At 45.8% G+C, this 56,824-nt stretch carries 57 protein-coding genes and 2 pseudogenes (1 of these 59 running past the window's edge); 27 read left to right on the top strand and 32 right to left on the bottom strand.

Annotated elements, in window-relative coordinates:
• A protein-coding gene (locus KHO06_RS26165) for a TRAP transporter large permease (protein WP_005429026.1) crosses the window boundary here: on the bottom strand, window positions 1–898 show its 5' portion. 404 nt of this gene lie to the left of the window's left edge; 898 of the gene's 1,302 nt are visible here — the first part of the coding sequence; its start codon is at window positions 896–898; its stop codon lies beyond the left edge, outside the window.
• A gap of 14 nt (window positions 899–912) precedes the next feature.
• Entirely contained in the window at window positions 913–1,425 is a 513-nt protein-coding gene (locus KHO06_RS26160; RefSeq protein WP_039840682.1) for a TRAP transporter small permease, read from the bottom strand.
• Between the two features lie 319 nt (window positions 1,426–1,744).
• On the opposite strand from KHO06_RS26160, the gene KHO06_RS26155 reads away from it, so the two are divergent.
• From KHO06_RS26155 to uxuA, 3 genes and pseudogenes are all read left to right on the top strand, one after another.
• Window positions 1,745–2,728 carry a TRAP transporter substrate-binding protein gene (locus KHO06_RS26155; protein WP_212582914.1) on the top strand — a complete coding sequence of 328 codons (984 nt, stop codon included), beginning with the start codon at window positions 1,745–1,747 and terminating at the stop codon, window positions 2,726–2,728.
• Between the two features lie 107 nt (window positions 2,729–2,835).
• A complete protein-coding gene (locus tag KHO06_RS26150) occupies window positions 2,836–3,627 on the top strand; it encodes an FCD domain-containing protein (protein ID WP_045416312.1) in 792 nt (263 codons plus the stop codon).
• A gap of 129 nt (window positions 3,628–3,756) precedes the next feature.
• Window positions 3,757–4,943, top strand: a pseudogene (uxuA, locus tag KHO06_RS26145) (mannonate dehydratase).
• Window positions 4,944–5,052: 109 nt separating this feature from the next.
• Here uxuA and KHO06_RS26140 read toward each other — a convergent pair.
• Together KHO06_RS26140 and KHO06_RS26135 are read right to left on the bottom strand one after the other, a co-directional pair.
• On the bottom strand, window positions 5,053–5,268 hold the full coding sequence (locus KHO06_RS26140; RefSeq protein ID WP_005429033.1) for a helix-turn-helix transcriptional regulator: 216 nt from the start codon (window positions 5,266–5,268) through the stop codon (window positions 5,053–5,055).
• Window positions 5,269–5,279: 11 nt separating this feature from the next.
• Entirely contained in the window at window positions 5,280–5,807 is a 528-nt protein-coding gene (locus tag KHO06_RS26135; RefSeq protein WP_005449975.1) for a DUF2975 domain-containing protein, read from the bottom strand.
• Window positions 5,808–5,970: 163 nt separating this feature from the next.
• Between KHO06_RS26135 and KHO06_RS26130 the strand changes: the two genes are divergently transcribed.
• Window positions 5,971–6,315 (top strand): hypothetical protein, encoded by a 345-nt coding sequence (locus KHO06_RS26130; protein WP_212582913.1) that lies wholly within the window; start codon window positions 5,971–5,973, stop codon window positions 6,313–6,315.
• A 115-nt stretch (window positions 6,316–6,430) separates the two neighbouring features.
• Here KHO06_RS26130 and KHO06_RS26125 read toward each other — a convergent pair whose 3' ends face one another.
• Window positions 6,431–7,315 (bottom strand): LysR family transcriptional regulator, encoded by an 885-nt coding sequence (locus KHO06_RS26125; protein WP_212582912.1) that lies wholly within the window; start codon window positions 7,313–7,315, stop codon window positions 6,431–6,433.
• Between the two features lie 149 nt (window positions 7,316–7,464).
• On the opposite strand from KHO06_RS26125, the gene KHO06_RS26120 reads away from it, so the two are divergent.
• From KHO06_RS26120 to KHO06_RS26110, 3 genes are all read left to right on the top strand, one after another.
• Window positions 7,465–8,001: a nuclear transport factor 2 family protein gene (locus tag KHO06_RS26120; RefSeq protein ID WP_045415205.1), complete on the top strand. Its 537-nt coding sequence runs from the start codon at window positions 7,465–7,467 to the stop codon at window positions 7,999–8,001.
• Between the two features lie 109 nt (window positions 8,002–8,110).
• Window positions 8,111–8,653 carry a peroxiredoxin-like family protein gene (locus KHO06_RS26115; protein WP_079401548.1) on the top strand — a complete coding sequence of 181 codons (543 nt, stop codon included), beginning with the start codon at window positions 8,111–8,113 and terminating at the stop codon, window positions 8,651–8,653.
• A 162-nt stretch (window positions 8,654–8,815) separates the two neighbouring features.
• Entirely contained in the window at window positions 8,816–10,054 is a 1,239-nt protein-coding gene (locus KHO06_RS26110; protein WP_212582911.1) for a DEAD/DEAH box helicase, read from the top strand.
• A gap of 73 nt (window positions 10,055–10,127) precedes the next feature.
• Here the strand turns inward: KHO06_RS26110 and KHO06_RS26105 are convergent, their stop codons facing one another.
• The 7 genes from KHO06_RS26105 to KHO06_RS26075 form a co-directional block, all read right to left on the bottom strand.
• Window positions 10,128–11,294: a MalY/PatB family protein gene (locus KHO06_RS26105; protein ID WP_212583448.1), complete on the bottom strand. Its 1,167-nt coding sequence runs from the start codon at window positions 11,292–11,294 to the stop codon at window positions 10,128–10,130.
• 12 nt (window positions 11,295–11,306) lie between these two features.
• On the bottom strand, window positions 11,307–12,782 hold the full coding sequence (nhaC, locus tag KHO06_RS26100; RefSeq protein WP_212582910.1) for a Na+/H+ antiporter NhaC: 1,476 nt from the start codon (window positions 12,780–12,782) through the stop codon (window positions 11,307–11,309).
• Between the two features lie 137 nt (window positions 12,783–12,919).
• Complete coding sequence (locus KHO06_RS26095; protein ID WP_047476724.1) at window positions 12,920–13,930, bottom strand: LacI family DNA-binding transcriptional regulator; 1,011 nt, start codon at window positions 13,928–13,930, stop codon at window positions 12,920–12,922.
• Window positions 13,931–14,136: 206 nt separating this feature from the next.
• Window positions 14,137–14,916: a hypothetical protein gene (locus KHO06_RS26090; protein WP_038888710.1), complete on the bottom strand. Its 780-nt coding sequence runs from the start codon at window positions 14,914–14,916 to the stop codon at window positions 14,137–14,139.
• A 136-nt stretch (window positions 14,917–15,052) separates the two neighbouring features.
• Complete coding sequence (locus KHO06_RS26085) at window positions 15,053–15,559, bottom strand: GNAT family N-acetyltransferase (RefSeq protein ID WP_212583447.1); 507 nt, start codon at window positions 15,557–15,559, stop codon at window positions 15,053–15,055.
• Window positions 15,560–15,759: 200 nt separating this feature from the next.
• Window positions 15,760–16,452: an MOSC domain-containing protein gene (locus KHO06_RS26080; protein WP_212582909.1), complete on the bottom strand. Its 693-nt coding sequence runs from the start codon at window positions 16,450–16,452 to the stop codon at window positions 15,760–15,762.
• A 55-nt stretch (window positions 16,453–16,507) separates the two neighbouring features.
• Entirely contained in the window at window positions 16,508–16,750 is a 243-nt protein-coding gene (locus tag KHO06_RS26075) for a hypothetical protein (protein WP_009706629.1), read from the bottom strand.
• Between the two features lie 84 nt (window positions 16,751–16,834).
• Between KHO06_RS26075 and KHO06_RS26070 the strand changes: the two genes are divergently transcribed.
• On the top strand, window positions 16,835–17,644 hold the full coding sequence (locus KHO06_RS26070; protein ID WP_045371396.1) for a helix-turn-helix transcriptional regulator: 810 nt from the start codon (window positions 16,835–16,837) through the stop codon (window positions 17,642–17,644).
• Between the two features lie 300 nt (window positions 17,645–17,944).
• Entirely contained in the window at window positions 17,945–20,101 is a 2,157-nt protein-coding gene (locus KHO06_RS26065; RefSeq protein ID WP_212582908.1) for a DUF5011 domain-containing protein, read from the top strand.
• A 71-nt stretch (window positions 20,102–20,172) separates the two neighbouring features.
• On the opposite strand, the gene KHO06_RS26060 is transcribed toward KHO06_RS26065, so the two are convergent.
• Window positions 20,173–20,655, bottom strand: coding sequence for an Lrp/AsnC family transcriptional regulator (locus tag KHO06_RS26060; RefSeq protein ID WP_005429053.1), 483 nt, complete (start codon window positions 20,653–20,655; stop codon window positions 20,173–20,175).
• A 120-nt stretch (window positions 20,656–20,775) separates the two neighbouring features.
• Between KHO06_RS26060 and KHO06_RS26055 the strand changes: the two genes are divergently transcribed.
• Both KHO06_RS26055 and KHO06_RS26050 read left to right on the top strand, forming a co-directional pair.
• A complete protein-coding gene (locus tag KHO06_RS26055; protein WP_005429054.1) occupies window positions 20,776–21,375 on the top strand; it encodes a LysE family translocator in 600 nt (199 codons plus the stop codon).
• 95 nt (window positions 21,376–21,470) lie between these two features.
• Window positions 21,471–22,481 (top strand): zinc-dependent alcohol dehydrogenase family protein, encoded by a 1,011-nt coding sequence (locus tag KHO06_RS26050; RefSeq protein WP_212582907.1) that lies wholly within the window; start codon window positions 21,471–21,473, stop codon window positions 22,479–22,481.
• A gap of 106 nt (window positions 22,482–22,587) precedes the next feature.
• Here KHO06_RS26050 and KHO06_RS26045 read toward each other — a convergent pair whose 3' ends face one another.
• From KHO06_RS26045 to KHO06_RS26035, 3 genes are all read right to left on the bottom strand, one after another.
• Window positions 22,588–23,673, bottom strand: a complete 1,086-nt coding sequence (locus tag KHO06_RS26045; RefSeq protein ID WP_047476704.1) for a methyl-accepting chemotaxis protein — start codon at window positions 23,671–23,673, stop codon at window positions 22,588–22,590.
• Window positions 23,674–23,939: 266 nt separating this feature from the next.
• A complete protein-coding gene (locus KHO06_RS26040; RefSeq protein ID WP_212582906.1) occupies window positions 23,940–24,635 on the bottom strand; it encodes a VC0807 family protein in 696 nt (231 codons plus the stop codon).
• Between the two features lie 225 nt (window positions 24,636–24,860).
• Window positions 24,861–25,622, bottom strand: coding sequence for a DeoR/GlpR family DNA-binding transcription regulator (locus KHO06_RS26035; protein ID WP_005533926.1), 762 nt, complete (start codon window positions 25,620–25,622; stop codon window positions 24,861–24,863).
• Between the two features lie 276 nt (window positions 25,623–25,898).
• On the opposite strand from KHO06_RS26035, the gene ltnD reads away from it, so the two are divergent.
• The 5 genes from ltnD to KHO06_RS26010 all read left to right on the top strand — a co-directional run bounded on the left by ltnD (window position 25,899) and on the right by KHO06_RS26010 (window position 31,095).
• Window positions 25,899–26,807, top strand: coding sequence for an L-threonate dehydrogenase (gene ltnD, locus KHO06_RS26030; RefSeq protein WP_212582905.1), 909 nt, complete (start codon window positions 25,899–25,901; stop codon window positions 26,805–26,807).
• Window positions 26,808–26,832: 25 nt separating this feature from the next.
• The gene (gene otnK / locus KHO06_RS26025; protein ID WP_212582904.1) at window positions 26,833–28,089 is read left to right on the top strand and encodes a 3-oxo-tetronate kinase; all 1,257 of its coding nucleotides are present in this window, start codon (window positions 26,833–26,835) and stop codon (window positions 28,087–28,089) included.
• Window positions 28,090–28,100: 11 nt separating this feature from the next.
• On the top strand, window positions 28,101–28,748 hold the full coding sequence (locus tag KHO06_RS26020) for an aldolase (RefSeq protein ID WP_175581950.1): 648 nt from the start codon (window positions 28,101–28,103) through the stop codon (window positions 28,746–28,748).
• Entirely contained in the window at window positions 28,748–29,524 is a 777-nt protein-coding gene (gene otnI, locus KHO06_RS26015; RefSeq protein ID WP_011999068.1) for a 2-oxo-tetronate isomerase, read from the top strand. The genes KHO06_RS26020 and otnI overlap by 1 nt, the downstream gene beginning before the upstream one ends.
• A 113-nt stretch (window positions 29,525–29,637) precedes the next feature.
• Window positions 29,638–31,095, top strand: a complete 1,458-nt coding sequence (locus KHO06_RS26010; RefSeq protein ID WP_212582903.1) for a TRAP transporter large permease subunit — start codon at window positions 29,638–29,640, stop codon at window positions 31,093–31,095.
• A gap of 107 nt (window positions 31,096–31,202) precedes the next feature.
• On the opposite strand, the gene KHO06_RS26005 is transcribed toward KHO06_RS26010, so the two are convergent.
• On the bottom strand, window positions 31,203–31,622 hold the full coding sequence (locus KHO06_RS26005) for a VOC family protein (RefSeq protein ID WP_005429074.1): 420 nt from the start codon (window positions 31,620–31,622) through the stop codon (window positions 31,203–31,205).
• A 1,532-nt stretch (window positions 31,623–33,154) separates the two neighbouring features.
• Here KHO06_RS26005 and KHO06_RS26000 point away from each other — a divergent pair.
• The gene (locus KHO06_RS26000; RefSeq protein ID WP_162093384.1) at window positions 33,155–34,558 is read left to right on the top strand and encodes a HEPN domain-containing protein; all 1,404 of its coding nucleotides are present in this window, start codon (window positions 33,155–33,157) and stop codon (window positions 34,556–34,558) included.
• A 177-nt stretch (window positions 34,559–34,735) separates the two neighbouring features.
• Here the strand turns inward: KHO06_RS26000 and ahpF are convergent, their stop codons facing one another.
• The 3 genes from ahpF to KHO06_RS25985 form a co-directional block, all read right to left on the bottom strand.
• The gene (gene ahpF, locus KHO06_RS25995; RefSeq protein ID WP_212582902.1) at window positions 34,736–36,304 is read right to left on the bottom strand and encodes an alkyl hydroperoxide reductase subunit F; all 1,569 of its coding nucleotides are present in this window, start codon (window positions 36,302–36,304) and stop codon (window positions 34,736–34,738) included.
• Window positions 36,305–36,475: 171 nt separating this feature from the next.
• Window positions 36,476–37,033, bottom strand: coding sequence for an alkyl hydroperoxide reductase subunit C (gene ahpC, locus KHO06_RS25990; protein WP_005374632.1), 558 nt, complete (start codon window positions 37,031–37,033; stop codon window positions 36,476–36,478).
• Between the two features lie 305 nt (window positions 37,034–37,338).
• Complete coding sequence (locus KHO06_RS25985; protein WP_005383518.1) at window positions 37,339–37,797, bottom strand: MarR family transcriptional regulator; 459 nt, start codon at window positions 37,795–37,797, stop codon at window positions 37,339–37,341.
• A 137-nt stretch (window positions 37,798–37,934) separates the two neighbouring features.
• On the opposite strand from KHO06_RS25985, the gene KHO06_RS25980 reads away from it, so the two are divergent.
• Window positions 37,935–38,357, top strand: coding sequence for an organic hydroperoxide resistance protein (locus KHO06_RS25980; protein WP_005449644.1), 423 nt, complete (start codon window positions 37,935–37,937; stop codon window positions 38,355–38,357).
• Between the two features lie 78 nt (window positions 38,358–38,435).
• Here KHO06_RS25980 and KHO06_RS25975 read toward each other — a convergent pair whose 3' ends face one another.
• Together KHO06_RS25975 and KHO06_RS25970 are read right to left on the bottom strand one after the other, a co-directional pair.
• A complete protein-coding gene (locus tag KHO06_RS25975) occupies window positions 38,436–39,533 on the bottom strand; it encodes a YdcF family protein (protein ID WP_212582901.1) in 1,098 nt (365 codons plus the stop codon).
• A gap of 341 nt (window positions 39,534–39,874) precedes the next feature.
• Window positions 39,875–40,141, bottom strand: a complete 267-nt coding sequence (locus KHO06_RS25970) for a DUF2999 family protein (protein WP_004746427.1) — start codon at window positions 40,139–40,141, stop codon at window positions 39,875–39,877.
• A gap of 301 nt (window positions 40,142–40,442) precedes the next feature.
• Between KHO06_RS25970 and KHO06_RS25965 the strand changes: the two genes are divergently transcribed.
• Window positions 40,443–41,798, top strand: coding sequence for a sphingomyelin phosphodiesterase (locus tag KHO06_RS25965; protein WP_038890434.1), 1,356 nt, complete (start codon window positions 40,443–40,445; stop codon window positions 41,796–41,798).
• A 62-nt stretch (window positions 41,799–41,860) separates the two neighbouring features.
• Here KHO06_RS25965 and KHO06_RS25960 read toward each other — a convergent pair.
• The 5 genes and pseudogenes from KHO06_RS25960 to KHO06_RS25940 all read right to left on the bottom strand — a co-directional run bounded on the left by KHO06_RS25960 (window position 41,861) and on the right by KHO06_RS25940 (window position 48,600).
• Window positions 41,861–43,199, bottom strand: a pseudogene (locus tag KHO06_RS25960) (MATE family efflux transporter).
• An 86-nt stretch (window positions 43,200–43,285) separates the two neighbouring features.
• Entirely contained in the window at window positions 43,286–44,137 is an 852-nt protein-coding gene (locus KHO06_RS25955; RefSeq protein WP_212582900.1) for an AraC family transcriptional regulator, read from the bottom strand.
• 77 nt (window positions 44,138–44,214) lie between these two features.
• Entirely contained in the window at window positions 44,215–45,354 is a 1,140-nt protein-coding gene (locus KHO06_RS25950) for a lipocalin-like domain-containing protein (RefSeq protein WP_212582899.1), read from the bottom strand.
• Window positions 45,354–47,864, bottom strand: a complete 2,511-nt coding sequence (locus KHO06_RS25945) for an ABC transporter permease (protein ID WP_212582898.1) — start codon at window positions 47,862–47,864, stop codon at window positions 45,354–45,356. Before KHO06_RS25945 ends, KHO06_RS25950 begins: the two co-directional genes overlap by 1 nt.
• Complete coding sequence (locus KHO06_RS25940) at window positions 47,851–48,600, bottom strand: ABC transporter ATP-binding protein (protein ID WP_212582897.1); 750 nt, start codon at window positions 48,598–48,600, stop codon at window positions 47,851–47,853. Before KHO06_RS25940 ends, KHO06_RS25945 begins: the two co-directional genes overlap by 14 nt.
• 421 nt (window positions 48,601–49,021) lie before the next feature.
• On the opposite strand from KHO06_RS25940, the gene KHO06_RS25935 reads away from it, so the two are divergent.
• The 7 genes from KHO06_RS25935 (at window position 49,022) to KHO06_RS25905 (ending at window position 52,301) form a co-directional block, all read left to right on the top strand.
• The gene (locus KHO06_RS25935) at window positions 49,022–50,203 is read left to right on the top strand and encodes an AraC family transcriptional regulator (protein WP_077262654.1); all 1,182 of its coding nucleotides are present in this window, start codon (window positions 49,022–49,024) and stop codon (window positions 50,201–50,203) included.
• Between the two features lie 199 nt (window positions 50,204–50,402).
• Window positions 50,403–50,648 (top strand): RebB family R body protein, encoded by a 246-nt coding sequence (locus tag KHO06_RS25930; RefSeq protein ID WP_077262655.1) that lies wholly within the window; start codon window positions 50,403–50,405, stop codon window positions 50,646–50,648.
• Window positions 50,649–50,700: 52 nt separating this feature from the next.
• Complete coding sequence (locus KHO06_RS25925; RefSeq protein WP_054961729.1) at window positions 50,701–50,967, top strand: RebB family R body protein; 267 nt, start codon at window positions 50,701–50,703, stop codon at window positions 50,965–50,967.
• Between the two features lie 43 nt (window positions 50,968–51,010).
• Window positions 51,011–51,289, top strand: a complete 279-nt coding sequence (locus KHO06_RS25920) for a RebB family R body protein (protein WP_054961730.1) — start codon at window positions 51,011–51,013, stop codon at window positions 51,287–51,289.
• Window positions 51,290–51,343: 54 nt separating this feature from the next.
• Window positions 51,344–51,616, top strand: coding sequence for a hypothetical protein (locus KHO06_RS25915; protein WP_054961731.1), 273 nt, complete (start codon window positions 51,344–51,346; stop codon window positions 51,614–51,616).
• Window positions 51,617–51,631: 15 nt separating this feature from the next.
• Window positions 51,632–52,039 carry a RebB family R body protein gene (locus tag KHO06_RS25910; RefSeq protein WP_212582896.1) on the top strand — a complete coding sequence of 136 codons (408 nt, stop codon included), beginning with the start codon at window positions 51,632–51,634 and terminating at the stop codon, window positions 52,037–52,039.
• 10 nt (window positions 52,040–52,049) lie between these two features.
• Window positions 52,050–52,301: a hypothetical protein gene (locus KHO06_RS25905; protein WP_077262657.1), complete on the top strand. Its 252-nt coding sequence runs from the start codon at window positions 52,050–52,052 to the stop codon at window positions 52,299–52,301.
• Window positions 52,302–52,424: 123 nt separating this feature from the next.
• Here KHO06_RS25905 and KHO06_RS25900 read toward each other — a convergent pair whose 3' ends face one another.
• The 5 genes from KHO06_RS25900 to KHO06_RS25880 all read right to left on the bottom strand — a co-directional run bounded on the left by KHO06_RS25900 (window position 52,425) and on the right by KHO06_RS25880 (window position 56,138).
• Window positions 52,425–52,781, bottom strand: a complete 357-nt coding sequence (locus KHO06_RS25900) for a hypothetical protein (RefSeq protein WP_077262658.1) — start codon at window positions 52,779–52,781, stop codon at window positions 52,425–52,427.
• Window positions 52,782–52,840: 59 nt separating this feature from the next.
• Window positions 52,841–53,452 (bottom strand): DUF2589 domain-containing protein, encoded by a 612-nt coding sequence (locus KHO06_RS25895; RefSeq protein WP_077262659.1) that lies wholly within the window; start codon window positions 53,450–53,452, stop codon window positions 52,841–52,843.
• A gap of 11 nt (window positions 53,453–53,463) precedes the next feature.
• Window positions 53,464–53,946 carry a DUF2589 domain-containing protein gene (locus KHO06_RS25890; RefSeq protein ID WP_077262660.1) on the bottom strand — a complete coding sequence of 161 codons (483 nt, stop codon included), beginning with the start codon at window positions 53,944–53,946 and terminating at the stop codon, window positions 53,464–53,466.
• Window positions 53,947–54,178: 232 nt separating this feature from the next.
• The gene (locus tag KHO06_RS25885) at window positions 54,179–55,108 is read right to left on the bottom strand and encodes a hypothetical protein (RefSeq protein ID WP_212582895.1); all 930 of its coding nucleotides are present in this window, start codon (window positions 55,106–55,108) and stop codon (window positions 54,179–54,181) included.
• Window positions 55,109–55,121: 13 nt separating this feature from the next.
• The gene (locus KHO06_RS25880) at window positions 55,122–56,138 is read right to left on the bottom strand and encodes a hypothetical protein (RefSeq protein ID WP_212582894.1); all 1,017 of its coding nucleotides are present in this window, start codon (window positions 56,136–56,138) and stop codon (window positions 55,122–55,124) included.
• Window positions 56,139–56,359: 221 nt separating this feature from the next.
• Here KHO06_RS25880 and KHO06_RS25875 point away from each other — a divergent pair, with 221 nt between their 5' ends.
• Window positions 56,360–56,701, top strand: a complete 342-nt coding sequence (locus KHO06_RS25875) for a DUF4157 domain-containing protein (RefSeq protein WP_212582893.1) — start codon at window positions 56,360–56,362, stop codon at window positions 56,699–56,701.
• Window positions 56,702–56,824: the final 123 nt, after the last annotated feature.

Here is a 56,824-nt window from a genome sequence, read left to right as displayed (position 1 = left end):
TCGCCATCGCCCAAGACATGCCCATTGATGCGCCAACCAGTAGCAATACGATAGAGGTTGTCACCGCAGATTCTAGGATGATCTTTGGAATGTCACGCCATTTCACTTCGCGGTAAATAAGCACTGCCAGCACAAAGGTATACATAACGGCGATAGCAGACGCTTCTGTTGCTGTGAAGATACCGCCAATGATGCCGCCCATGATGATCACAATCAGTGCCAGAGATGGTGCCGCTTTCAAGAAGGTATTCCAAACCATTGCCAGAGAAGGGCGCTCAGCCACAGGGTAGCCACGACGTTTTGCAATGATACCTGCTACCACCATGATGCTTAGACCCATCAAGATGCCAGGAATGTAACCCGCTAGGAACAATGCCGCGATAGACGTACCACCAGACACCAATGAGAACACGATCAGTGTGTTACTTGGTGGAATCAGCAAACCAGATGGGCAAGAAGTGATGTTCACTGCTGCAGAGAAGTTTTCATCGTAGCCATCTTTCTTTTGCAGAGGAGACATGGTGCCGCCAACCGCTGCTGCAGACGCTACCGCAGAGCCAGAAATCGAACCAAACATCATGTTTGCCATTACGTTCACGTGTGCGAGTGAACCAGGAAGGCGGCCACCGAGCACTTTTGCAAAGTTGATAAGACGCAGTGCGATACCACCTTGGTTCATGATGTTACCCGCCAAGATAAAGAACGGGATTGCTAGTAGAGCAAAGTTATCAAGGCCTGCCGCCATACGCTGCGCCACAACGGCGATCGCAGGTTCTAGCGGTAAGCTCATTAAAATAGTGGCTAGCGATGACAAACCGATAGCGAAAGAAACCGGTACGCCAATCGTCAATAAGACCGCGAAGCTACCGAACAGGGTGAGAATTAATTGCCATTCCATTGTGGAACCCTCTATTAATCAAGCTGGGTGTCGGTGAGTAGGGCTTCACCAGACGTCAATTGTTTTACACGGTCGAAAGCAAATACCGCAGAGTAGAAGATCATCAGTGCGCCACTGATTGGTAGGCAGAAGTAGATGTAGCCCATTTCCAAGCCGAGCGCTGGTGTTAACTGGCCAGTTGCCAGTGTTTTCAGTGCGAGTTGTGTACCGCCATGAACCAACACCACGTAAGAGAACAGTGCAATGGCAACTTGGATGACGATTTCATTGATGAGTTTGCGCTTGCCTTGCAGTTTCATTGTTAATAAATCGATAGCAAGGTGACGTTTAAGACCTGTGGTGTAAGCGGCACCGATAAGGGCTACCCACATAAAGAGATACCGAGCAAGCTCATCGGTTACGGTACTTGGTCTACCAATGACGTAACGAGATAGCACTTGCCAGACCACGCAAAAAACGAGGAAGGTCGAGAGAGAGACGGTAAAGGCGGCCAACCCTCTGTTTATGTATTTGACCAATTTGTTCATTTTAGTTTCCTTTCAGTAAATACGCGTATCTCATAACAATTGGTTTACCAATGTAAGAATGTGTTTCTGTGTAGGGCAGTAACATACGCTAATCTTTCTGAGTGGATTATAAGTTAGCCACTTTGGTTGTCCGTGAGCGGGTTCACAAATGGATTGGTTGACCAATTTAACGATTGCTATTGTGATTTTGGTCAATCAATTTGTATTTTTGTTTTGACGGTGGGTTTTTTGATCGCCAATAATGGCCTCGAAACAGAAATACCGTGAAAAATTAAAACTACCCTACATATTGGACAACCAATCCAAGGAGAATAGAACAATGATGACGCGTAAGACTCTTTTAAGCGCTGTAGTCGGTGCTGCAATGACCTTTGGCGCCACCGCTTCTGCTTATGCTGCGACCACTTTGAAGCTGAGTCACAACCACCCTCGTGACCATGCTGTACATAAAGCAATGGACTTTATGGCAAAAGAAGTTCGTGAAATGACAGATGGTGAAGTTCGTATCCGCATTTACCCAGATGCGCAGCTAGGCACACAGCGTGAATCCATGGAGCTAATGCAAAACGGCGCTCTAGATATGGTGAAGAGCAACGCGGCAGAATTGGAAGCTTTCTCCCCAGCTTACGCAGCATTCAACATGCCTTACTTGTTCCGCGATAAAGACCACTACTACAAAGTGACAGACGGTGAAGTGGGGCGTGAAATCCTGAATTCTTCTGCGGATAGCGGCTTTATTGGTGTGACTTACTACGACGCGGGCGCTCGTAGCTTCTATACCAACAAGCCAATCAATACGCCGGAAGATCTAAAAGGCCTGAAAGTGCGCGTACAGCCGAGCCCATCTGCGATTGCGATGGTAAAAGCGTTAGGCGGTAACCCAACACCATTGGCATACGGTGAGCTCTACACGGCCTTGCAGCAAGGCGTGGTGGATGCTGCTGAAAACAACATCCCATCGTTTAGCTTGAGCCGTCACAGTGAGGTATCGAAATACTTCAGCCTAGACGAGCACACCATGGTGCCAGACATCTTGGTTATCTCTACTAAGACGTATGACAAGCTAACGCCAGAGCAGCAACAAGCGCTGATGAAAGCAGCAGCAGACTCTTCGGAATACATGAAGAAGCTATGGGCTGAGTCTGAAGCGAAAGAGCGCGCGAAAGCAGAGAAGATGGGCGTGACATTTGTGGAGCCAAATAAAGCAGCATTTGCTGAAGCGGTTCAACCAATGTATGCGGACCTAGAAAAGACAAATCCTGAATTAAATGAACTGGTTGAGAAGATCAAAGCAGTTAAGTAATTCACAAAGTAATTAGTAATAAACAATCGAAAACAAGGTGTTACCACATTCTGGTACATAGAGGTTGACCAATTGTTATTGGTCGTTATGATGGCGTGAGAAGTTAGATGCAATATAGTGATAATATCATCATGATGCCTTTTGAACCGAAAAGACCGTATCAAGAGATCGGTTTAGTCCTTAGACAAGAACTCATCAACGGCCACTACAAGGTCGGAGATAGGTTGCCGCCTGAGCGCGATATCGCAGAACGTCTCGACGTTAGCCGCACAGTAGTGCGTGAAGCGATCATCATGCTGGAGCTGGAAAACCTTGTCGAAGTGAAGAAAGGTTCTGGGGTGTATGTCATCAATATTCCATCTCAACCAAACTCCCGTGAGAACGTGATCAGCGATGACGCAGGTCCGTTTGAAATGCTCCAAGCTCGCCAGTTGCTTGAAAGTAACATTGCGGAATTTGCAGCGATGCAAGTAACGCCTGGCGACATCGTGAAAATGCGTGCAGCCCTAGAGTTAGAACGAGATGAACTCGCTAGTGGCACCACGGATTGCAACGGTGATGAAAAGTTTCACATGTGCATTGCAGAGGCCACTCAAAACTCTGTGCTGGTGGACATGCTGAAGCAATCTTGGGAGCGACGCGAGAGCAGCCCAATGTGGAAGAAACTTCATTCCCGCATTGCTGGTCAAGACTACCGTGAAGAGTGGTTAGACGATCACGCCAAAATCCTCGCCGCATTGCAGCGTAAAGATCCAATTGCTGCAAAAAATGCCATGTGGCAACACCTTGAAAACGTTAAACAGCGCCTGTTGGAGCTGTCTGACATCGATGACCCGAATTTTGATGGTTACTTATTCAGTTCCAACCCTGTTGTTCTGCAGGGTGCTGAAAACGGTTAACCACATTGCCGGCCTCGGTCGGCTCTAGTCAGCGCAGCTGCATTGTCGTGGCTGCATATTAAGAAGTCGTTGTGCACTTAGCTTGAATTATTCGAGCGGGCTGAGTGCGTCTTAAAAAAGGTGAGTGTCATGGAACAAACTTGGCGTTGGTACGGTCCGAATGACCCAGTGTCGCTAGACGATATTCGTCAAGCAGGCGCAACAGGCATCGTGAATGCCTTGCACCACATTCCAAATGGTGAAGTGTGGTCGAAAGAAGAGATTTTAAAACGTAAAGCCATCATCGAAGAGAAAGGCTTAACGTGGTCAGTGGTTGAAAGTGTTCCTGTTCACGAAGAAATCAAAACTCAGACGGGCAACTTCCAACAGTGGATCGACAACTACAAACAAACGTTGCGTAATCTTGCAGAGTGCGGCGTAGATACGGTCTGCTACAACTTTATGCCAGTACTAGACTGGACACGTACTGACCTAGAATTTGAAATGCCGGATGGCTCTAAAGCGCTACGCTTTGACCAAATCGCATTTGCGGCATTTGAGCTGCACATTCTTAAACGCCGGGCGCAGAGGCGGATTACACCGAAGCTGAGCAAGCTCAAGCGCTTGAGTACTTCAACAACATGACGGCGGAGCAAATTCAACAACTGACAAGCAACATCATTGCTGGTCTGCCAGGTGCAGAAGAAGGTTACACGTTAGAAGAGTTCCAAGCACAATTGGACCGCTACGCTGGTATCAGCAAAGACAAACTACGTGAGCACATGGCGTACTTCTTGGCGGAGTTAATGCCAGTGTGTGAAGCGCATGGTTTGAAGCTAGCCGTACACCCAGACGATCCACCGCGCCCAATTCTTGGTTTGCCGCGCATCGTTTCAACCATCGAAGACATCGACTGGTTAACCGAAAAAGTACCGAGCAAGATGAACGGTTTAACCATGTGTACCGGTTCTTACGGTGTGCGTGGTGACAACGACCTAGTTAAGATGATCAAAAAGCATGGCGATCGTGTTTACTTCACTCACTTGCGTTCAACCAAGCGTGAAGAAAGCAACCCGATGACATTCCACGAAGCGGCTCACCTAGATGGTGATGTGGATATGTACAACGTGGTGATGGCGATTCTGGATGAAGAACAACGCCGCGCAGAAGTGGGCGATCACCGTTTGATCCCAATGCGTCCTGACCATGGTCACCAAATGCTGGATGATTTGAAGAAGAAGACCAACCCAGGCTACTCAGCCATCGGTCGCTTGAAAGGCCTGGCTGAAGTGCGCGGTCTGGAAATGGCACTAAAACGCGCTTTCTACACTAAGTAATTGAATTTAGTAAGCACACCAGAGAGTGCCATCAAACCATATTAATAAAAGCAAAAAACCGAAGCGTAATGCTTCGGTTTTTATTTAAGCTGATTAGGGATTAAGGGTGTTAATCGTCGTCATCCGGCACAAACTCTAAAATATCACCTGGTTGGCAATTTAAATGCGTACATATGGCTTCCAAAGTGGCTAACTTAACCGCCTTAGCACGACCATTTTTGAGTACCGATAAGTTTTGTTCAGTAATACCAATGAGCTTCGCTAGTTCATTAGAGCGCATCTTCCGTTTTGCCAGCATTACATCCAAGTTGATTACAATCGCCATATACCATTCACTTAAATTGTCAGCTCACTTTCTTCTTGTAGCTCGACTGCTCTATCCATCACTACAGCGATGACTCGGACAATAAAACCGATGACCATCATAGTAATGTCGCTATCGTCTACTTCCGCTGACACATTCCAATTCCCGTCATTGTACGACAAAGCCAAGCTAAGAAGCACGTCCATCGTGACTTCAATAAACGGTGTTGCGATCAGTAAGTAGCTGAGTTTCTTGAAACACTCCGTATTTTGGCGTTCAAAAATCTGCCCTTTCTCATACAAACGGAAAAGGACGATGAGCTGCCACAGTAAGGCCACTGTCAGTAGTGTTGAGATCATGCTTGGGAAGTAGCCAATTATAGAACGCGTAACGGAAAGAGGGAGCGCCACTTCAATAGGAAAGGTGGCGTGAAACCACTCCGCATCAAACATAGTTGCCCCAAACCAAAAGACGGTATTGAGCACAACCGTGAAGATCATAGAAAACCAAAATAGGATAAGTAGCTTACGACTAAAGTTGCTTATGGAATGTTGAGACATGACAAACCTCATATCAGATTTAATTTTCGCTCATCCTAATCAGTTAAAAATAATATCGCAATAAAAACTTATCGTTTTACGATAAGTTTTTATTGCTTTTCTTAATGCGAGTATTTAATGTTGCCAAGTGGATTTATAAAATTGATGAATAAAGGTACGGGGAATGAATAAGGCGATTTTTTTTACAACGACGTTGCTAACGGTATCTGCTCCTAGCTTAGCTGAGGGTATTTTTTTGGATGATTTGGCCAAAGACTACAACCTCGAAGAGAGCAATTCATGGGAGAGTTCTCCATACGCGCTGGATACAACGCCAAAACATGACGCGTTTACCGATGATAAATGTACGCGAGGGACAGAAGAGCAATTCACATCTCTTGCCGATGCGAACAAAAAGAAAAACGTCGAGTGCTACATCACGCATTTTCCAAACAGCAACATTAAAACTCGCATGCAGTCGAACGACGATGGCGATGTTAGTGTTGGCTTCTCATGGGACTTTGATTAAATGCTCTGTTCACTGTGATTAGTAAAGTCATACTGATGTCCTCATCAAAACGAACAGTTAAACGTTCAATTTACAATGTAAAAGCGCACAGTTTTGGCTCTGCGCTTTTTTGTTTCTACTCGCCGTTGGGAAGCTTTTCTTTGAGATAATCAATCAAGCAGCGAACCTTAAGAGGTGTATAACGGCTTTGTAAGTACACCGCATTGAATGGTAAATTTTGCCCTGTGTAGTCGCTCATCAATTGCGTCAGTCGCCCTTCTTTTAAGTGATGTTCAACCATCCAAATCGGAAGAATGACAATCCCCATTCCAGTTAATGCGACCTCTAGTAATACATCCCCATTGTCGCTTTGAAAATTACCATTTACCGCGACGGCATGTTTTTGATTTTGCTTGGTAAAGCTCCATACGTTAATGTCTTTCATCCGTGAATAAACCAAACAATTGTGTTGTTTTAAGTCTTCAGGAGTTTTGGGTTCACCGTGCTGTTGTAGATAACTCGGCGCCGCTAAAACCAGCATTGGGTTATCAAACAAATGGCGAGCAATCAGCGTCGAGTCTTCCAGTTGTTTAGCTCGAATTGCGACATCTATCCCATCACTGATCAAGTCGGTGTGCTGGTCACTGAGCTGTAAATCCACTTTGATATCAGGATAACGTTGGAAAAACTCTGCCATGATAGGGGCAAGCAGAATGCGACCAAACGCTACTGGTGCTGAGATGCGAATCGTTCCCTGTGGAGAAGCCACCTCCGATCTTGCCTCAGCTTCATCCAGTTCACCTAAAATATCAACGCAAGTTTGATAATACTTCGAGCCCGCAGGCGTTAAAGCATGATTGCGACTGCTTCGAGCGAGGAGTTTGACGCCGATTTTCTTTTCTAACGCGGCCACTTTTTTACTGATCGTCGTTTGTGAGGTATTCATCTCACGACCTGTGGCAGAAAAGCTGCCCGTTTGTACCACTCGAACAAAGGCGCGCATTGCACTTAGTTGGTCCATTAGCGTTCTCAATTATTCCAAAAAAGCATAGATGCTAGTCATTGTAGCTCAGTTTTAGTCGATATTGGTTGGTTCTAAGATACATCCCAAGCCGAAAGACAAATCGGTAAGAAAGATTAACCAAGATTGATTTGCCAATGGAGGCGCTTATGGACATGCAACAAAAACTGCAACTACTACTTGATAAACAAGATATTACTGAAGTGATTTTCCGTCATGCTCGCTCTTTAGACCGTATGGACGCAGAGCTGATGAAGTCCACTTACTGGGAAGATGCTATCGAAGACCATCAGGACCCAATCTTCCCAGATTTGTTTTTCTATAACGACAATGCCCACGCTTTTGTTGAACCAGCAATGAAAGGGTTTGAAGCGATCAAAATTACACAGCACCGCATCAGCAACGTTCTCATCGAAGTGGATGGTGATACAGCAACTGCAGAGAGCTATGTGTGGGCGTACCACGTGCATGAAGAAGATGGCGTGGACAAAGAAGGCATTTTAGGTGGTCGTCACCTGTACCGTTTTGAACGTCGTAATGGTGTTTGGAAAATGGTACACCGTTTTACCGCTTTTGATTGGAACCAAAACCAAGATGCGAGCGCAGTGTGGTCCCCAAACTTTGAAGATAAGTACGTAGGTAAACGCAACAAATCTGACGAAAGTTACGAATACATTCAACGATAACTCCGGTCTGTTAGTTCGAGCGCGATATATGAGGGCAGCAATGCTCTCCACTCCAACCTGTGTCGCGCTCGTTTTATCTTAAACAACGTGAAGTAAATAGGATTGAATAATGACAACCACAAAATTTACCGCAGGTGACTTGTTCCCCTCTATCACTCTGCCAACGCTAAGTGGCGAAACTATCGAGCTGGGTACACCTTCTGAGAATGTCGATTGGCGCTTAGTGGTGGTTTACCGTGGCAAACACTGCCCTTTGTGTACTCGTTACCTCAACGAGTTAGAGACACTAAAAGCGCGATTCTTACAACTCGGGATGGACATCGTGGCAGTGTCCGCAGATAGCCAAGCACAGCTAGAGCAGCATATGGAGCAACTGAGCGTCACGTTCCCAATCGCTTATGACCTGACAGTAGAGCAGATGCAGACGTTAGGTTTGTACATCTCGGAGCCTCGCTCAGAAAAAGAGACAGACCATCTCTTTGCAGAGCCGGGCCTGTTTGTGGTGAACAGCAAAGGACAAGTTCAGCTAGTCGATATTTCCAATGGTCCATTCGCTCGACCTGACCTAGAAGTTCTACTCTCAGGATTGGCGTTTATCCGTAACCCAGAAAATGATTATCCTATTCGTGGTACCTACCAGGCGGCAATCTAATCGCTGTTTTTGCTTGAGGTATTAAAAACCAACGACGCTTGTAGACTTCCTCTTCTAAAATTGGATCGTTCGTCGACTGGATTGTGGTAAAGTCCGCGCCTGCGATTTACTGCACCTATATTGTTTTACTGCCTCTTCAACCAAAAGCACAAGGTTAAGCTAATGCCATTTTCTACTCTCTCTTTGAGTTCTGAGCTGATTCACGCACTGCCAAAAGACTTCAAGAAGCCAACCGATATTCAGGCTTTGGCAATTCCTGAGCTACTCAGTGGTAAAGACGTATTGGCATTAGCAAATACAGGCAGTGGCAAGACCCTTGCTTATGGTTTGCCTTTGTTGGAAAAGCTAAGTGTAAATCCAGAGCAAAAAGCACTGATTCTAGTACCAACGCGTGAGCTCGCAACGCAAGTAAGCGAGGCGATTAGCCAAGCTGGTCAAGCTATTGGTCTCAACGCAGTGTGTCTGTGTGGTGGTGTGGATAAAGAGACGCAACTACAAGCACTTGCGGCAAACCCTCAAATTCTTGTTGCGACAACAGGTCGTTTAGTTGATCTGGCGAACAACGGTTTGGAGCTGAGTAATATCCATTACCTAGTGTTGGATGAAGCGGATCGCTTGTTGGATATGGGCTTTTGGCCTGACGTGCAAAATATTGCAGGGCAGACTTCAAACCAGCGTCAAACTGCGATGTTCTCAGCAACGTTTTCTGATGAGTTGAAGGGCAAAGCCAAGCAGCTGATGCATGCACCGAAACAGGTAGCAGCGCATCAAGAAAATAGCACCAATCAAGATATTGCTGAGACGCTATATCTCGTCAACAAAGGCAGTAAAACCAAAGCCTTGATTGAACTTATCAAGCAAAATGCATGGGCGCAGGTATTGGTATTTATTGGCGCGAAAGAGAACGCTGATGGTTTGGCTAAGAAATTGAACAAAGCTGGAATCACAACCAATGCGCTGCACGGTAATAAGAGCCAAGCAGAGCGAGAAGACGCGCTGGCGCAGTTTAAATCTGGGCAAACACAGGTGTTAATTGCCACCGATCTACTGGCGCGCGGTATTCACATCGAGCAACTACCAGTAGTGATTAACTTTGAGTTGCCAATGCACGCAGAGACTTACGTTCACCGAGTTGGGCGTACAGCCCGTGCAGGCGAGCAAGGTGTTGCAATGTCACTGGTCTGCCATGGCGAAGCCGAAGCGCTTACCGCGATTCGTAACCTGACTCAACGTAAATTGCCAACGCAAGACCTTGAAGGTTTCCCGGTAACGGATAAGCCATCAACAGGCGAAAGCAAGCGTGCTCCACGTGATAAAAAAGCCAATCGTCGAACCAATGCCAAGAAGAGCATTAAGCAGTTCCAAGGCAAGCCGAAACGCCAAGCGCCTAAAGCTAAATAAACAGAGCCAAATAAACAAAAAGCCACGCTTCAATGTGAGAAGTGTGGCTTCGTTTTATCTGTTGTTTGTATGGTTAGCTTAGCGCATGTTTGATTCTTACCAAGGCTTCATCCAGTGTGCCAGCTGGGCAGCCTAGGTTAAGGCGAGCAAAGCCAGAGCCTTCTTTGCCGAAAGCAATGCCCATACTTGGCACAAGTCCAGCGGCAACAAACTTTTGCTCCAGTTCAGTGTCAGTTAGGTTAAGCGCACGACAATCTAACCAAGCCAAATAACCTGCTTGTGGCGCAACAAACTTCACTTCTGGTAGTTCCGTTTGCACAAACAACTCAAGCTTGGCGATGTTAGCTCGCAGATAGTCTTTTAAGTCCACCAACCAACCGGAGCACTCTTGATACGCGATAGTCGCGGCACTCATTGATAGGCTATTGAACACGTCCATACCATGCGCATCTAGCCTGCGAGTAAACTGTGCTCGGAGTGATTCATCTGGAATCATAAAGTTAGAGATTCGCAGTGAAGACAAGCCAAACGTCTTGCTTGCAGCCGTAGCCACGATCAGACGTTTTGTGAGCGCTTGTGGCAAACGCAAAGCCGAGTAGTACTGCGCATCGCCAACCACTAAATCGCCCCATATTTCATCACTTAGCAGCCACACTTGGTATTGCTCACACAGTTCGGCAACCTTTGTCATTTCGCTTTCAGACCAAACTCGCCCCGTTGGGTTATGTGGATTGCAGAAGATCATTGCTTTTGCACCATTAGCAAAGCAGGTTTCGAGATGATCAAAGTCGAGTTGATAGTCGCCGTTGGTTTCCGTCAGTGGGTTCTCGACGACAAGACGATCGTTGAATTCAATGATCTTACGGAAGGAGCCATATCCCGGACTTTGCATTACGATGCCATCGCCTTTTTCGGTGAGCATTTGTAATGCCATCGCGAGCCCAGGAAGTACGCCATGTACCGTAGTGATCCAGTCACGCTCAACGTTGGTAGCATGTTGGTTTTGATACCAATCGATAGTGGCTTGGTAGTACGCATCATCGCGTTCTGCGTAACCAAAAATCCCATGCTTCACACGTTGTTGTAGTGCGTCTAACACCACTTGTGGCGCTTTAAAATCATAATCGGACACCCACATCGGGAGTAAATCCGTCCCAGCCAATCCCAGCTTTTGCTGCATAAAGTCCCATTTAACAGAGCCACTTTCCTTGCGGTTCAGAATTTGGTCGAAAGCGTTCATCAATGATTTACCTTATTTTGTTTCTACTGCTGGTGTATTTGAATGCTCTTCAGCAATCTGTTGTTCGTTTTGTTCTGGCTTGGCTTTGGCGATACCAAAGCCAGTGAAGCCATAAATCAGAGCGAAGATGACGCCGGTGTAACATTGAATCGCCCATGGTAGGTAATCCAGCGTTGCCACGCCTAGCGTACCTGCCATGTAGATACCTGCAGCTGTCCAAGGAACCAACGGTTCGATAATGGTGCCGGCATCTTCGATGGTTCGAGACAGATTCTTAGTATCTAAGCCCATTTTGCGGTAAGCGTTTTGGAATAACTCACCCGGAATCAACAGCGCGAGCTTGCCGTCAGAAGTGGTGAAAACCACAGTGATGGTTGCCACAACGGTCGAAGCAATCAGCTGACCTGTGGTGTGAATCGCATGTAGGAATTTGCCTAGCACCACGTTTAGTGCGCCAGTTAGGCTCAAAATACCAGCGAAGGCAAAGGCACAGAATACTAACAAAATCGTGCTCATCATTGAGAACAGACCGCCACGGTTAAGCAGCTTGGCGATATCTGGCACTAAGCCATTTACGCTGTGACCATTTGCCTCAAACATGGCTAGGTTGAAGCCGTCTACGTAAGCTTGAAAGCCTTGTTTTAGTGTGAAGTCTTGGAAAACCATGCCTAAGACAATCGCGATAGCCGATGCGCCAAGCATCAATGGCAGAACAGGTTTCTTAGTTAACGCGCCCCACAGGATCATCACTGGCGGAATAAGAAGTAGAATGTTTAAGTTGTAGAGATTGTCTAAGCCCGAAATGATTTGAACGACTTTCTCTGGCTCGTGAATGTTCGCGATATCAGCGCTTTGACCCGCAAAGAAGAAGACGACAGACGCAATCACAAAGCCCGGCAGGGTGGTGTAAAGCATGTGTTGAATGTGTTCGTACAAGGTTGTGCCTGAAACGACAGGCGCGAAGTTGGTTGAATCGGATAGCGGTGAGATTTTGTCACCAAAGTACGCGCCAGATACCACCGCACCAGCCGCAGCTGCGAGCGACACATCAAGACCTGCCGCTACGCCCATTAGTGCGACACCTACGGTACCTGCAGAGCCCCAAGACGTACCCGTGCATACGGAAACGACACTGGTTACAAAGAAAGCGGCGATAAGAATGTATTCAGGGCTGATGACTTTTAGTCCCCAGTAAACCATGTAAGGGATTGTGCCGCTGACCATCCAGCTGGCAATCAAACCGCCAACCGAGACCAAAATCAGAATGACTGGCATTGCTTTCGCCAGTTTCTCTACGATGGCGTTAATGATGTCATCCCAGTTGTAACCGATCTTCCACGCGATAAGACCAGTAAAGGCAGCTGAAATCAGCAACAGAACTTCAATGCGAAGTCCGAGTATTCCGTATCCGACAGCCAGAAGCGCAAACATCACCGCAATAGGGGCGAGTGCTAATCCGAACGACGGCAGAGGCTTAGAATTTGTCATGTTATTTATCCTCAGGATCGATGTAGGGTTTGTTCGGAATGGATAATAACGGTCACATAATAGGCAAAATGAGAGCGGTGTGTTGTTTTCATGTAAGCGCTTACATGAGGTGTGCGAATGTAAGATTCATCACGTTTTTATCCGATCTTTTTTATTGCTTTGACGGTTTGGCGGCTGACTAAGCTTGCTTCGAATTGATGTAAGTTCGGTGGAGAATAACCATCTTTACTCAAATTTAGCGCCAGTTTCGCCGCATAAGTCGACATTTCATCAATCGGGTTATGCATGGTGGTCAATCTTGGATAGAGGTAGCGAGCAAGTAACACATCATCAAATCCAACCACAGAGATATCATCTGGGACCGACAAACCCTGCTCATGCAAACTTGCCATTAAGCCCGCTGCCATTACGTCGTTAAACGTCACCACCGCAGTGACACCTGGACAGGATTGAATAAGCTGACGACCTGCTTGTTCTCCTCCAGACTCGCTGAAGTTTTGGTTGATTACCCAACCCGTTGGGATCGCTAAGTTGGCTGCATTCATCGCGTCTCGATAACCCTCAAGGCGGTCGGTTCGATCTTCAATGGGCAAATCGCTGGTGACACAGGCGATCTTGCGATGACCTTGCTGAATCAAATATTCGACCGATTTGCGAGCCCCAGCTCGGTTGTCTACCCAGACAGAACGATTGGAGATTTGTGCAATGGTGCGGTTGAGCAACACCATCGCCGGAAGCTGCGCTGCGTATTGCATCAGCGTGGTGTCATCGAGCATTTTGGAGTGCACGACCATCGCCTCACAACCCTGACTAATGAGAAAGTCGAGTCCTTCTTTTTCTCGTTGCGCATTGTGCCCGCCGCTAACCACGACCAACTGGCAACCATTAGCACGAGCCACTTCTTCAACACTTTTGGCGATCAAGGCGAAGAACGGATCGGCTAAGTTACCAGTTAATAGGCCAAGCGTATTATTGCTGCGGTTCGCCAACGCTGTTGCACGCGCATCTCGGCGGTAGTTGAGTTCTTTAATCGCGCGCTCGACTCGTTCTTGCGTCACTGGTTCAACATAACTGGTGCGATTGATAACACGCGAGACTGTTGCCGTAGATACGCCAGCCATGTCCGCGACGTCTTTCATGGTTGCCACTCGATTTCTCCAAGAGGGTAACAGGGTAAACAAAGGAAGATGAAACGTGGCTGAGTGTAGCGGCTATTTATTGTTGGTTATGTTAGTAAGCTCAAAGGATAGAACTTTAGAAAAAGAGGCTGTTTGCTTGTGTCAGTAATTCAACAAGATAGGAAGAACAAAAAAGCCCCAAACCTGACGATATCAGGTACGTGGCTTCTTATCTATTAGCCTATCTTTTTGTAGGCGACGATGTGAGATAAGAAAAGGAGAGAGTATCTCTCGTTGAATCTGATTTTGTACTCGTGTTCAGCTTCCGATAGTGGTACCCAACCATTGCCAAAATAATCGTTTATATCGTCAACTGCTTCAGTCTCATCTTTTAAATGTTTTTTGCTCCACTGATAGGTACAGGCTAAAACCAAAACACCATTAGGAGCCGTTGCGTCCATTAATGCTTCCACGACCGTTTTAGGGGAGTCACATTGATCCAGTACGTTCAAGCAAAGGCTCAAATCATGCTGCTTAGCTACCACGCCACTTTCAAAAGGTGCTTCGATGAGAGAAAAATCCACATGGTCACAAGCTCTGGCTATTGGCGATGCATCAAATGTGAAATACTTTTGCTCCTTTAAGCTCTTAATATAGTGGAAGTCACACTCTCCCCCATCTACCAGTAGTTGTTTCAAGTTTGATAGCAAACGATGAGAAGGTTCTACGAGCGTAGCCGAATTGATACTTGGTATGTTGGTTATCAATTCATAACAGTTTCTTCCCAGAGCAGGCCCCACTTCTAATAGGCTTTTTGGAGAAAGGTTTTCACTAGCGAGCGCTTCAACAACAAACTGCGCGACGTCTTTCGAGTGGCTTGAAGAGACAAACCAATCAGGGACTGCTTTAGACTGGCTATCTAGCGGCTTGCTCACGCCATTTTGTCGAAGTTTATCAAGCCACTGAATCTCGAAATATGCCGCTAACCCTTTGTGATCGATATAGAAATCTTCCACTTTTACTCCCTTTTGATATTCCGTTATTGAGCGCTGATTTTGCCGCATCGTTCAAAGGTGAGTAAATGCTAAATACCAAACATTGAAACTCTGTCTGCTTTTATTTTGTAATATTTACAATGAGTTAATGTTGTTTTTATGCTGAGCAGATAACTTTCGGAATGTGTCTAAGACCCAACATAGTGCATCCGTCTTCCAAGTAGCTATCGGTGACAACATCAAAGCCGAACTTGCCGTAGTAGTCTCTCAAGTGTGCTTGTGCGGAAATAAAAATGCTGTCGTTCGGGTAGATCTTTCTTGTGGCATCGAAGCTCACTTGCATCAATTGGTTGCCGATGTTTTTCCCTCTGTAATCCTCTGCGACGATAACGCGACCAATACACACGTCATTGGCATCAGAGTTCAGCAAGGGTAAAACGTCAACGGGGTATCCGATTTTCGGAGGCATAATACGACTATAAGCCACCAGGCGTTCGTTATCATATCCCATCACGTGGTAGGTGTCGGGATGGTTATCCTTACCATCCAAATCGCTGTATGGCGTGTTCATGTCTACGATGAAAATATTGACTCTTTGCTGCAAAAAATCGTAAAGCTCTTGAACAGACAGGTCTGCGAATTTCTTAATTCTCCACTCGAGCATCATGCTTCCCCTTGTATTATTTTGGGTACAACATAAAGAGTATTTGTACGGGATTCATTAACCTTTGTTAATTGCCAAGCTCCAGCTTAAATACAGATTTGCTGTATTGAACGGCTAAAAAGCAAAAGCCCCACTGACTTGGTTGTGGGGCTAATATTAGAAGGGATACGCTCCGATCTATCGGGGAGTCAAAACGAGAATTAACCCGCAGTCGGACCAACCAAACGCATTTCCCAATCTTCGACTTCACCGGTTTCTAGGCGGCGCTCAACAAGCTTGCCCCAAGATTCAACTAATGGAAGTTCCGCTAGTTGGCTTAGCTCTGTTTTATCTAGGCAACCAGTAAAAACAGCGCCCATGATGCGAGCCAATGACCAGTCTGGGTAAGGTCTTTCACACAGAATAATTTCGTCACCTGCGCCGATGTCGCCTTCTTGTAACACGCGGAAGTACCAGCCTGTTCGAAGCGTGTCTTGCAGTCTTCTCGCCATGTCGTTTTGCTCGAAGCGGACGTTGAGTTTCCAGCAAGGCATGCGACCTTGGGATACTTCCAATAAGGTTGTGCCGATGCGGATTTTATCTTTCAAGCAAATGGACGCTTCTGTTACGCCGCTTGAGCTTAGATTTTCACCGAACGCGCCAACTGATTGGAAAACCGCTTTATCGCCCAACTCTTGTTGCCAAACTGGATAGTGCTCGCTTGGGTAAATATGAAGGGCTTTTTGAATCCCACCATGAAAGCGTGGATCGCCTTGTTCATCATTGGTAAAACCCAGTTCTGTTGCATGCTGACGCTGCGGCAGAACCTGTTTGTTAATCGCACTTTTCGCACCATGTGCAAAAGCAACGGTTTTACCTGCTAATACGCTGTTAACTACGCCTAACTTCTTCATATTCTTTCCTTATCGCCTGAAACTGATTTGCCAAACGGTGTGAGACAAGACCGCGTTAGCGTTCGCCCAATGATTTGAATACCGGAATCGCTGCCAGTACTTCAATGCGCTTTTCTGTGCTTTTTAAGTAGCGCGTTTCGCTATCTGAAACCAACACATGACGTTGATAACCTTCCGTTTTAGGGAACTTGGTTAACACGGTTTCAAGCGATGCTTCGCACTTGTCTTGGTTGATGTTATCAATATCGACTTTGAATAAGAGTTGGTTTTCTTTGGATATTTCCACTTGATATCGCATACGTCGCACCTCACGGCTTCATTCACTTTGCCGGGCATGATAGCCTAGTGAACTTGTGTCAGAGTAGGGATGTAAGGACAATTAATAATGCCAACCCGCCAAATCGATTCTCACTCCGGTGTCATGACCTCTAATGAGATGATGGCTGCTAATCCTCACTCACCAGCTTTGGTTAAGACCATCGACATGCCGAAAGGTTACATTGATGCGCTGCACCAACACACGTGGCATCAAGTCATCTTCCCGATCAAAGGGTTATTACAAACCAAAACCGATCACTACCAACACCTTGTGCCTCATACCTCTGCGCTGTTCGTACCTGCGGGTATTCAACATGAATCCATCGCGCTAAGCCATACGACATTTGTCGGTATCTATCTAAACCCTAAGTTCGGTACTGAGTACGAGCATCAAGTTAGAACAATCACACTCACGCCGTTCTTAAACGAGCTGTTACAGGAAATACGCCGCCAATGCGAAGGGTTCGTCAGTGATGAGGAAGTATCGCGCTTGCTTGGCGTACTCCACGATCAAATCATGAAAGACAACGTGCAGACCTTTCAGTTACTGCTGCCTGAAGACAGGCGTTTAAAGTTGATATTTGAAGCGTTGACCGACACGCCAGCATTGGATTGGTCACTCAAACAGTGGGGAGAGAAAGTCGGTGCATCCGAACGAACTTTGTCGCGCTTGTTCTCCAAAGAGTTCAACACCTCGTTCCAACTTTGGCGACAACAAATTCGGCTGATTTATTCACTGTCTTTGCTTGACGAAGAGCTCTCTATCCAAAGTATTGCCGATCAAGTGGGGTATCAAAATGACTCTTCCTACATCAAAGCGTTTAAAACCTATTTTGATGTCACCCCACAGCAGTTTCGAATGAATAGCCGATAAGTTCTGTTTTCAAAGCTGAAGCTGTATTGCAGATTGTTCTTTCCCTCAAAAATTCGAATGCCGAGCGATAAGCTGCACCCCTAGTAAGCCCAATCTAACTGAGTTATTTAACATTTCATTTAAATCATTTGCTGTATTTAAATTCATGTCGCGAATGACAAAGCAATACATAATCTGACATTAAACTTATTGCATATGATTTATGATGCTTTCGCCTAAAAAATTATACTTATTATGGGCTTAAAGTAGAGTAAAGACGTTAATGTGAGCTCGTGATAACAATGGAGTCGATGAGCAGCAGTGACGAATAATAACAATGTAACAGAGGTTTATAACGTGAGAAATATCGCTTGGACTGCGAGTAATGTTAATAAGTTGTTGGCGACCTTGGCTGTTTCTAGCCTGTTGTCTGGATGTGGTGGTGGTGGGGACTCTGATTCCACCCCTGCTGCAAAACCTCCAATTGAGAATAAGAAAGATGAAACCCCACCGGTAATCACGTTAGTAGGGGGCAAAAGCATCACAGTTTATCTGAATGATAAATTTGAGGATCCAGGCTTTACTGCAACAGATAACGTGGATGGTGACATCAGTAAGCGCGTAAAGGTTAGCTACGACAAACCGATAGATACTGACACTGTGGGCACCTACACAATAACGTACACAGTCACGGATAAAGCGGGTAACAAAGCTGTGGTATCTCGTGAAGTGAAGGTCGAAAGCAAAGCGATTCCGGCCCCAGATGTAGAGAGCGACAAAGATACCGAGAAGCCTCAAATCACACTAAAAGGTGGTGAGGAAATCATCGTTTATCTGAACGATGAATTTCAGGATCCAGGCTTTAGTGCAACAGATAACGTGGATGGTGATATCAGCAATCGTGTACAGGTTAGCTACGACAAACCGATAGACACTGACACTGTGGGTACCTACACAATAACGTACAAGGTAACGGATAAAGCGGGTAACAAAGCAACGGCGTCTCGTAAAGTGACGGTAAAGAGTAAAGCGGTTGCAGATACCGAGAAGCCTCAAATCACACTAAAAGGTGGTGAGGAAATCACCGTTTATCTGAATGATGAATTTCAGGACCCAGGCTTTACTGCAACAGATAACGTGGATGGTGACATCAGCAAGCGTGTACAGGTTAGCGGCAAACCGGATACTGGTACTGTTGGCACTTACACATTAACGTACAAGGTCACAGATACCGCGGGCAATGAGGCAACGGCAAAACGAGTCGTCGAAGTTGTTGAAGGCATTGTCTTTAGAGACAGCGATATTACTCTGTATGAAAATGAGTACCAGCACCGAATTTGGTATGACGTAAAGTCAGGCAACATCGATGCGTCGAAAATAACATTTGAGCTGTCAGACCAATCCACAGCGACGGTGGAGAAAGCACAAGGCCAGACACTGGATGTTGAGTTGGTAGAGGTGAAAAATTCGACGTCTAAAAGCGGATATTTCACTTTGGCTATTCATGATGACGAAGAGTTCGAAGGTAAAGAAAGGATCGTGGTAAACGTTCTGAGTGACAAGGCGTTTGTTAAGGAACTGAATATTGATCTGGATGATACTGATTCTAAAGGACTAGTTGAGCACGGCGCTCTAACTGCTATTGGGCAAGTGCCATACTATAGAAGGGTTGTTCTTGATGATATGCTTTACGCCTTTGATGGTTTGAAGATAGCGAAGTATGACCTAATCAATCAGAGCCGAGTGAAATATCTTGATTTGACGCACTGGTCAATCAAATTTGATATTCAACCCTATTGGCCTCAAGTTGTTATTTATCAAGATGAGATCTACTGGCTTAACGAGAATAAGTTATATCAAGTTGATAAAAACGACTTAACTCCGAGACTTGTCTCTTTAGTACCTGCACACTTTCAGCATGGGTCTCGCCCAAGCCAAAAAATCTTAGCCATTTTAGGTAATAAGCTCTACGTGTTTGACAACGGACTTGACGATGAAAGTTTCCTTCTCCACGGACACGGATACCACAGTTATGATTTTGAAACTGGTGAGTGGCTAGGCCTTCCTGATTTTCCAGATGAAGGAGTATATGGAAAGCATTGGGCGATGTCCGTTTCTGGGACTAAGGTCGTGGGCGATGATATATACATCCTAGAGGAAAAGTATTTTAGTGTTTTTAACACAAAAGAATGGACATGGTCACAGGTTGGTACAGGGTATAAAGGTAAGTCGGCGGTTGAAGCGACACTTTCTGACCGGGCTCACTTCTCTGGTAGCTTTGCGTACGATTTTTTAAATCGCGATAAAGTTAAGTATTTCACTCGTTATGAGTTTGATGCCGATATGAAGGTAACAAGTGTTGATGAACGAGTAATACCTTACTTTGACTATGACCCTATTATGTATAAAGGCCGTTTGTACATGACCGATGGTAAAAGCACTGATTTGTTGTCTATTTACTGGGGCGATAACCACTAAACGAGTTTTAATATGAAGACCCTAAGCCAGCGCCCTGTCGCTGGCTTTTCTTTAGGTATGGAAAAGTTTTCCTAACCGATTGGCAACTGAAAGGTACTCTTAATTTCCTTTACGGATACGTTGGATTGAATGGCGCTGATGCCTTTCACGCGGCGAATCGCACTGATGCGGTCAAAGTATTCGTCTAAGTCTCGAGCCACCACTTGCACCATATAATCTGCGCTGCCAGCAATGCAGTGACACATTAAGATCCAGTCGGTTTCAGCGACAAAGTCTTCAAAAGGCGTGGTGTTTTCCACTTCATGGCTGCCTAGTGTCACCAGCGTAAAACCAGAGACTTGGAAACCGAGCTTTTTGCGATTCAGCTTCGCGGCATAGCCCTCAATGTAGCCTTCCTCTTCCATCTTTTTCCAGCGTCGCCAGCAGGGCGTTTCACTCAGGTTAACGGTCTCGGCAAGCTTAGAGTTACTCATGCGACCATCTTTCTGAATATGGTCAAGAATGGCGAAATCGGTACTATCCAATTCAAAGTTGGTGGATTCTTTCTTTTTCATAATTATTTTAGAAATAGTCTGCTCAAATTGGCTTTTATCGTAGCGCAGATAGCAATTTTCTTTCTACCCAAATCGTTAGACTGTTCCCATATTCGTTGATTACTTTTTGGGAGAGAGTGCATGAGTGCTCAATTGTTGGCGGCATTTTTGTTGTTTGCCGTTTCTATTTCTTTAACGCCGGGAGCAGGCAACGTCGCGCTGTTAGGTATTTCTAGCCGATATGGTTTTTCTGCGACCGTGCCATTTGTATTGGGCAATGCAGTCGGGGTGATCATCATGTTGGTTGGGGCAAGTGTGGGGCTTGTCAGTTTGTTTACCCTTTACCCAGATTTGTACACGGCGTTAAAGTGGATTGGAGCGGCGTACCTGCTGTATCTCGCATGGTCGATTGCCACAATGGAACTCGATAATGATTCGAATGCGAAAAAGTCCGGATTTTTATCTGGCGTTTGGGTGCAAATTCTCAATCCGAAAAGTTGGGTTGCCTCGCTAACGGTGTTCTCTCAATTTATCTCGCCAAACAATGATTACTTAACTCAAGTGGTGATCATCATTAGCGTGATGGTGGGAACCGGTGTGCTGGGGATGTTTGCGTGGGCGTATTTTGGCACCGTATTGAACCGCTTTATTCAGTCACCACAAAAGGTGGTGTGGGTAAACCGATGCATGGGCAGCAGCCTAGCGTTAGTGGTGGTGTTTATGCTGAGTCAGCCCGTTTAAGCCCTTATCCAATTTGACGTGCGCGCCGAGAAAACGTTATATACCCGTTTCGCTATGGTGCGCCATATTCCCTCAAGCAATTCAGTGGTATCCAGATGAGCTTAACTAAGACCAACTCGACCAAGACAAACACTCGCGTTAATCAACTGAGCTTTGGTTTGCCAAGTGAATCGTTGGTGTTGGAGCATGTTGAGCTAGAGCCACTGGCTTTGGGTAACGTTCGCGTGCAAATCGAAGCCACGAACATTAATCCAAGCGACCGATTATCGATTCAGGGAGTAGGGCAGTATCGTCGTACCCATGTACCGCCGCGAGTGCCAGGGTTTGAAGCGGTAGGGCGTGTGGTTGAGATAAACGATCCGCATCAAACCGAATTTCACATTGGGCAAAAGGTGCTGGTGGCACAAAGCGGGACTTGGCAAAGCTATGTCGATGCGCCTGTGGAGAATGTCTTTGTAGTGCCAGAAAGTCTTGAGAGCGGCTACGCTTGCCAGCTGTACATTAATGCCCTGACGGCTTGGGTGATCACTACTAAAGTGGCCAATTTAGGTAAAGAGGATGTGGTGATCATCAACGCGGGTAATTCTGCGATTGGTAAGATCTTCGCTCAGTTGTCGCAATCGCTCGGATTTACTTTAATTGTGATAAGCTCCGCGCCAGAGCGTTATCCATACGGTTCCAATGCAGTGCTAGATTGTAAGCAAGATCTGCAATCTCAAATCGATGTCCGAGATCTGCCTCAACCCAATATTGCATTCGATGCCATTGGCGGCAAGTTGGGCACAGAACTCATCCAAGTTGTGCGTAATTCGGGAACATACATCAATTACGGAACGCTTTCTCTCACCCCTTATGAGCCAGCTTTCTTCGCTTGTATGAAGCAAAGCAATATCGACTTCAGTACGTTCTTTTTGCGCTACTGGGAAGAGTCAGTTGGTAAGATCGTTCGAAAACAAGTCTTTGCTGCGATGCTAGAACACTTTATGGAACACCAGATACAACTCGATGTGGATTGCTACCTTCCGTTAGAACAGTTCCAGCGTGCCTTCGAGCTGATAGAAGATGAGTCGGTCACGCTGCAAGGCAAAATTATTCTGACCATGTAGTAACTGTATTCAAACATCTTTAGGTGACTTGGGGATATTGAAGAATAAAAAAGGGATGGCATTCACCATCCCTTTTGCATTTTCGTTGGGGGTTATTGAGCAGCTTTTAACTCGCGATAATCTCATCCATCAAGCGGTCTATCTGAACGACCACTTGTTCGCTGGCGTCTTCCATTGCGTTAATTGCGGTCACCATGCCGGCCATATTGCCAGACTTGGCTTGGCTCATTGCTTCACGTCCGCTGTCGTGCACGCCTTTGTGTGGCTCTTCTAGCAGCGCATAGCTTCTTAGGTGGCTGTAGGCTTTGCCATCTCCACGGTAGTACCACTGGCCTAAGCGACATTCTGAGTGGCTATTCACCGTTTCACCAAATGCTCCGCTCTGTAGTAAGCGATAGATGTTGTTCTTCCAGATGGCGTGATCAAGTTTCACCGTGTCCAAGAAAGCACGGGTGGACGCAATATGAATCACCTGCTGCATGTGTTCCGATTTCACGACGACTTCGTTCACGATAGAACCAATTTGTGCGGAAGATGCTGAAACTTCTTCTGCACAGGTCTGGTTTTCATCGATAGAGGTTTTAATCGCGTTGACCTGAGTGAGCACTTGATTCACCAACGAATCAATTTGTTCACTAGCCTCGCTGGCTTTACCTGCCAGGTTTCTTACCTCGTCAGCCACCACCGCAAACCCACGCCCAGCCTCGCCAGCACGCGCAGCTTCAATCGCTGCATTTAAGGCGAGCAAATTGGTTTGATCAGAAATCTCTTGAATCGTCGATACAAGGTGAGAGATAGAAGTGGCGGTGTTATCTAATATTTGAACCGATTCAATACTTTGGGAAGCTTGAGTGCTGATCTTCACCGCTCGGTTATCAAGGCGGGCAAGAGCTTGATGCGTTTGTTTAAACATCTCATCAAGTTGTTGCAGCTCTTGGTTTTCATGCGCCATCGACTGTGCACTTTCAACCATCTCGGTTCGAATGGTTTGGAGCATGTCTCCGCCTTTCAAACTGCTCGACATCAACTCGTCGCTATTGTGGTGCTCTTGCTGTGCAGTGCGAACAAGCTGTTGTGTTTCTTGGAGCTGTTTTTCCAGAGCAGTAACGTCAGTTTGGTACTTCTTTTTGAGGTCTGCGAGCTCTTGCTTAAGCGCCTCATTTTCCGATTTGATTCGTTTTAATCCAAACATAGATTTTATAAATGTAACGAGATGTTAAAAAATCCATGCTAATCGAGTTGAGTATTGAATACACGATAACATTCATATATTTGCCAAGCTGAATCACACTTTTTCTGTAAGGTTTATTGAAACAAGAGATATGAACTTTAAAGAATCAGGGCTTAACAACTCTTTTTTACACGTGCGTCGTAGTGTCCTCATTCTAAAAACAAAACCCCGATAATTGGCGAGCAACTATCGGGGTTCTTTTTTATCTTAATGCATTTGAGCATGTATTACTTGGTATGAAAAATCTGCTCAGTTTCTAGTGATGTCATTGCGCGAACTTGGCGCCAGATGTAGTAGAAAATACCAAACATCATCAACATGCTCGGAATCGCAATCATTGGGTAGCTGTAAAGCGTTAGCTTGCCCAACTCTTCATTGAACGCGGCAGTACCTGCAGGGCTAGTCACAATCCAAGTTGCTAGGAAGTAGTTCATCGCTGATGAGAACGCGAAAGTACTTGCGAATAGGTAGTTAGAAGACATCAAGCAACGTTCAAACGCCTGAGTTTTGCCATTCTGTTCTAAACGCTCGTTAATCAGCGGTAGGTTCAAAATCGTGTCGTTCAGCAGCATCTTCTGCATAAGCGGGTAGCGGGTGAAGGTAGAGCCCAGTACCGCGATACCAATCAAACCCGGAATTAATGCTTCTTTCAATGCCAACCAACGCGTATCTAACTCTAGCAAGCCGATGCCGCCAGTTAACAGCACACTGATAAAACCAAGTACAGAAATGAAGTTGAATTTCTTGTTGCGGATAAGGTCCATGCCGCCATACACCAATGGGAACATCAAGGCGACAACCAGTGCCATTGCTGTACCTAGGTGCTCTTCACCACTGAACTTCATCAGAATGAATGAAGGGATGATGACGTTAAACAGGATCTCGAATAGGGGATTCGACTTTTTCGCCGTGGTGTTACTCATAACTTTACTGACTCTACTATGTCGGCTGAATTTTACTTTGGGGGAAGTGTTCTACTCCTTGCGCCAGATGTAAAGCCTTAAAGCCCTGAGTTGTGTAACGACTTATGAAATAAATAGCGAATGAGCCCACATTGGGCAAGGTTTTAGGTGTTATTGGGTAGGTTAACCAGGCCTACCTAAAACGGGTAAGCCTCTTTGTTTTTTGAGGCGAGAAGGGGGGAGTTATTAGTTGCCTCTAATCACACTTAACCCTTTGTCCATCAGTTCTTGTGTTACTACGTCAGACAGATTGGAATCGGTAATGATGCCGTCTAATTGCTCGATATTTAATGCATGAAAGCTGGCAATTTGGCCGTATTTGGTGGAGTCAGAAACAAGGTAGTTAGTTTGTGCCGCTTTGATGATGGCCTTTTTTACAAGGACTTTGTTTTCGTTTGGTGTTGATAAGCCTTTTAAGCTCCAAGAAGACGTCGAGATAAAGGCAATATCAATGTTCAATCCGTTCAAGAACTCTGCGACTTTTCCACCAACTGTGGATTGGTTTTCACGATCAATTTTGCCTCCGGTATGGTAAAGCTCACATTGACTGTGCGTCATCAGGAAACCCGCAATAGAGAAGTCATTGGTGATCACTAATAGATCGTCACGATCCGCTATTTGATGGGCGATCTCTAGAGAAGTGGTTCCCGCATCCAAGTAAATCGTAGCGTCTTTGCCAATTAACGTGGCAGCAAGTTTGCCAATTTGAACCTTCTCATCCGCTTGTTGCTCGACTTTAGCGTCATGGGAAAGCTCAGAATGTAAAGCCTGAGCCAGTTGCACTCCACCAGAAACAGAGACGACTTTACCTGAGGATTCCAGTTTTACGATGTCACGGCGAATGGTCATATGTGATACGCCAAGGTGGTCGGTTAAATCTGAAATGCTTAACACTTCTTGGTGTGATAACAGGGACAAGATGGTTCTTTGACGTTCTGCAGGGATCATGATTTCACTTCTATATTCTTGTTTTTCAGTATCCTACCAACCTTTTCGCTTTTTGTGAATATCTGTGAATATCTGTTCTCAACCTAATAAGCCTTGCCCTCCCTTGTGTTAACTGATCAGGTTATCTCTGCCCATAAAGGGGTAAATATCACTTTCTTGTTAATTTATGTGAAAAAATGTGATTTAAAGCGAAGTCTCGGATTAATGCTTCACATATAATCACACCAACTAAACAAGAATTAACAAAATTCAATTTACCAAGAAGGCATTGTTGTTATGAGCGAAGTTCAATCTGTCGGTGTTATCGGTTTAGGCTCTATGGGAATGGGCGCGGCGAAGTCATGTGTGCGTGCTGGCCTTGATGTATATGGTTTCGACCTGAATCCTAGTGCTTTAGAAGAGCTGGGTGCATTTGGCGCGAAAGCGGTTTCTACCAACGCAGTCGAGTTTGCCGATCAACTTGATTCTGTGTTGGTTTTGGTTGTGAATGCGGCGCAAGTTAACACCGTATTGTTCACAACAGGTCTTGTAGCTGCGCTCAAACCCAATACGCCTGTCATGGTATCAGCCACTATCTCGGCAGAAGACGCCAAGCAAATTGAAGCCAAATTGGCTGAGCACAATCTTGTGATGCTTGATGCGCCGGTATCTGGCGGCGCAGTAAAAGCAGAAGCTGGTGAGATGACCATTATGGCGTCGGGCGCGCAAAGCACCTTTGATGCGCTGGAGCCTGTACTGAGCGCAACGGCTGCCAAGGTATACAACATTGGTGAAGCTGTAGGCCTTGGTGCGACAGTGAAAATCATTCACCAACTGCTTGCGGGTGTTCACATTGCAGCAGGTGCCGAAGCGATGGCGCTTGCCGCTCGTGCAAACATTCCATTGGATTTGATGTACGACGTGGTGACCAATGCCGCGGGTAACTCTTGGATGTTTGAGAACCGCATGAAGCATGTCGTCGACGGTGACTACTCGCCGAAATCAATGGTCGATATTTTCGTTAAAGACCTAAACCTTGTGTCAGATACCGCGAAAGATCTGAAATTCCCTCTGCCACTTTCCAGTGCCGCCCTAAACATGTTTGTAAGCGCAAGCAATGCGGGTTTTGGTCAGGAAGACGACAGTGCCGTTATCAAAATCTTTAACGGTATTGAGCTTCCTGGTGTGGAAAGCAAAGACAAATAAGCGCAAGTAAAGTGGAGAAGTAATTATGTTATTAGGTGTTATTGCAGACGACTTTACTGGTGCAACTGATATTGCCGGATTCCTTGTAGAAAATGGCATGCGTACCGTGCAGCTTAACGGCATTCCAAAGCAAGAGGTTGATATTAATGCCGATGCGGTTGTGATCAGTCTTAAATCTCGCTCTTGCCCTGTCGATGAAGCAATCAACGATTCGGTGGCTGCGTTGAAATGGCTACAAGAGAATGGCTGTCAGCAGTTCTACTTTAAGTACTGCTCAACTTTCGACAGCACAGCTGAAGGTAATATTGGTCCTGTTACTGATGCGTTGCTAGCCGAGCTAAAAGAAGGTTTCACCATTGTTTGTCCTGCGTTGCCGGTTAATGGCCGCACGGTTTACAACGGCCACCTGTTTGTATTCCAAGACCTGCTCAGTGATTCTGGTATGCGCAATCACCCAGTGACGCCAATGACAGATTCTAGCTTGATTCGCATGATGGATGCGCAGTCACAAGGCTCATCTGGTTTGGTGAACTTCCAAGTGATTGAGCAAGGCTCCCAAGCGGTGTCTGAGCGATTTGAAACCCTCAAACAACAAGGTGTTCGCTATGCTGTTGTCGATGCATTCAATGCCGATCATCTAGTGACGCTCGGTCAGGCAGCGAAATCTCTTAAGCTGGTTACCGGTGGTTCTGGCCTAGCGGCGGGGATTGCTAAGAACTGGGCAGAACATCTGGCCGATCAAAGCGATGCTAAGAAAGCGGGCAACCCAACCAAGGCGCCGACGGTGGTGTTCTCTGGCTCATGTTCTGTGATGACCAATCAACAAGTTGCCATTTACAAACAACAAGCACCGCACTTCGCGATTGATGTGAAAGCCTGCCTTACCGATGAAGCGTACTCAAATCACGTGTTTGATTGGGTGATGACCAATATCGACAGTGAATTTGCTCCGCTGGTTTACGCAACCGCAGAGGCAACGGTTCTAAAAGCCATTCAAGAAGAGTTTGGCGCACAAGCCTCTAGCCATGCCGTTGAGCAATTCTTCAGTAAGTTGGCTATCAAACTGCAGCAACACGGTGTGAAGAACTTCATCGTTGCTGGTGGCGAAACATCTGGCGTCGTTACGCAAAGCCTCGCGGTAACAGGGTTCCATATTGGTCCTCAAATTGCGCCAGGCGTGCCTTGGGTGAAACCCGTCGATGGCGAGCTTTCACTGGCGCTGAAATCCGGCAACTTTGGTGATGAGCATTTCTTTGCCAAAGCGCAGTCGCTTTTTGAATAACAGGGGTTGTGATGAATAAAGATTTAATGGCAGAGCAGCAACTGCGAGATCAAATGGTGACCATGGCTCGTTCTATGTTTGAGCGCGGCTACGCAACGGGCGGCGCTGGTAACTTGTCTGTGAAATTACCTAATGGCCATTTTTTGGCAACGCCTACGGGCTCCTCGTTTGGACGTTTAGTGGCAGAAGAACTGTCTGTCGTGGATATCGATGGCAACCATATCTCGGGTAAAAAGCCGTCGAAAGAAGTGGCATTTCACCTAGCCATTTACCGCAATAATTCGCAATGCAATGCCATCGTGCATTTGCATTCAACGTACCTAACGGCGTTGTCTTGCCTTGAAGAGTTAGACCGCGCCAATGCCATCAAAGCATTCACACCTTACTTTGTGATGCGCATTGGTGAGCTACCAGTGATCCCTTACCTGCGTCCGGGGGATCCACAAATCGCAGAAGAACTCGCACAACGTGCTGGTGACTATCGTGCCTTCTTACTGGCTAACCACGGCCCGGTCATTACAGGCACAGACTTTGAAGATGCAGTAGACAACGCTGAAGAGCTGGAAGAAACCGCAAAACTGGCGTTCATTCTTAAAGACAGCAACATCCGCTACCTAACGGATGCCGAGGTTCAAGACCTAAAAGGGAGAGGTAAATAATGGCTAAGTTCGCAGCAAACCTAACCATGTTATTCACAGAAGTGCCGTTTTTAGAGCGTTTTGAGAAAGCGCATCAAGCGGGATTCAAAGCGGTAGAGTACCTCTTCCCATACGCATTCGAGGCGCAAGAACTGGCCAACAAGATGGAACAATTCGGTTTTGAACAAGCACTCTTCAACATGCCTCCGGGTGATTGGGATGCTGGTGAACGTGGCTTCGCCGCGATTCCGGGCCGAGAGGATGAGTTTAAGGCGAGCGTCGATACTGCGCTGATGTACGCCAAAGCACTGAAGTGTAAAAAGGTTCACGCTATGTCTGGCATCGTTGATTCCCGTTTCACTCGTGAGCAGCATATTGAAACCTTCATCTCAAACATTCGTTATGCAGCGGATAAGTTTGCCGAGCAAGGTGTTGAGCTGATGATAGAGCCACTCAACAATCGCGATGTACCGAACTACTTTGTCGCCCATCAACGCGAAGCGGTCGAGCTGATTAAGCAAGTGGATCGTCCAAACGTAAAACTGCAACTCGACCTTTACCACGCTCAAATTATGGATGGCGACCTAAGCACATTAATTCGTGAAGTCGCTCCTTACACCGGCCACATTCAAATCGCCTCAGTACCTGAAAGGCATGAACCGTCAGAAGGTGAGTTGAACTACCCACACCTGTTCAACGTGTTGGATGACTCAGGTTATCAAGGCTGGATTGGCTGCGAATACAACCCAAGGCACAGTACTGAAGAAGGTCTTGGTTGGGTTCGTCCTTACCTCTAATAAAAATACTTATAACAATTTCAGTTGCTTGCGCAACAACGTGTACTAGGTGATGAAAATTCATCGCCTAGCCGCACGCACCCTACAGAATCAGAAACAAAAGGAACATAAAAATGGATGGAGCATTAATCGGCATTGTCATCGGTATTCTTGCCATGATGGGAATGATCATAAAAACACGTATTCCCGTCGCACTGGCAATGGTTATTGCGAGCATCATCATGGGTCTATTCGCAGGCATGGCGCCGACAGAACTCATTGATGCAATTAAAGCGGGCTTCGGCGGCGTACTAGGCGGTATCGGTTTGATCATTGCCTTCGGTGTGATCATGGGCGCGTGTTTTGAACGCTCTGGTGCGGCGGTTCGTATGGCGAAAACCTTCGTTAAGATCTGTGGTAAAGGCCGTGAAGACTTGGCGCTTGGTTTCACTGGTGTGCTGGTGGCAATCCCAGTTTTTTGTGACTCTGCGTACATCATTTTGCACTCTCTTGTTCGCGCAATTTCACGAGATACGGGTAAATCTGCCGTGGGTCTTGGTGTGACACTCGCACTTGGCCTGCTTATCACTCACGCACTTGTGCCGCCAACACCGGGCCCTGTTGCGGTAGCCGGTATTCTTGGTGTCGACCTAGGTGAGTACATGCTGTGGGGGTTAATGGTATCTGTACCTATGATGCTGTTATCGATGATTTACATCCGCCGTGTGGGTAACGAGTACTACCGCGTACCAAACGGCGATGGCTGGATCACAAACCAAGCGGATTGGGCAAACCTAGAAAAAGTAAAGGCAACAGACGATAAAGAGCTGCCAAGTAACTTCCTTTCTTTTGGTCCAATTCTTGTTCCAATCGCACTTATCCTTATCAACACACTTGTTGGCTCAGGAGACACGTTCCTTCATACGGCATTGTCGCTGCTTGGTAACCCAGTTGTTGCTGTAGGCCTTGGCGTACTAATGGCATTGTACGGTCTAACTCGTAACATCGACCGCAAAGACATGGTTGGCTCGATGGACGATGCGTTATCAACAACGGGTCTTATCCTAGTGGTAACGGGCTGTGGTGGTGCAATGGGCGCGGTACTTAAAGCGTCTGGCGCAGGCCCCCAAGTGGCAGAAGCTATTGCTAGCAGTGGTATCCCACCACTACTTGTGCCATTGGCTATCGCGTCTATGCTTCGATTGATTCAAGGTTCGGCTACAGCATCGATGATGGTTGCTGCGACAATGACGCTACCTCTAGTCGAGACATTAGGTCTGGATCCAGTATTCGTGGCACTGGCGTGTGCGGTTGGCCCGGTTGGCTTCTCACACCTTAATGACTCTTACTTCCACATCATCAACCGTACGCTAGGTATTACAGAGTTGGCAGACCAAATTAAAATCTGGTCAGTATCGTCAACCGTGGCGTGGGCGATTGGTGCATCGATCATCATGGCGCTAAACCTAGTCTTTGGTAAAGGTGGCACGCTCATCGACCCTCTGGTACCAATCTTAGTGCTTGCGGCCGTCATCGTTTGGATGAAGTCAAAAAGCAATAAGGCAGCGAAGCCTGAATTAGCCGCTAGCTAATTACTCGCTCAAGGTAAAATGTTCAAAGCCCCTAGCTGAAAAGTTAGGGGCTTTTGGGTATCTAAGACGCTGCTCTTTCTGGATAAAAGAGAGATAAAGGTTAGAACTTAACTTGTCGAGTTACGCAGTTTTGGATCATCGGTCAGGTATTCTACAAACTCGATTTCAAAACCGGCAGGGTCAACAAAATAGACGTTCTTTCGGTATGGCTCATCCGCGCCAGATTGGGCGATTGGGTAGCCTGCTTCAACCAGTCTTTTCGTCACAGCGTCAACGTTATTGGTCACATAAGCGAAATGCGCCAACCCAACTTGATGAGCATCTAAATCGCGATTGTTGCCTTCGCCGTGGTCGCTCAACGCAATGTATTGGTATTCATCGCCAAAGTGCAGCCAGTTTCTGTGCTTACCGCTCCATGTGCCTTCCCCCTCATCACGCACATACCAATGTGGAAAGGCCACTTGGTAAAACTTCAGCATTTCAGGGATGTCTTTTACCACTAAGTTTACGTGTTCTAGCTGGATCATGGTGTGCTCCTTTTTGTCATTTTCTAGCCAACGATGAACATGCTAAAACCTCAAGTTAAGTTTAGGTAAAGGGCTTTTTTGGAATTTTTTATTTGAGCTTCTTGAAGCTTTATAGAAGGAGAGGTTAGGTGGGGTTGGTGGTTTGAGGCTGAATGTTGGGTCAGGTGCTTACAACCCTCTTTCACCCTTTGCTTGTTCTTGTTAATCATTTGCGATCGAGTTTGTGGTGAGTAGATTCCCAGTCTCACCTAGGTTCGCGGGAATGACGGGAAGAGAGCGCTAAACGAACAGCGTCATTCTGAAGGAGCCTAAGCGAGTATTCAGAATCTGTTTTCAGCGCGTTGTGATTTTTACAGTGCGAATTGAGTTATCCGCGAGTGCAGAACCTGTCCCTCCCCTTTGATCTCAGAGTATTGAGATCTTCGGAGTTTGATACAAGTGGAGGTTAGGTGGGGTTGGTGGTTTGAAACTGAATGTAGGGTTATGTGCTTACAACCCCCTCCAACTCCCCCTTTTCTTGAGTTGGTTTGCTATGTATTTGAATGCGGTTATCAAGGGGGAGGGAATTCTTTGCTGTGGTGAGTTCAGTGCTTTCTCACCGTCATTCTGAAGGAGCCTAAGCGATTATTCAGAATCTAATTTCAGCGCGTAGTGATGTTGCATTGTGAATTGAATTATCCGCGAGTGCAGAACCAGTCCCTCCCCTTTGAGCTCGTTGCTTTGAGAGCTTCGGAGCTTGATACAAGGGGAGGTTAGGTGGGTTTGGTAGTTTGAAGCTGAATGTTAGGTTATGTGCTTGCAACCTTCTTCTACCTTTTGTTTGTTCGCGCTCTTACTAATCATTTTCGACCGAGTTTGTGGTAAGTAGATTCCCAGTCTCACCTAGGTTCGCGGGAATGACGGGAAGAGAGCGCTAAACGAACAGCGTCATTCTAAAGGAGCCTAAGCGAGTATTCAGAATCTATATCCAGCGCGTTGCTATGTTCCATTGTGAATTGAATTATCCGCGAATGCAGAACCAGTCCCTCTCCTTTGAGCTCGGAGTGTTGAGAGCTTCGGAGTTTGATACAAGGGGAGGTTAGGTGGGGTTGTTGGTTTGAAGCTTAAGGTTGGGTTATGTGCTTGCACCCTCCAACTCCCCCTTTTCTCGACATGGTTTGCCAAGCATTTGGATGTGGTTATCAAGGGGAAGGGTTTTCTTTTCTGCTGTGAGTTTAGCGCCTTCCAATCGTCATTCTGAAGGAGCCTAAGCGAGTATTCAGAATCTACTTTCAGCGCGTTGTTATGCTGTATTGTGAATTGAATTATCCGTGATTGCGGAACCAGTCCCCCCCTTTGAGCTCTCTGGATTAAGTATCTTGTTCCCTCCGTATTCCCTCAAACCGCAGTATCGCGTTGTTTTTTATGCGAATGACCAATATTTTATAACAATAAATTGACCTGATTTAATTAATTCGTATAACGTATTGGTTAATTTCTAACAGTGCGGTGCACACAAGAGTGCATGATATGTAAATAAAGGATAGGACTGAATGCAATTATCTGATAAGGGGCTGAAATTATTTACAGAACTATTAACTGAACTGGCGCATACACAAAAAATATGGGTAGATGATCCCAAAGAATATTTTAATAAGGTAAAAAAAGACAGTTTAATAAGTTCCAGTATAGATGCGCCTAGCGATTTAAGTCGTGAGATGAGAACAAAATGGCAAAATCAGGAGCCTTGCTTTTATCAGCTGCATCACACAGCGAGATCTCTATCTATCGTCAGAGAATTAGCTGTTCTTGTACAAAAGGTTAATAATATTAATTGCTTGCCATACGAGTTGAACAAAGTCATAGAAGCAATAGTATACGAGTACGTCAACTCTGATCTTTATGGATTTGCTCGGAGTGTTATGCAAAATGGCGAAGAAGTTAATGTTCAGTCTGAAACTTTAAAAACAATTACGATCACTAGACTATCTAATTTTAAAAAAAGCTTTTCTGCTTCAGTTTTTCAATTTCCGGTAACAATGTTCAATCTAAACGAAGAGCTGGAAATAAGCCCAAGTATTAGACTTTTTCCGGTAGATCGCTTTGATTTAACAGAAAAGCAGTTAATGCAATTTAAAGCAACTAGAGTATTTGACTATAATTATTACCTTGAAGTTCATGTGCAAACGCGATGCAGTAAGAAGTTGGCACAGCAGCTAGCTGAAAAGGCTAGGGATGCTACTTATAACATTTTAAAGCTTCTAGGTACTCGCTTATCAAGAAGGGCAATTCCTTTACTTGCTTCAAATGAGAGAAATAGTCACTTATTCGACTTTTATAGATATGGAATAGACGATAAAAGTATGGGCAATGACTCATCAATTAGATTTGCGTCTTTTCAATTTGACTCAGAAGTGTTTTGGAAAGAATTTTACAAAGGCTATCTTTCTGATGAAAGTACCATACACATCGCATTTGAAATACCAGAGTTGCTCTTGATTCCCAACTTTTCTAATCAAAGAGTCGTTGAGCGGTTAGAGCGCTCGTTACTGTGGTATGGAGATGCATCAACAGAGCCCAACTCGTACCAGCAACTACTGAAATTGGTTAGTTCACTAGAAGCATTGGTTAATTTTCGAGAGGAGAGCGTTACAAAAGTATTTATAAGAAGAATTTCTCACTTAAACATTAACCATAATGGTCTTAGTGATGTAGTTGAAAGTAAGGCTAAGCTCCTATACAAAGCACGATCCAGAATCGTGCATGGGGGATCAATAGATGAAAGATTAGATTTCTGCGCGATTGATTTTTGCTCAGATACTTTACTGAGAGCTATATATTGGTTTCACCGTTTTGGTTTTGAAAAAAGAGGATTTAATAATACATTGCCCGGATTTTTGGATGATTTGCCAAACAGTATTAAAAGCGATAAACCTGACCTATCTCCATCTACCTGAATGTAACTTATTCCCCACAAACCAAAAAAGCCAGCAGTTTATATCTGCTGGCAAAGTCTTTGGGCTTCTAGGTTTTTTGATTTTATTTCTTGTTACTCATCGCTGTCACGGTGCCCCGATTGGCTTTCTAGGGAAGAAAACACAGCACCGTGCGCTTTGTGCTCAAGAAATTGGAGATTAACCTTGCTTACGGATTAGGTAGTCAAATGCGCCTAAGCTTGCTTTTGCACCTTCACCCATCGCAATGATGATCTGTTTGTAAGGAACGGTTGTTGCGTCGCCAGCTGCGAACACACCTTCTAGGCTAGTATCGCCACGGCTACCGACTTCAATTTCGCCGCGCTCAGATAGGGCTACTTCTGAATCTTTTAGCCATTCTGTGTTTGGTACTAGACCGATTTGAACAAAGATACCTGACAGTTCGATCTCTTTGATTTCGTCTGTGTTGCGGTCTTTGTACTTCAAGCTTGTTACGCGAGTACCGTCGCCCACTACTTCTGTTGTTTGCGCCATCGTGATGATGTCTACGTTTGGTAGTGAGTTCGCTTTGTCGATAAGCACTTGGTCTGCGCGAAGTACGTCTGCGAATTCAAGAACCGTTACGTGCTCTACGATACCAGCAAGGTCGATAGCTGCTTCGATGCCTGAGTTGCCACCACCGATAACTGCGGTTTTCTTGCCTTTGAACAGTGGACCGTCACAGTGTGGGCAGTACGCGACACCTTTGTTACGGTACTCTTGCTCACCCGGAACGTTCATTTCACGCCAGCGTGCACCAGGGCTAAGGATGACACTCTTACTCTTCAGTGTTGCGCCGCTTTCAAGCTGGATGTGAATCAAACCATCTTCTGTGTGTGCTGCGCCCATTAGCTTATCAGCTTGTTGCTCAGTTACTACGTCTACATCGTATTCTTTTAGGTGCTCTGCTAGGTCAGTTGCCAGTTTTGGACCTTCAGTACGTTTTACCGAAATGAAGTTCTCAATTGCCATGGTGTCCATAACCTGACCACCAAAGCGTTTAGCAACAACGCCAGTACGAATACCTTTACGAGCGGCGTATAGCGCAGCTGCGCTACCACCAGGACCACCGCCGACAACAAGTACGTCATATGGGTCTTTTTCGCTTAGTGCTTTCGCCGCTTTCGCGCTCGCGCCGTCATCCACTTTGTTTAGGATTTCAGTCAGAGACATACGGCCTTGACCGAATAGCTCACCGTTCACGAATACACTTGGTACTGCCATGATGTCGCGTTGTTTCACTTCATCTTGGAACAAACCACCGTCGATCATGGTTGCTTTTACTTTCGGGTTGATCGCCGCCATCATGTTGAACGCTTGAACCACGTCCGGACAGTTTTGACACGACAGTGAAATGAAGATTTCTACGTCTAGATCTTTGTCTAGTGCTGCGATTTGCTCAATCACTTCTGGTTCTAGTTTGATTGGGTGACCGCCAGAGTGAAGCAATGCCAATACTAGAGAGGTAAATTCGTGACCCATTGGCAAGCCTGCAAAGCGTAATGCTGTGCCTTTTGCTGGGTTAGTTACCGCCATCACTGGTTTACGTGCGCTTGCGTTGTCGTCACGTTCAACGGTGATTAGGTCGCTCATCTCTGCGATTTGGTTCGCTAGAGACAAAATGTCATTCGATGCTTTGCTTTCATCTAGACTAACCACTAAACGAACTTCTTCTTTTACATTAGCCAGATATTGTTTGAGTTGTTGTTGGATCGCTTGGTCTAACATAGTTGTTACTACCTTAATTAAAACTAAAAAGTGGTTACTGTAGATAAAACCTGAGGGGAGAGAGCAAATCAGGCAGAAGGTCGTCAAGGTATCTAACCTGAAGTGCTCTCTAATTCAGTTCTAATCAGAAAAAGGAAATCGGGAACTGATTAGAACTTAAATTTCAGTGGCTTAGATTTTGCCAACTAGGTCTAGTGATGGAGCTAGTGTCTCTTCACCTTCTTTCCATTTAGCTGGGCAAACTTCGCCTGGGTGCGCTGCTACGTATTGAGCTGCTTTCACTTTGCGTAGTAGGTCTTCTGCGTCACGACCGATACCTTCAGCAGTGATTTCCATTGCTTGGATAGTACCTTCTGGGTCGATTAGGAACGTTGCACGGTCTGCAAGACCTTGACCTTCACGCATCACACCGAAGTTGTTTGTGATGTTGCCTGTTTGGTCGCCAAGCATGTAGTACTGAATCTTACCGATTGTGTCTGAGCTGTCGTGCCATGCTTTGTGAGTGAAGTGCGTGTCAGTTGATACTGAGTAAACTTCTACGCCACGTTTTTGTAGCTCTTCGTAGTGGTCTGCTAGGTCGCCCAGTTCTGTTGGACATACAAACGTAAAGTCTGCTGGGTAGAAGAAGAATACTGCCCATTTACCTAGAACGTCTTGTTCTGTTACTTCAACGAATTCGCCGTTTTTGTACGCTGTAGCTGCAAATGGTTTGATTTGAGTATTAATCATAATTTACTTTCCTTTGAATGTTTTAAGCTGAGCTGTTGTTGCTTTCGGAAAGTATATTCTCATCGGAGTGTGTTTAAGGAAAATCGCTTGTAACTATCCTATTGATAGCCATTTCCTATTTCACTTGATAGGCATATCCGATGTAGGTGAGTTTGCTTTGATAGGTTTTATTGAAGATGAATGCAGATTAGCAATAGAGAATACCGATGATTACTTTGAGTAGATCTTCTAGCTAAGAGCGAAAGAGCCTGCATCTCAGCAGGCTCTTTCTAATAGGAAGTGGGGAAGCGGATGCTTCTATTTTTTTAGCTCAGATTGTCGAGCACTTTGCCACACAGCTTCTTCAGCATGATCATTTCATCCAACTCTAAGGTGATTTTGCACATCATGGCGTTTGGCACTGACTTGGCTTGCTCTTTAAGGTCACGACCTTGTTCTGTTAGGTTGAGTACGCGAACGCGTTCATCGGTTTCACTGCGACCACGCTCTACATAGCCTTTTGCTTCTAAGCGTTTAAGTAGCGGCGTGAGTGTGCCTGAGTCCAAATGCAGTTGTGAGCCCAGTTCTTTCACACTGGCACCGTCTTTCTCCCACAGCACCATCATCACTAAGTACTGCGAATAAGTCAGATCAAGCTCGTCCAGCAACGGACGGTAAGCTCGGATCACTGCATTTGCTGCGCTGTAGAGCGGGAAGCAAACTTGGTTTTCGAGTAAGAGTTTATCGTCGTCGGTCATGGTGTTGTCGGTGTAACACTGGCTCATTGGCGTTGCCTACCTGCTCACAGAGAAAGAGAGTCATAAAATAAATTGTGCACAATATAGTTGCAAACGATCTTTACTTCGATATAAGATTGCAAACAATTGAATTGCGCACAACTTAAATTAAGAAGGACACTCGCATGACTACTCTATACAAAACTCAAGCTACCGCTTTGGCTGGTCGTAATGGTCAAGTAAAAACAGATGACGGTCTTCTCGATCTAGAGCTGTCATACCCGAAGGAAATGGGCGGCACAGGCGCAGCAACTAACCCAGAACAGCTGTTCGCAGCGGGCTATTCGGCATGTTTTTCTAACGCGATTCTGCACGTAGCACGTGAAGGTAAAGTAGACCTGAAAAGCGCACCCGTAACAGCGGAAGTAGGTATCGGTCCGAACGACAACGGCGGCTTCGCTCTAACAGTGAGCCTAGCGGTAGAGCTAGATATGCCACAAGAACAAGCGCTAGAGCTAACGCGCATTGCGCACCAAGTTTGCCCATACTCAAACGCAGTTCGTGGCAACATTGATGTAGCAGTAACGGTAAACGGCGAAGCGATTTAAGCGGGTCTTACCACGGAACAAAGACAAAAAAGCCTGCAAGTACGCAGGCTTTTTTTGATTGGTATGAAGTGAGAATACTTAACGCGACTCTAGTGGGTAAGAGCGGTAGCTCCACATGCCGTAAGTACGCAGTGCATCGCGATAAATACCAAGTAGTTCGCCATCGCTGGCTTTGGCTAAGTCTTTAAGCGGTTTGTCTGGGTAACTTACGGTGTCGAAAGTGATGCCTTGTGGACCAGTTTGCCAGCTTGCGATTTCAAATAGCGTTTGACCACGGCGCACGTGGCTCGCTGAGCTGATGATGGTCGCGTGCTTGATGTTGTGACGTGCCAATGCGTAGCTGCTGAATAGGGCGTTACCTACCGTGCTGGTGGCATAGTTTTCTTCAATGATGCGATCTTTGCTGATGCCTTTTTCAATCAGCCAATCTGCCATTAATTTGCCTTCGGTTTTGTGGTTCTTCGGTACACCACCCGTCAATACGATCAACGCGTCTGGGTTTGCTTTCGCCATTGCTAGCGTGGTTTCCAGACGCTCAACCAAGATTTGATGCATTGAACCATCTGGGTTCAGCGCGTATCCCAACGTGACTATAGCGCCTTTGTCATCCAGTTTGCCTTTATCGGCTTTCTCTTTTAGTGGCGTTGCAAGTACGCGGTCTACGGTGTCGAAGAGGCGTTGGATATCTGCCGCTTTACCTGCATTGAGCTTCATGAGCGTCGCCATGTGTTTCGCTGATTCCGCTTGGTTGCCCTCAAAGCGTTGCCATACCGCTAAGTAAGCGTGCAAATCCACATCGTCTGGTGCGACCGAAAGGGCTTGTTCGAACAGTTCAATCGCGCGGTCTGCATTCTTGTTGTAGATCTGCGCATTTGCCGCAGAAATCAGCAGGTCAGTGCGGTACGGCTCAAGTTTGTAGGCCTCTAGTAAGCGGTCGGTAACAATCTCCATGTTGCTCGGCATTTTGGCGGTAAAACCCGCATGCGAGATACGCGCAGGGGATTTGAATGCCTGTACGGCGTCGTTGAGAAGTTGGTCGACAACCTGACGTTTAGTGACGATCTGTGAGTAGTCGGCGGAAGATTGGACAGCAGCATCGTTAGCCGCGATAGAGTATGGGGCAGCCGTCAGCGTAATCACGCTACCAAGAGCAATGGCAAGTAAGTTCTTCTTCATGGGGTATCCTAGAGGTGCTGTATTACCTAGTGTTTCGCGTTTTTATAGTTCGAACAAAGTCGATGGATGGGGCCAGTCTAGGTCCGGTTCATGAATAATCTGTGAAATGAATCCCAACTCAACCGAGTGATTAAATACGTATGGTCAAAACGCGAAGTAGGATCACGAAAATGACGATGTATTAATTTGTGTTCTAAGTGTCTGGATTAAAAGATAAACAGCGTTTGGGTGATGTTTGAATGAGTAAACGTGTGATTGGGGATCATCCTAACAAAAAAGGCCGTTAACCCAAATGCTCGGGTTAACGGCCTTTTCTATATTCAGCGCTAAATGGCTAAGACTTAGTTGCCTTGGTTTTGACTTTGAAGCTTCTCTTTTGCTTCTTCAACCTTTGAGAAATCCAATCCCAACTCGTCCACGGCTTCTTTGATAAGCGCAGGGTTTTGCATTACTTGCGCCATCAGCATTTGTAGCTTGTCTTGTGGCAAACCTAGTTGGCTGATTGTTGCCATTGCCGCTAGAGGGTTTTGCGTCAGAGTCTGAAAAATCTCGTTGATTTGCTCATCGCTGATGTTGTTCTCTTTTAGCAGCGCAATAATCGGGTTCATCGCATTTCCTTTTAATCACAGAATGAAATAGAACCTGAGTTTATCACTGTCGGGTTTATGGATGGTAGTGATTGAGAGGATTTGGCGGCCCTCAATATTTCGTGCTTCTGATACTTACGAGAGCATCGCTTTAATTGGGTTATTAACTGGTCATAATCTGAAAGAAAATCACACAAATATAACAATTGATTCACAATTAAATTACATCGCACATTTCTAATTCTTTTGTTTTGCACTTGGTTGCATATTGGGTTTAGTTTGAACTCGTAAGTCTATGTGTAACAACTAATAAGGAATATTAATGATGAGAACATTGACTATTGCCACTTTGTTGTGGGCAATGACGTTCCAAGCACTGGCTACTTCTGTTTATTACATAAACCGCACTAGTGAAGCAATACGTGTGAATTTCGTCGTAGATACCACGGAGCCTGTCGAAAATGGTTACCAGTATCGTGCGCCCTCCGAGCAAGTCATTATCCTGCCATATGAACGCGTAAAGGTGGCGGACTTTAACCGTTACTACGGCATCGTAAATGGTGCGACCTATGACTACTACATGCATGTAGATCGCCAAAATGGGCAAGACGGTGGCTGGGTAGAAGAGAGAGAGACTCCTATAGCACAGCTTCGTTTGGTTGGGCATGGTGCAGGCACGACGCTATCTTACGGATATAAGAGGCTTGTACTGAAAGGTGACTATGACCCGTACGTAACGGCAGTGAATCGTGGCGATGGTCGTCATGCGGAGTTTGGAGCAAAGGCCGTTTATACCTCTGGTTTCGATGACGTTGAGTTTGTGATAGCCGAGCATGACATTGCAGACATGGAGTATCGAGAGCATGTCTTACAAGTCGCGACTTATAATCTGTGGATGATCCCTTCTGTTTCTTCAGACATCGCTGCCCGCGCAGCCATGATGGAGCACAATCTGTCTGGCTACGATGTGCTAGCGCTGCAAGAGGCATTTTCGAGCTACAGAGAGCCGATGTTTGACGCTTTGAGTGATGAGTATCCTTACCGAACTGACGTGGTTGGGGGCGATAGCAATGCAATGTACGATGGTGGTGTGGTGACCTTGAGCCGATACCCAATTTTAGAATCGGATGCTCTGGTTTTTGATCATTGCTCAGGGACAGACTGTTATGCGGATAAGGGGATTGTATACACCAAAATCGATAAGAACGGCGAGATATACCATATCTTCAACACCCACCTTGCCTCTTTTGATACCCGAGAGGCAAAACGGCTACGTCGCTTGCAACTTGGCTTATTGCGAACCTTTATGCTGACCAAGCAGATTCCTGCTGACGAGGCGGTTATTTATGCTGGCGATTTCAACATCGATAAAAACAGTGACTTTATGGAGTACCTGCTGATGCTGGCAACGCTTGAGGTCGATCCTCCGGCTTACTTGGGCTACACGCCAGCAACCTTTGAGCCGAAGATCAACGCTTACGCATCGGCTAATTATTCTGGTGGCGAAAAGTCTGAGTACCTTGATTATGTATTGGTAAGCTCGGAGCATCGCAGGGCTTTTGAAAACACCAACACCGTTAAGTTGAGACAGCGAGTCACTGAAGACACGTGGGGAGAGTGGCACCTCTCGGATCACTTTAGTGTCGTGGGCAACTTTGTTTTCGATGAACGTAACTAAATAAGTGCTTTACTCAATGCATTCGGGCCTACAGCAAGTCTGTAGGCCCGATTTATTTGATATCAAGAATAGGTGGGTAAAAGGGCTTTACGTTTGTAGTTTAGCAACATGCTCAAACTGATCACCGCGGTGAGCGATTCTGCAAAGACAATGCTTGCCCAAATGCCGTCTTGCGGAAAGAACTTAGGCAGTAGCAATACACCCAGCGCAACAAACACAAACCCTCGACATAAGGAAATAAGCGTCGCTTGTTTTGGCTTGGCAATGGCTTGGAACAGGTTGGCAATCACCATGTTTAACCCCATCAAAGGGACGCTGAAGAAGTAGAACGTCAGTGCGCTCGCGGCGATTGGGATTAAGTCATTCGCATTACCTAAGTAAATCGAGGCAATCAGTGGCGCCGACAGCCAGATACCTAACAGAAAGACCGTACCGCTGCCCATGGCTGCTTTCCCCCCCCAGTTTTAGAATCTCGTCAATGCGTTCAGGTCGTCCTGCTCCGTGATTAAAGCTGAGGATTGGCTGACATGCTTGTGCGATGCCTACCATGACAAATAGGGCAAATATACCAACGTTTGTGGTCAAACCGTAGGCGATAATGTAGCCCTCACCGAACTGGTTTAGTAGGACATAATTGAACAAAATAATGGTCATTGCTGATGTGAGTTCAAGAAAGAAAGTCGGTGTACCTATACTTAAAATTTCTTTCGCTTTACTTAATCCGATGCCTTTTAAATTAAGCCTCAACGTGCCTTTCTCTCTGGCGAGATGAGTGATCAAAATTAATGCAATTAGTGTTTGTGCTACTGCCGTTCCATAGGCTGCCCCTGCCATTCCCATGTCCATTTTTATGATGAAAAAATAATCGCATGCTAGGTTAGCTATCGCACCAAAAGACATGGCATAAGTGGCCAGTTTAGGGTTTGTATCGTTGCGTACAAAGCAGGATAAAACCCAAGCGAGTGAGTAGACGACGAAAAAAGGTAGCATTGCAGACATATAATCGTGAGCATGTTTCGCTATAGAGCCTGTGGCTCCAATTGATGCAATGATTTCATCTAGCCAGACTATGCCAACTCCAACCGTTATGCTCGAAAGCAGCGCTGTGAGCAAGATTGATTGACTAAACCAGATTTGGCTGGCTCTGGATTTTCCTTTGCCAATTTCTATCGACATTTTAGCGGCGCCACCAATTCCAACCATCATTGCAATGGCGGTAAAAATGGAGAATGGCGCAACAATTAATGCCATTGCCCCGACTCCCTCGGAGCCGATGCCCATCCCGACGATGAGTGTATCGCCCATTATGAACAAGGATTTTATTAACATGCCAGTCAGCGCTGGCCATAGATACTGATAAAAGGATTTTGAAATGGGATCAGTTTTTAGATTGATAGCCATGGAATAGAAAAATACCCGAATGTGGTGGATTTATGTTCGGGTATTATCAGTACATTCAAGCGTGGCGAAAAGGGATTATCCGCCCATTATATTGCACTATCTAAACATCGGTGACGAAACTCTGCAGGCGTTTCGCCCTTTTGCTTTCGATAGAAGCGGCTGAAATAAGCAGGGTCATCAAAGCCTAATTCAAACGCTATGGTCTTGACGGTTTTCGTCGAAAACACCAGTTCTCGGTTGGCTTCTAATATGATTCGGTCATGAATCAGTTGCGTGACCGTCTTGCCTCTGGCGGCTTTCACTAACTCGTTTAGACGTTTGCTGGTGAGGGCTAATGCATCGGAGTAAAACTGGCATTTCTTTTGTTCGCGATAATGCAGTTCAATCAATTCGATCAATTGAACAATGCGAGCATCTTTCTGCTCCCCTTTTTGGAATGGCTTTTTAGAAAAGCGCAATGCATAGCGTAGAAAGCTGTTGAGGAGTGATTCTACAAGATCCCAGTCGCACGCCTCTCGTTCGCATTCTTCTTGGAGCAATGTGTAAATTGATTCTAGGTAGGGAAAACCCTCTTCGTTGCAATCAAGGTACGGTGGACGATCAATCGTAGAAAATACGGTATTCACCAGTTGCGTGCTGCGTGGATTAGTTTCAGCGAAGCCGGGGCTGAAGATCAACATGCGAACGCTTTTGCCCATAAACTCAGAATGGTGAACCTGCCCCGGTGAAATGGTAAATAAACGGCCGAGGCGGTTTTGGTATTCGATGAAATCGATACTCTGCGTTCCGCTATTATCCAAACACCACACGATTTCCCAGTACTCGTGACGATGCGGCTCGATAAACGGCGCTTCTTGGATGCCTGAAAACTCGAGCGCTCTGAACGGCTCTCCTAAAATGAGCTGTAATTTTGGAATAGGCAGAGTGATGTTGCTCATGAAGTTTCAACCGTTCGTGGAGATAATGGCTTTATTATTAATCGGATGACTTATATCGTGCACGGCTTTTATTTTGACTAATAGCCAGTAAGTTCCATATAACCAGTCCCAGAATGAGAGCCATCAATACGCACTGGACCTTCCCAATAAGGCACCGAAAGCGGCATTTTCGCGTTCGGGTTGAGTGCAGAAACCGTAAGCTCAATTTGCTGATTTGGAATCGACACTTGCCACTGGGTTGGATACTTTCGCCCTTGGATTTCTGTTTGCTTGGTTGCTTTTAAGCGAATGTCTTTTTGAGAAATGGCGATGCCAGAACCATCTTGCTGCATCAGCCTTGCGCTGGAGTAACTGGCTTGACCGGTTTTGGAATCTCGCAATTGGAACACCACCAAGCTGGTTTCGTCACTCAACCTTAGAGCAAACCAGTCCCAGCCCTGTTGTGAATCGAGCAAGAACTGCGAGCTCCACTCTCGGTCTATCCAACCTTTGCCGGATACTTGATGGGTTTTGCCGTCGATCGTAACTTCACCGGAGACATCAATAAACGGTTGGCTGTAGTAATACGAAGCCACCTGACCATCGGCACTTTTGGTGCTGTAACCTTGTTCGCCTTGTTTTTGATAAGGTGCGCTGCTGGTAAGCGTCAGCGAATAGCCAAACTGTTCCGAGTTCGCCTTCAATGTTGCAGGGAAGAGATCGGTGGTTGAAGAGGTCCACTGCCAATCATCCAGATAAACCCGAAATGGAGAGTCATCGACGCCGGCTAGAGAGGCTTGGTCGCGTGACCATTTTTCATCTGCATAGTGTTTGTCGGTTGTGGTTACCGCGCTGTGCGCCATGTAGATTTGCTGAGCTTGCCATTCGGTTTTCTTCACGTCATCTTCGCCCCTTGGCGGTGGTGGTGACGGCGGCGCAGCGGCAAAGCGAAATTGTGTCCATTGAACGCCAAGTGGGTTGCCGTCTTCATCGATTAAGTTGGCGGTTAAATACCACCATTCATGACGAAAATTCGGGTGCGCTTGATGGTCTGCAGGGAAGGTGAGTTCAACCCCTTTTTCCACGGGTGTGAATGGGTTGATCTCGCTTTGCATATCTCCACTGCCCAGCAAAGTGCCCATATTTTGTGTGCTCATATTTTTTTGTTGGGCATCTTCACATCCAAATAGGATCAAGCTGCTTATGAGCAGAGTCAGTTTGCTTGCCAATCGAATCATCACAACACCTCGCTTTGCAAACTGGACACGACAGGCTTACTGACCAATCGCCATAGCGGAATCAAGGTTGCAATCACTGCCACCAAGATGGTGATCGCCGCAATGCTAAGGGCATCATTCCAATTCCACAGATAATTTAAGCTCCAACCAAAAGCACGCAAGGTGACGATATCTGTCAACACATATCCCACCATGGCACCGAGGGGAAGGGCGATAACCAGAGTAAAACTCACCAGAGCGACGATCTGTCCGACCACCATGGTCATTAATTTACGACGGCTGACGCCAAGAGCGTACAGCCTTGCAATGGCGGCTTTGCGCGCGTCGAGTAACATAAAACAAGCACTGAACAAGCCAATCACGGCGACCATCAAAGTTACGCCGTTGAGCGCGCGCGTAATGGCGAAGGTCTGTGAGAATATATCCAACGCGATGGATTTGATTTGCGCCTGATCGTAGAGCTGACTTGGATGCAGATTCAATTGCTCGCGTAGTTGGTCGTAGACGATTTGTGGGTCACCAGATGCTTTAATGCCAAGGCTTGTCGGCAAGTCGGTAAATCCGCTCTCTTGCCATAATTTGGGCGCCAATAACACTTCACCGTTGGGTGAGCCGTAATCATGGAATATCGCACCCACAAGCAGGTTCTTACTTGGAACGGCATCAAGCGTGAGGTCGCTACCCAGTGATAAACCCAGTTTGACCGCGGTTGGTTCACTGATGGCAACTAGCTCACCTTGGTAAAAGCGTGGCCAGAAGTTATCCAAATGCGATTTGAACACCATGGTTTGCTCTAAGGTGTCTTTGTCTTTGGTACCAAGCAAAATTGGTAAGCCTTGCAGATTATCGTCGACGTAGTATTGCTTGTAGACGGTCTCAACCTTGTCGAACTGCCCTAACGCGCGCTCCACATCTGCGATTTCTCCTTGGGCGGGGCTGACGTAAATATCGGCGTGTAGCCTTTGTTCTAACCACTGTTTTAGGGTGGATTCAAAGCTGCCCACTAAGGTGTTCATCCCCATATTGGCAGTAACGGCGAGTAGCAACGCCATCATGGCGAGAGAAAGCGGAGAAATCAGCTCGCGCAGCTCAGCAAACAGATATTGCATTAAACCGGAAGTGGTGCGCTTTTCACTCCAGTTTGCTAGTACGCTGAGTGTTTTAGGAAGATATAAAGGAATCGACACCACAAGCACGCCGAGCCACGCCATGGTAAATCGGTGATGCTCACTCAGCCATAACCCTGCAAGTGCGAGAGCCGTCAACACAGCACCTATCACGAACAAGTGGTTTTCGTTAGAGGCTTCAGGTGCTTGATAAAATCCGCCATGAGAGGAGAGCGGCTGGCGCACTCGTTGTTTAAAGTGCTGCCAACATGCTAATAAGGTGGCGGCTAACGTGAGCAGCAGCGCTTGAGCCCACCATTGCCACTGCCAAGTGCCGGGCAGCAGTGTCGCACCATAAAGTTGCTCTAAAGTCAGTGCTACGGTCGGATGCAACCAATGGCTGAGCTGCATGCCCAATACAAAACCGAGGGAAGCGCCGATGGTAACGAGAATAGTGAGTTCAACTAACAGCGCAGAGAACACAATGCTCGGCGCAACACCCGCCTGTTGAATCTGCACTAACAGCCGATTGCGTTTCAGCAAGCTGTACTTTACGCCGTTGTAAGTGATGAACAGCCCGACTAAAAAGGCGAGTAAGCTCATTGCGGTGAGATTGAGGTGAAAGCTGTCGGTCAGTGAGCCAAGGTCTGCACTTTGATTATTGGAAATCCATTGCCCTTGCTCGCCAATCAGGTTCTGCCATTTTGCTTGCGTGTCTTTATTCCCTTTATCGCCCGAATGGAAAACCGCAATGTAACTGAGCTGTCCTTGTTTATTGAGCAGTTGCTGGGCAAAGCCAATGTCCATCAGCATTCGGCTGCCTAACTGCCAGTCGTCAGGTAGTACCACCACTTGGGTTGAGATGTCGTCCAGAGTTAGGGTTTCTACCTCTCCTAAGTTTTGATGTTGAGATTGGCTCATCATCACGATTGGCTTGCCGGCTAAAAGCTCAGGTAGAGGCAAAGCACTGTCGAACAAAGACACGTTATCCTCACTATCTGATGAATAGCGTGAACGAGAAGAGATGGCAGCAATTAATTCGCTACCTTGCACTGACCAACGACGCCCTTGTTCGTCTCTCACTCGTCCTTCGATTACCGGTAGTGCTGCACTGAGTCCGTTCTGTCTAAGGGTGAAGTAGAGTGATTCGGGCAGATAGTTTTGCCCTGCTGGTGGAATAATTAAGTTCTGAGCTTGTGCGCTAAGCTGCTCGGTAGACTCAGCATAACTGCGCTTGGCATTGAGGTTGATGGCTTGCACCGCAACAAATAAGGTTACAGCCAACACGATACCGATCAGAATCGCAGCGGCTTGCAGCGGCGCCTGCCGATAGTGCGCTGCAAACAGATTCAGGGCGAGTCGAGTATGCGTGAATCTGGTGTTTAGGAGCTTAGCTTGCTTCATGATGTTGCTCATTTACATCGCGCTGATTTTGCGTCAGTCCGTTTTCCAAACGCCCATCTTTCAAGCGCCCGTCCTTCAAACGTCCATCTTTTAAGCGTAACGGGGTTTGCATAAACTCGGCACACTCAGGGCTATGTGTCACCAAGAGCACTGCCGTATTGCCTTGAGTGGTGATTTCACTCAGTAGTTTCATCACTTCTAAGCCCGCTTTTTGGTCAAGGTTGCCTGTGGGCTCATCGGCAAGCAGAAGTTTGGGTTTGTGGGCAAGTGCACGGGCAATAGCGACGCGTTGTTGTTGACCACCGGAAAGAGCAGAAACATGTCTATCGAGAAGTTGGCTGATGCCCAGCGTTTCGACTAGGTAATCGCACCAGTTATCCCATTTCTGTTGATTCAAATGCAGAGGGAAGGCGATGTTTTGCTGCACGTTAAGCGGCGTTAATAGATTGAATTGCTGGAAGATAACGCCGAGTTTTTGGTGTCGAAATCGGCTCCATTGTGGGTCTTTCCAAGCCGCTGTGTTATCGCCATCTAACCACAACTCACCTTCGGAAAGCGGCTCAAAGCCAGCGATGATATTGAGTAAGGTACTTTTGCCACTACCACTTGCGCCCGTCAGCGCAACACTCGCTCCTGTATTCAACGTAAAGTCGACGCCTTCCAACACGCGATGTGTCTCTTTGCCATCGACAAAGCTTTTGCTGGCGTGTTTGAGTGTGACAAGTGGGCTTTCCATTTCCTCACCTATATGTTCCTTAGTTTTGGCTGATTCATCGACTTTTTAGGGTCTGTTGACCTTTCGCTGCAAAAATCAGCTCGAAAGGTCAACAGACCCTAATTACTTAGTTTCGATTCGCCAGTTTTTATATAGTACAAAAGCTTTGGGCAATTAGAGCCAATCCTTCACTAAATTTGTCAGCGCAGTTATCTGAACGCCTATTTATCCCGAGTGGTATGAACAGTTTACATTAATCGAGCCTGTTTTCTTGATTCCTTTGTTAGTGACTTGCTTCTCATTCTAGGTATTCAAACCTCTAACTGCATGAATCCTAGGGATTTAAGCCGAAAAAAAAAATCATTCACTCCGATTCATATGAAATTGTCCCGAATAGCATAATGACGCAACGTCATAAACAGCTAGAAATAAGGATAGTTCTATGAATCAAATGACTTCCAATTCCGCCTTGGAAAGGACATCTAACCGCGAGCAGTGTGCGATAAACCAAGAACAATTGCCGCACACGGCTTTTCCTCTATTGGGTCATGGCAAAGGCATTGCCAAGATCAAACGGCAAATACAATACGCTTCTCAAGTGAGCATTCCTGTCTTTATTAGCGGCGAGATTGGTACTGAAAAACGCACGGTGGCTTACCATATTCATCGTTGCCGGAGTTTTACCCAAGGACGATTTATTTACGTTCCTTCGCAAATAAGGTGTGTTGGAGAATTTAAGCACTACTTGAATCAGAGTATCGGAGATGCGGAGGGAGGCACGCTATTTCTATCTGAAGTCGATAAACTTAGTGATAAGCACAAAGACTATTTAACGTTACTGTTTTCTAATCATGAGTTTTACCAACGACTTGCTGAAAATAAAATCCAATTGATCGTTTCTTGTACCACTTCTTTGACTAGTAGCCAGCAGTTTCTTTCCAAAATTCTAGGCAGTAATATGCCGCACTTAGAAGTGAATATGCCTTCGTTACGAGAAAGGAGAGATGACATTCCTCTTTATATCGAGCATTTTTTAAAGCAATTTAGCGGTGCTAACTCACCTCAGATCAATAAAGAGGCAATGACGTTACTTTGCGAGTATCCATGGCCGCAAAACGTATCACAGTTACAAAAAATCATGATGGTTTTGATCTCTTCACATCCAAGTTATGTGGGGGCTCAAGAAGTAAGGGCTTTAGGGGTAACCCAATCCGAAGAGTCTAACTCAGATCTGATTGAATTACTTTTGCAACAGCGCCTTACCACTTTTGAACATATCCACCCAGCACTGTATAAATCGTTAAATTACATCAGCCAACACTTTTTAGATGAGATGTCTTTGAAAGACGTATCGAATGCGGCCTACACCAGTGCTTCCCATCTTTCATTTCTTTTCCGTGAGCATTTAAATCGTTCGTTCAAAAGCATTTTGGTTGAGCTCAGAGTTCGTTTTGCCAAAGATATGATCAACTCGCAACCTCTAAGCAAAATAACCGATGTTTGCCTGCAGTCAGGGTTTGGTGACCTTAGTCATTTCGAAAAAATGTTCAAAAGGTTTGTTGGTTGTACGCCAAGACAGTATCGCCAATCACAGCGGCAACGACACACTAGGTTAATTGCTTAACTATCTCACCGACGGCCCTTTCTAAGGGTCGTTTTTGTTTTGGTTAAAAAATACCGCCCAGTCGCGACACATTCCTATATCTCTCTGATTAGTTAGCGGTTTTGCCTGAGTTTCTCTTAGGTCAGTCAAGCATACTGAATCCATCAAGACAGAGCGCAGCCATTCACTCAAAGAGCGCCAACACGAGAAGGAAATCACTATGACAGATCCCGTATCACAATCAGTCGCTGAGGCAACACTGCTGACCGTCGGTATGTCTTCAGCCAATGCTGGCGCTAACCTAATCAATGCTGCGAATACAGCACTTTGCCTTTCATTTATGAATGCTGTTGGAAATCAGCAAGCGGGAAACATGACTCGACAAACTTCTACTGTTCAAGCGAATGCTGGGGTTATGAGTACAGGTAACGCTGTTCAAAGTGCAGTCGTTGGTCACATTTTATAGCTTTTCACCACGGTGAGGCACACCGTCCACTACCTCAAAAAAGGAGACAACTATGCCAAATTCAGTCGACAGTTCTATCACTGATTCAGTTACACAAGTAAACACCAAAGTCCTCGGTGATACGCCGGCATCATCAATGGGTAATTTGATGCTAACCACTAGCCAAAGTTTGAGCATTGCTGGTCAAAACGCAGCAACAGGTCAACAGCAAGCAAATGTGATGCATCAAGCTGCAACGGTTCAGGGACTTAACGCTTTGATGAATACGGGCAATGCGGTGACTGGCACGGTTACTGGCAACATCATTGATCGCGGCTAACTCATCAAAAACGTTTTATTTCAAAGACTAAAAGGAAATAGCAATGCCAAATTATGTAAATGAAGCAATCACAGACTCAGTGACTCAAGTGAACACAAAAGTGCTTGGAGATGTCCCCGCAACAGCGATGGGTAACTTAATGTTAACGACAAGCCAAGCGCTTAGCGTTGCGGCTCAAAACCTGACGACGGGTCAGCAGCAAGCAAACGTTATGTGGCAGGCCGCTACTGTGCAAGGTATCAACGCATTGATGAACACTGGTAATGCAGTTACGGGTACCGTTTCTGGTCAAATTATTGATCGTGGTGACACTCGACGTTAACCCAGTTCGTAGGGGGGACGCCCCCTACCATTGTTTTCCTTCGGAGAGCTAACTATGTCAAACAGCGAAACAAAACAGACCTTTCATATTACTGATAAATCATTAGCGCAGTCGGGTGCTCTTGCAGTACAAGATGCAGCGAACTCATTCAGAGATATGAATACGTTATTGACCACTGCGAGTGGCGTGGCGTTAGCAAATTTCATTGAATCTGGTGACGCCTCTTATCTTCAAGCTCTAGATAAAATTAATGAGCAAGCAAAAGCATCTAAAGATAACTTTATCGAGCTTTATTCAAATGTGAATCAGGCACGCAAAGAAAACTGACTTGAGAGTATGACTATGGATGACAAAACTAGCGCTCACTCAGCAGTAGAGCGAGTGCAAGATGGCAACTATTCACTTGATATGGTCGATACCATATTTGCAGATACACTATCGCGTGGGATGCAGAACGCTATTATATCGCAGCAAAATGCGCAAATGGCTTCTTCAAGTTCGGTAACTAATGCTTGCGCACGTATATTGCAAGCTCAAGCCAAATCAGAGGCAATCACTGATCTTCCAACACGCTACAGAGCTATCGAGCAACAAGTTGATGATAGCCCACCTCAGAAGGAAGAAACAGAGTCGAGGCAACCCCACCATGGGACACTGCGTTTCAACAAAACCTGGTGGGCAATAATTAGCGTGATGTGTTTATTGATCGCCGTTGTCGGTGTTGCTTGGTTCAATGTGGCAGGTTTATAAGGAAGATATTATGAGTGACAAGCCTATTGAGAGCCGTTCAACAAGTAAGCATTCTGAAGAATTGGGGCGTTATACGCCTAGGCCAACAGAATTGGTCGATAATCATCAGTTTGATTTCGAACGCTGGCAATTTCAACTTAACCAGAATTTCAGTCAATTGGCACATCAATTAGAGAAAATGCATGCAGAGTTAGCTCAGGCCCTTGATGACAATATGGCACAGTTTAATTCAGCCAACCATTCTCAGTCGTCAAAAGACTAGGCTAGCCGGCCCTAATCATCAGTTCTCGTTCAGCCAACCTTCCTGGTAGTTCTTAATCAAGTCTACCAGGCTTTTTTATGTCCGATGTTATGGGAAATGGAGCCAAGCGATGGCTCCTGTTATTTATTGATTCTTTGCAATAATCTTTTCTACTGCACACAAGTCTACTTCTGGCTTAGCTGTTTTTTCTTTGTTGTTTGAGGTTAACCAAGATGGCTTTCTTTTAAACCCAATATGGTAAGCAACGGCTTCTAAAACAACTTGATGCTCTCCAATTCTCACTAATGAAAAGCTGCGCTCTGTCCCTATCACTCTGCCGCGTGGGGAAGTCTGCAAGTATTGGTTGAGCGTTTTCATCCTGTTTTGTGTTTCTTGCTCTGTCGGTATGCGGTCTGGCTCGGTGGAACCGATAACTAACCGCTCAACGTGGCTAATATCTGTGATGTCATAAGATGACGGAGGATTTGATTGTTTTAACATGGTTATCTCCAAATAAAGGCACAACAGTGTTGTGCCAAAGTGGTTAGGGGATTGGTAAGTTATGCGGCTTCTGCTGGAACAGGCATGATGCATTGATCGAGCATATCTAACACCCGTGACAGACCTTCGGGAGGAGGTAACTGTTTGGCAACAACATTGACGTCATACTTTGCAGAGTTATCGCTTTTACGTGAGCTTTCTTTACTTGACGAGATAGAACCGCTCATTTTGGCCTTCATCTTAAACATACCCGCATTGAGCTCAGTTTCAACTTCGGCCTTTGCTTCCATTTCTTCCTTACTTGATTCAGAAAATGACGACTTCACTTCCATAGAGAAGTTAATATCGACGTCCGTCACCTGAAGCGATGGGATGTTGATGATAGACATCAATGGCACCTCGACTTTATAACTTTTCTGATCTTTCCCTTCTTGTTGTTTAAACGAGAAAGGGACGGTTCGGATCTCATAATTAGGAGTATGAAGCGAACCATCTTTAGGGATGTTTCCTGCATTGAGGTCTTTGAAGCAAACACGCTCAATAAAGTTGATGGTGGTATTGGCTAACATTTCTTGAGCATTACAGGCTGCGGTTAGGGGAGCGCCAATAAGGTCCTCCATTGGTAGCCCACGGAATTGATCGGCAATATTGAGTAACTTTGAATCTGCCATAAGATTTTTCCTTAAATGAGTTTATACAATTCGTTCATCAAACGTAGATAACCTTCCGAAGGCTCCCCATTTTCGAACTCAACTTCGACGCTAGCCATACGCGAACTATGGTCGTTGTATAGACTGGCTAGAATGTGTTTTTCTGCTTCTATCACCATGCTGTGAGCCTTGGAGTGATTTTCCACAGGTGTTACTTCGACCAAGTCATCTAAACCAATTTCGAACTTGGTGTTCATATGTTTGATTTTGAGTGGTGAAGGTTGGAATAAGGTGATGGTAGGAATAGATACGGTCTTATATTTGACCTCCTCTTTGTCTGATGGGTTATCTAAGTCTGGAATTCTCACTTCAAGTTGTTTGGGAGTCCCATCTTGATTGAACCACTGTTGAAATGAGGCGACTTGAGCACTGTCGATTTGTTTTTGCGCTTCAGATGCAGAGCCAAGAATAGCCTCGACCAATGCTTGAAGAGTGACTTGCTTTTTACCTTGCATGGTGTCCTCCTAATATTACATGCTCCTCTATTGTCGATTGCTCTTTCTTACAGCGATTGGGCTAAGTCATGGAGTTTTGTGGCAAAAATAGTAATGTTGAGAAGGGGGGCATCCATTGGAGAGGTAAGTTCGTATGGGGCTTAAGGCTCGCGGCTTAACCTGTTGTAGCTCTGAGGTGTACGCCACCAGACAAAGGTGGCGTTGTTGATTCCATTATGGTTATGGAACGTAGCTAGAGAACATTGATGTAAGGCTCAAACTTGCTGACAAGGAATGGAAAACGATCCGTGACGTCGACAGTGGAGTACCAGGATTCCACCGCGCTGGTTTTGCTATCTTGGAAGTTAAACACGACATAGACCAACGTTCGTTCCCCAGCGTAATGAGAGCGCGCATCGACACTGACTAAATGAATAGATTGATGGCTGCTATCGCTTCGCTGGCGATACATACGTTCATAAAAGTCATAACCATAAGTCAGAAGATAATTGAGGGCTCGCTCTTCATCGGTAGCACCGTTGTTGTTTGCCAGTGAAAGATACAACTCAATCACATGGGTGAGATCACGGCATGACTGCGAGTTATGCAGTTTCGGCAGGTTCTTAGCAATATCATGCGCAGCCATTGAGCGGAATTTGGTTACGGTTACGGAATCTAGTTCCCCTAGTTGTCCACTGGCTCTGCCCACGACAAGTGCGTTGATCGCTGATGGATTAGTAGAGTCATAGTCAACTAACGCATTGATAAGTTGCTGCATATTATATTCACTGGGGATAAGTCGGTAGAGTCGATTTCCGTGAATATCTTCCAAATACCAGTCGAGTTCTCTGGCCAGATAGCGGCATCGTCTTGTTTTCAACACCTGACGAATGCATTCCAGATCTTTGTCTTTATTCCTTGGCTGATGGTTAGCTAAGGGAAGCGCTGCGGAGCAAGGCTCTACTTTACGGCAAAAGTCTGGCTGACTGATGTCGATGCCGTGTTCGGCAATCCACTTGATGTTGCTGCGAAACTCGTTCTCGACACTTTTGTCTGGCCAGTCAGCGCTAATACACCCAAGGACATAGACGTCACCCGCTAAGTCTTGCAAGCCAAATGAAGGCGCCGCGATATGCCTTTGAATTACATCAGATTGCTGAGATGAGTAAGGTAGGGTGGTCATGTTGGCACTCCTATTAGTTGTGAGGAATATAGTCACTCAAAGGTGAGTGTAAGTAAGGGAAAAGTTGGCTGACATCTACGGTTGCATAATAGCTAAACTGGCGGCCACTCACGCTGCGTTGGTAATGAAAAATAACATCGACTAGGGTATGGCCTGGAGCGCTTTGAGCAATGCGTGTATCGATACTGCGTAAAAATTCCTGCTCTTTATCCTCTTGATAGGCATTAAGCTTGGTATCAAGATGTATGGCCGCTTCGCTGGCACGAACGGCATAAATGTCAGGGTAACGGAACGCCAAAAAGTTTTTCGCCCTTTCTAAGTCGGAGTTGCCGCTGTTTTGCTTTACATTGAGTAAGCGTAGCAAGTCGTTGATGGCTTTGGTAGTGGTGTTGAGTCCAGCCTCGCCCAGTTTGCTTTCTATGGCTTGAGCGTCAGCATTAAAAGCAAACATATGTTTGCAGCGTACCTTTGGTAGCACGGCGGCTTCTTCATTTCCGCTCTCGGTATACCCCAATTGTTCACCAACTATCACGCACAGGGTATGACTGCTGCTGCCTGCTTGTTCACTCTGTTTCAAGAAATGGATGAACTCATTCAGTTCAACCACGCTGTGTGGCTCAATGACGTAAGTGTCTTGTTCATCAACCGAGAGTACCCACTTAGCATTTTCCGCTAAATAACGGTAAGGGCGAGTTTTACGGCTTAGGTAGGCACTATGGTTACTTTCTTTTCCAGCTTCATAACCAAATATGGTGCCGTAGTCGTGTGGTGAGACCGATTGCTTGGTCACCGCAGATAGCTCTTGCGCGGCGGCTTCGCACTCTTTTTCAAGTCCTTTATTGGCAAATTCAACGCGCAGTTTGCCTGCAACATAGATAGGTGTTGATGCGACGAAAGCCTCCTCAACGCTGGCAGTGGTTTCATTGGACTGGGTTTCGCGTTGAATAATCGCATGATCAGCTACAGGCTCTCTGTGATTGACCTTGGCTTGGTCTGAATTGTTGGTCGAGTCTTGTGGTGAAGATGACATAAGTCCTTCCTTATTTCTCTGGTTACTGTCATCAGATAAGAATAAAGACAGTTGAAATAAATTAGCTGCGTAACTGATGAATTAATAAGGCGAAACAACGAATTAAATAAATCAATGCCTCTAACCATAAATTATCCCAGCTTATTCATTTTTTAGCCTGAGTAATTATTCCACTTCTACCTATAGTGAAAATATAAATTCAAACGAATGGAGAGTTTATAATGGAAATAGGAAAGTGCCCTAAAGCGACGATTAAACCACTACCGCCTAAATTACGGCGGGGAATGGAAAAGCTGACGGGAATTAATCTAAGTAACGTAAGGGTGTTTTATAACTCTCACAAGCCCGAGCAAGTTCAGGCCCACGCATATGCTCAAGGACGATATATCTATATATCGCCAGGGCAGGAGCAGCATTTACCCCATGAGTTGGGGCATATAATCCAACAAGCTAAGGGAATGGTGAAACCGACAGTTAATATTAATGGTGTGGACATTAATGATGAGCCTTGGCTGGAAAAGTATGCGACTGAGTTGGGTATTTTGGCAATTTATGGAAAATAATAGTCAGAGCGAGTGTTGTTATGGTTAGATGCAATTTTTTTGGGAAAACCTGATAAGTTTATTTTAACTATATAAAAACATGATGAATATGTATAACTAACGCCTCGATATAATTAATAAGGA

The organism is Vibrio sp. B1FIG11, assembly GCF_905175335.1.
GTDB lineage: Bacteria > Pseudomonadota > Gammaproteobacteria > Enterobacterales > Vibrionaceae > Vibrio > Vibrio campbellii.
This window is presented reverse-complemented; position numbering and strand designations above follow the sequence as displayed.

Coding starts and splice junctions, on each gene's coding strand:
- KHO06_RS26160 (WP_039840682.1), bottom strand. CDS start 1,425: ATGAACAAATTGGTCAAATACATAAACAGAGGGTTGGCCGCCTTTACC.
- KHO06_RS26155 (WP_212582914.1), top strand. CDS start 1,745: ATGATGACGCGTAAGACTCTTTTAAGCGCTGTAGTCGGTGCTGCAATG.
- KHO06_RS26150 (WP_045416312.1), top strand. CDS start 2,836: ATGCAATATAGTGATAATATCATCATGATGCCTTTTGAACCGAAAAGA.
- KHO06_RS26140 (WP_005429033.1), bottom strand. CDS start 5,268: ATGGCGATTGTAATCAACTTGGATGTAATGCTGGCAAAACGGAAGATG.
- KHO06_RS26135 (WP_005449975.1), bottom strand. CDS start 5,807: ATGTCTCAACATTCCATAAGCAACTTTAGTCGTAAGCTACTTATCCTA.
- KHO06_RS26130 (WP_212582913.1), top strand. CDS start 5,971: ATGAATAAGGCGATTTTTTTTACAACGACGTTGCTAACGGTATCTGCT.
- KHO06_RS26125 (WP_212582912.1), bottom strand. CDS start 7,315: ATGGACCAACTAAGTGCAATGCGCGCCTTTGTTCGAGTGGTACAAACG.
- KHO06_RS26120 (WP_045415205.1), top strand. CDS start 7,465: ATGGACATGCAACAAAAACTGCAACTACTACTTGATAAACAAGATATT.
- KHO06_RS26115 (WP_079401548.1), top strand. CDS start 8,111: ATGACAACCACAAAATTTACCGCAGGTGACTTGTTCCCCTCTATCACT.
- KHO06_RS26110 (WP_212582911.1), top strand. CDS start 8,816: ATGCCATTTTCTACTCTCTCTTTGAGTTCTGAGCTGATTCACGCACTG.
- KHO06_RS26105 (WP_212583448.1), bottom strand. CDS start 11,294: ATGAACGCTTTCGACCAAATTCTGAACCGCAAGGAAAGTGGCTCTGTT.
- nhaC (WP_212582910.1), bottom strand. CDS start 12,782: ATGACAAATTCTAAGCCTCTGCCGTCGTTCGGATTAGCACTCGCCCCT.
- KHO06_RS26085 (WP_212583447.1), bottom strand. CDS start 15,559: ATGCTCGAGTGGAGAATTAAGAAATTCGCAGACCTGTCTGTTCAAGAG.
- KHO06_RS26080 (WP_212582909.1), bottom strand. CDS start 16,452: ATGAAGAAGTTAGGCGTAGTTAACAGCGTATTAGCAGGTAAAACCGTT.
- KHO06_RS26075 (WP_009706629.1), bottom strand. CDS start 16,750: ATGCGATATCAAGTGGAAATATCCAAAGAAAACCAACTCTTATTCAAA.
- KHO06_RS26060 (WP_005429053.1), bottom strand. CDS start 20,655: ATGAAAAAGAAAGAATCCACCAACTTTGAATTGGATAGTACCGATTTC.
- KHO06_RS26055 (WP_005429054.1), top strand. CDS start 20,776: ATGAGTGCTCAATTGTTGGCGGCATTTTTGTTGTTTGCCGTTTCTATT.
- KHO06_RS26050 (WP_212582907.1), top strand. CDS start 21,471: ATGAGCTTAACTAAGACCAACTCGACCAAGACAAACACTCGCGTTAAT.
- KHO06_RS26045 (WP_047476704.1), bottom strand. CDS start 23,673: ATGTTTGGATTAAAACGAATCAAATCGGAAAATGAGGCGCTTAAGCAA.
- KHO06_RS26040 (WP_212582906.1), bottom strand. CDS start 24,635: ATGAGTAACACCACGGCGAAAAAGTCGAATCCCCTATTCGAGATCCTG.
- KHO06_RS26035 (WP_005533926.1), bottom strand. CDS start 25,622: ATGATCCCTGCAGAACGTCAAAGAACCATCTTGTCCCTGTTATCACAC.
- ltnD (WP_212582905.1), top strand. CDS start 25,899: ATGAGCGAAGTTCAATCTGTCGGTGTTATCGGTTTAGGCTCTATGGGA.
- otnK (WP_212582904.1), top strand. CDS start 26,833: ATGTTATTAGGTGTTATTGCAGACGACTTTACTGGTGCAACTGATATT.
- KHO06_RS26020 (WP_175581950.1), top strand. CDS start 28,101: ATGAATAAAGATTTAATGGCAGAGCAGCAACTGCGAGATCAAATGGTG.
- otnI (WP_011999068.1), top strand. CDS start 28,748: ATGGCTAAGTTCGCAGCAAACCTAACCATGTTATTCACAGAAGTGCCG.
- KHO06_RS26010 (WP_212582903.1), top strand. CDS start 29,638: ATGGATGGAGCATTAATCGGCATTGTCATCGGTATTCTTGCCATGATG.
- KHO06_RS26005 (WP_005429074.1), bottom strand. CDS start 31,622: ATGATCCAGCTAGAACACGTAAACTTAGTGGTAAAAGACATCCCTGAA.
- KHO06_RS26000 (WP_162093384.1), top strand. CDS start 33,155: ATGCAATTATCTGATAAGGGGCTGAAATTATTTACAGAACTATTAACT.
- ahpF (WP_212582902.1), bottom strand. CDS start 36,304: ATGTTAGACCAAGCGATCCAACAACAACTCAAACAATATCTGGCTAAT.
- ahpC (WP_005374632.1), bottom strand. CDS start 37,033: ATGATTAATACTCAAATCAAACCATTTGCAGCTACAGCGTACAAAAAC.
- KHO06_RS25985 (WP_005383518.1), bottom strand. CDS start 37,797: ATGAGCCAGTGTTACACCGACAACACCATGACCGACGACGATAAACTC.
- KHO06_RS25980 (WP_005449644.1), top strand. CDS start 37,935: ATGACTACTCTATACAAAACTCAAGCTACCGCTTTGGCTGGTCGTAAT.
- KHO06_RS25975 (WP_212582901.1), bottom strand. CDS start 39,533: ATGAAGAAGAACTTACTTGCCATTGCTCTTGGTAGCGTGATTACGCTG.
- KHO06_RS25970 (WP_004746427.1), bottom strand. CDS start 40,141: ATGAACCCGATTATTGCGCTGCTAAAAGAGAACAACATCAGCGATGAG.
- KHO06_RS25965 (WP_038890434.1), top strand. CDS start 40,443: ATGATGAGAACATTGACTATTGCCACTTTGTTGTGGGCAATGACGTTC.
- KHO06_RS25955 (WP_212582900.1), bottom strand. CDS start 44,137: ATGAGCAACATCACTCTGCCTATTCCAAAATTACAGCTCATTTTAGGA.
- KHO06_RS25950 (WP_212582899.1), bottom strand. CDS start 45,354: ATGATTCGATTGGCAAGCAAACTGACTCTGCTCATAAGCAGCTTGATC.
- KHO06_RS25945 (WP_212582898.1), bottom strand. CDS start 47,864: ATGAAGCAAGCTAAGCTCCTAAACACCAGATTCACGCATACTCGACTC.
- KHO06_RS25940 (WP_212582897.1), bottom strand. CDS start 48,600: ATGGAAAGCCCACTTGTCACACTCAAACACGCCAGCAAAAGCTTTGTC.
- KHO06_RS25935 (WP_077262654.1), top strand. CDS start 49,022: ATGAATCAAATGACTTCCAATTCCGCCTTGGAAAGGACATCTAACCGC.
- KHO06_RS25930 (WP_077262655.1), top strand. CDS start 50,403: ATGACAGATCCCGTATCACAATCAGTCGCTGAGGCAACACTGCTGACC.
- KHO06_RS25925 (WP_054961729.1), top strand. CDS start 50,701: ATGCCAAATTCAGTCGACAGTTCTATCACTGATTCAGTTACACAAGTA.
- KHO06_RS25920 (WP_054961730.1), top strand. CDS start 51,011: ATGCCAAATTATGTAAATGAAGCAATCACAGACTCAGTGACTCAAGTG.
- KHO06_RS25915 (WP_054961731.1), top strand. CDS start 51,344: ATGTCAAACAGCGAAACAAAACAGACCTTTCATATTACTGATAAATCA.
- KHO06_RS25910 (WP_212582896.1), top strand. CDS start 51,632: ATGGATGACAAAACTAGCGCTCACTCAGCAGTAGAGCGAGTGCAAGAT.
- KHO06_RS25905 (WP_077262657.1), top strand. CDS start 52,050: ATGAGTGACAAGCCTATTGAGAGCCGTTCAACAAGTAAGCATTCTGAA.
- KHO06_RS25900 (WP_077262658.1), bottom strand. CDS start 52,781: ATGTTAAAACAATCAAATCCTCCGTCATCTTATGACATCACAGATATT.
- KHO06_RS25895 (WP_077262659.1), bottom strand. CDS start 53,452: ATGGCAGATTCAAAGTTACTCAATATTGCCGATCAATTCCGTGGGCTA.
- KHO06_RS25890 (WP_077262660.1), bottom strand. CDS start 53,946: ATGCAAGGTAAAAAGCAAGTCACTCTTCAAGCATTGGTCGAGGCTATT.
- KHO06_RS25885 (WP_212582895.1), bottom strand. CDS start 55,108: ATGACCACCCTACCTTACTCATCTCAGCAATCTGATGTAATTCAAAGG.
- KHO06_RS25880 (WP_212582894.1), bottom strand. CDS start 56,138: ATGTCATCTTCACCACAAGACTCGACCAACAATTCAGACCAAGCCAAG.
- KHO06_RS25875 (WP_212582893.1), top strand. CDS start 56,360: ATGGAAATAGGAAAGTGCCCTAAAGCGACGATTAAACCACTACCGCCT.